Origin of the sequence: Ornithinibacillus proteolyticus, from assembly GCF_039581225.1 — a bacterium.
In the GTDB taxonomy this organism is placed as follows: Bacteria; Bacillota; Bacilli; order Bacillales; family Amphibacillaceae; genus Ornithinibacillus; species Ornithinibacillus massiliensis.
Genome location: NZ_JBCPXV010000033.1, coordinates 1 through 42,411, shown reverse-complemented (window position 1 = coordinate 42,411; position 42,411 = coordinate 1). Strand labels below are relative to the sequence as shown.

Sequence of the window (42,411 nt, the reverse complement as noted above, 5' to 3'; positions counted from 1 at the left end):
AGCCGCAGACCGAATTAATGTACAATTAAATCAGCAACAAGTAGCATGATTTCTGTTTTTAAAAATACATTTTAGAAATTCTGTAGGATTCTGTATTTTTAAAAAGAGCAATTATGAAATTGACTCACTTGTTTATATAAAAGAACCGAGAAAGATTTTCATAAAGACCTAATACTCAGCTGTCCTTGGATTCTGCTACTTTGAAAATTAAATCAATATTTAAAGACTTTGACATTTATTAGTGGGAGTGCTTTAGTGAAATTTACCAACTTTATTCTAATTTTACCAACTATAAAGTTACAGGCCAATTGGAAAGTTCTATTTTTTATAATAATATAAAAATTTATCACGGCATATTAATTAATTTTCGGTATAATTGGGTATTGCTCAAATTAAAATGTCTTTTCAAGATTAACAATTTACTTTTTTATTTGTAATAACTCCACCTATGTTAACTAGCAAATTGTCTACCCTTCATTGAGCTATGCAGACCTATTTACTAATTAAAATAAAGCATAAGCTTTCCAAATGGAAAGTTTATGCTTTACGTCACAATAACACAAAAAACCACCAACATATGTATTGGTGGAGACGGCGGGAGTCGAACCCGCGTCCAAAGGTATCGGCACTCAGGCTTCTACACGTGTAGTTGGTATATTATCTTTCACTAGCTCTTCAGCCTACCAACAGGCTTCCGAGTAGCTAGTCCGATTGATTTCAACGCTCATCCTCAGACTGCGGATGACCGTATAGCCCGCTCAAGTTGAGACCCTTCAATCCGCTTCACGGGCGAAAGCGGGAAGGATCCTTTAGTAGTGCTTACGCAGCTGCTAAAGAGTAATTGTTTTGTTTGCCAGTTATATTTAGGCGATAACGTTTTACGAGTCGTAACCTCGACGCGCAACCTGAGCTCGACCTACCCCTGTCGAATCCGTAACGTCCCCATAAAGGAAAACGCTCGGGTAAATACGAGCACAAATTATTATTCAATTATTAATCGCTTATTAGCGACATGATTTATTATAACATATCCTAAAACATTTTCAAGGGCTCATAGGTGGGATGTTTTCCCACTAAGCCTTACGTTTTCCAGTTCACGGTTCTACTCACTTAATACTTTATCTATCACTAACTTCGTCATATTCGGCACAATCTCCATCGAATACGCTATTTCTACTCGTTCAAGCTTCTTATGAGCATCCAAGCCATACGGACCGATATTAATCACCGGAACATTAATATCTCTTATAGCATCATAATCTACGTAATGCTTCGTGCCCCATGCTGGATTATTATCCTTTACAGCCTTTATTCCAGCTTCATCATCGCTAATCGCCATAAAGCTCATGTCAGAGATATATGGAAAGAAGTTCTTCACCTTTATCGGTTGTTTATATACGGATTGAATGGTATGAACCGCTTTATCTAAAGCATCATTCAATTTCTGTTCATTAGACGTTTTCCCTGTCAATTCAATTCGCGGATAATATAAGGAAGAATAAAATAATATAATGGTTGGATTCTTATCCTCCATCCACTTCCACGCTTCCTCAACCACTTTTAAAGCAAACATACGTGTATCGAGAGAATCATCATGAAGTAAGGTATTTTTGAAAACAGCCATTGCTTCTTTATACTTGTTACCATGTGCTTTGACTAACATTTCATCCATTTCTTCATAGAGGAGGACTCGTGGCTCCCACGGAACCCCGTCATTCCGTTTTCCTGACATGTTACAATACGTGTTATAGCTCTGTTCAAAAGCAGTTAAAGCATTTTGAAAAGCAATATGAGCTTGCTCCTTCAACAATTCAAGTGCTTCCTTTGGCGTCCAGGAATGGATGAAAAAGTTATAATATACAAACGCTCCTAAAGCCGTCTGTACATTATATGCAGCCTTTAAATCCATTTGTTTTAGGGCAACTGGTGGTAATGTATATTCACCATGTGCTTCATTACAAAGCTCGGGATTATAGCTAATCTGTCTCGTTAATTCGGATGCAATGAAATTAGGATCAATTCCCTCAAAGGCAGCACCGACATGGGTTTCAGCCCCAGTAATATAAAAGGATGGGAGCAATTTCCCTACGGTGCCTTTATAAATATAACGATTCGGATCCCCCTCATATAATGGCGATACAAAATCAGCATTTATCGCAGCAACATAATCAAACCCTTGCTCTTCTTTCCATTTATTTAATGTTTTAAGTGCAGAGAGAATACCATGTGAACCATCCTCTTCATCGCATTCTGCAATAAACACGAGGTTACCATTTAGCTTTTCCGGATGTTCAGAGAAATATTGAAGTAAATACAAATTACTTGCCAGTCCACTCTTCATATCAAGAGCTCCACGGCCAAATAACCATTCATCCGGAAGCAAATGCTCTCGGTCCTTAAGTGAAATCTCTTCATCCTTTAACCATTCCATCCATTCATCTGGTTGAAAAGCATAGTCTGCCTGTTGATTAAAATCCTCTACCCCAACGGTATCCATATGTCCCATCATGATAACTGTCCGATTACTATTTCCTTTTGTTCCTTTCACATAAGCAAGAACATTATGGCGTTCCATTTCATCGTCTATCGTTTTTTCAATTACTAAGTGATCCGGGTTTGCTTGATAATAAGGAAAAGATGCTATCATCGTGTATAAGGAATGAGCAATTACACGCTCGCCATCCGTATTCACAATACTTCGAATCGAAACAAGCTGCTTAGTTAAATGTAAGACTTCATCACGACATTTCATTAAAGAATATCCCATTCACTTTATCCCCTTTAATAGTGTAAAACCATCAGTCACTAGTAAACTGATGGAAATATTCTTATCGATTATAGTCTTTTATCGCACGATCAATATCACGCTTCATTTGTTTCTTCTTTAAATCCTCACGTTTATCGTATTTCTTCTTCCCTTTTCCAAGTCCTATTAATACTTTTGCATAGCCATTCTTCAAATAGATTTTCAACGGAACCAGTGCATACCCTTCTTGCTGGGTCAAACCAATCAGCTTATCAATTTGCTTTCGATGTAGTAATAGCTTCCTTGTTCTAGTTGGATCATGATTGAATCGGTTTCCTTGTTCATACTCCGAAATATGCAAGTTGATTAATTGAACTTCACCACGTTTATCGATTCGAGCATGGGAGTCCTTTAAATTCACACGTCCCGCACGCAATGATTTAATTTCGGTACCTTGTAGGACAATCCCCGCTTCATAAGTATCTTCTATAAAATAATCATGTGATGCTTTTTTATTTTGTGCAATAACTTTACCTTCACCTTTAGGCATTGTTTCGCCCTCCTAAAACTACGTGCATCAATTTTACCAAATAATCCAACGTTATTCCAATAAGAAGGGAAGAAATCAGGTTATATCATAAGTTTGTCCATGCAACCTCTATTGATGAGAAAAACCCCAAAGGTATCTGCTTTGTACCTAGGGGCTCTACTAATCCAGATGTTATAACAGTAAAAGACTCAATGCCATTAATGCCATACCACATATTACCCCATAAATGGAGACATGGGCTTCATCAAATTTTTTCGCTGCTGGTAATAATTCATCAAGCGAAATAAATACCATAATCCCAGCTACAGCTGCAAAGATAATACCAAACATCGTTTCCGTTAAGAATGGCATTAGGAATAAGAAAGCGACAATTGCCCCAACAGGTTCTGCAAGTCCGGACAGAAAAGAATATTTAAAAGCCTTTTTCTTATCATTTGTAGCATAGTAAATCGGAACGGAAACCGCGATACCTTCTGGGATATTATGAATTGCGATTGCTATAGCAATGGCAAATCCTAGCGTTGAATCCTGAATAGTCGAAACAAAAGTAGCAATACCTTCAGGGAAATTATGTATCCCTATTGCCAGTGCTGTAAAAACGCCCATTTTCATCAGGTCAGGATTTTTTGTTACTGTTCCATTGGTCTTCATATCCTCCACTTTCTTTAATTCGTGTGGATTGGATCCCGACGGCACAAATCGATCAATTAATGCAATCAGTAACATTCCCGCAAAGAAAGATACAACGGTCAGCCATCTCCCTCCACTCTCACCTAACTCTGAAACAAGGGAATCTTGCGCCTTTACAAATATTTCAACCATGGATACATAAATCATGACCCCAGCAGAAAAACCTAACGCAAAAGATAAAAACTTCGTGTTTGTTGTTTTCGCAAAAAACGCTAGTAAACTCCCTATCCCCGTAGCCAAACCGGCCATTAACGTGAATAAGAAAGCAAGTATCACTTCTTGTGGCATTCAGTAGATCTCCCTTTCACAGTTGGACTATCCAATTTGTTTTTCCCTAGGGAAACATTTTAATATAGAAATATATTACTCGATGGGTGATAAATATGCAATACAAAATTCAAAAATTTACAAAAGACTAGTTCAAAATAATTCTGCACAATTGAATTACTTTCCTCAAATTTCACTTTTATTCTTCAAACTATTAGATTACACGTCTTTTTGTTTTCTTATGCTGGCGGGAAAGATTCTTATCCTTCCCTATCTGCTAAGAAAAAGACTAATTCTGCCAGTTAGACAGAATTAGTCTTTTAAATAAGACGTTATTTGTGCTTATTTTTTCTTTTTTGTTTTTGGCTTCTTAGATTTAGCAGGATGTTTGGAGGATTTGCCGTTTTTGGCAGGTTTTCCGGATTTACCCGGTTTTCCACTCTTACTAGATTTCCCTTTATTAGTACTTCCATTCCGGCCTTTATCTGATCTATGTGGCAGTTCCTTGTTTCCTTTCTTTCCTACTCCTACAATTTCAAAATCAATTGCATGCTCGTCCATGTTCACACTAGTGACGCGAACGTCAATTTCTTGTCCAATTCGATACACTTTACCGGTACGTTCACCGATCATGGCATAATGACGCTCATCAAAATGATAGTAGTCATCCGTCAAATAGCTTACATGAACAAGCCCTTCAATGGTGTTTTCTAATTCAACAAATAACCCAAAACTAGTCACAGAGCTAATAACGCCAGTGAATTCTTCACCAATTCGGTCCTGCATATATTCTGCTTTTTTCAAATCGTCCGTATCACGCTCTGCATCGACTGCTGTACGTTCTTTCTCAGAAGAATGTCTAGCAATCTCCGGTAGCTTCTCTTTCCAGCTGCCGATTGTCTTAGCGTCTAATGACTTTTCAATTAAATAGGTTCGAATTAAACGGTGAACAATTAAATCAGGATATCGTCTAATTGGTGAAGTAAAATGCGTATAAAACTCCGTAGCAAGTCCAAAATGACCGACACCTTGTGGATCATATTTCGCCTGCTTCATCGAGCGGAGCATAAGCTTCGAGATAATCATTTCCTCTGGTTCGCCTTCTGCATCCTCCAGCACCTTTTGTAAGCTCTGTGGGTGGATTTCATTTGCTGTACCTTTGACTTTATAGCCTAACCCACCTAAGAACTCAAAGAAGTGTTGTAGCTTACTTTGATCTGGGTCCTCATGAATACGGTGAATAAATGGTACATCCATCCAGTGGAAGTGTTCGGCAACCGTTTCATTAGCTGCTAACATGAACTCTTCAATTAACCGTTCCGCTACAGAACGTTCTCGAATTACGACATCAGTTGCCTTTCCTTCTTCATCCACTAATACTTTCGCCTCTTTAAAATCAAAGTCGATTGCACCGCGACCCATCCGCTTCGAGCGCAGAATGGAAGCAAGCTTTTCCATTTGCTCAAACATCGGTACTAGTGGCTCATATCGCTCTCTGAGTTCTTCATCTTGATCGACAAGTATTTTATTGACATCGGAATAGGTCATTCTTTCGGTTGTACGAATGACACTTTGGAAAATTTCATGATTAACTACTTTACCCGTTGAGTCGATTTCCATCTCACAGCCTAGTGTTAATCGGTCCACTTTCGGATTTAAGGAACAAATTCCATTCGACAAACGATGGGGAATCATCGGGATAACTCGGTCTACAAGATAGACACTTGTCCCACGCTCAAACGCCTCTTTATCAATTGGTGTTCCTTCTTTTACATAATAACTAACATCTGCAATATAAACGCCTAATTTATAATTGCCGTTATCTAATCTTTTCACCGTTACTGCGTCATCAAGGTCCTTGGCATCTGCACCATCAATGGTCACGATTACTTCATCACGAAGGTCGCGTCTATTTTCTAGCTCTATAGGATCGATTTCATCTGGTGTATTAACCGCTTGTTCTAACACTTCTGGTGGAAAGTCCATTTTAATCCCATGTTTATATATAATCGAGATAATATCAATTCCAGGATCATTTTTATGACCAAGAATTTGAATGATTTCCCCTTCCGCACTCATTCGATTCTCAGGATATTTCGTAATACGAGCAATTACTTTATGCCCATCTACTGCTCCATTCATCTTACCTTTAGGGATAAAAATATCGTTTGGAATGCGTTTATCATCAGCTATAACAAAGCCAAATGCTTTGTTGTACTCAAACGTACCAACAACCTCGGTAATAGCTCGTTCAATAATCCGAATGACAACCCCTTCTGGTCGGTTTCCAGAAATATCCTGCTTTTCAATCCGCACTAAGACACGATCATTATTCATTGCGGATGTTAAGTCCGAATGATGAATGTACACATCGGTTTCATTTTCATCATCTGGAATTAAGAAGGCAAATCCCTTCGCATGCATTTGAATGCGACCACGGATTAAGTTCATCTTTTCCGGAAGGCCAAATCGATTCTTTCTTGTCCGAACAAGCTCACCTTTGTACTCTAATTCGTTTAACGCTTTAACTAGCTCTTTAAATTCGACTACATCCGTTATTTCCAGAATCTCTTCTAATTCTTCTACCGCTAAGGGCTTGGAGTCGTAGGTTTTAAAAAACGCACGTACCTTTTCTACCATTGTTTCACTCATATGACACCCTCCTTCTCTTTCTACTCTGCATTGTTGTATCTCATTCTGCCCAATCTAATGATTCTAAAAACTGATAAATATCTTCATGTAATTGCTCTTTCTCTTTATCAATTGTAATGACATGGCCAGATTCTTCGTACCAGTTGATTTCTTTTTGCTCTGCTTCCACATTCTCATAAATATATGTAGCACTGGCAGGATTAATCATCTTATCTTGTCTAGCCTGAACAACCATGGTCGGTGTATAAATGGTGTCCACATTAGACTTAACATCCGTTATCAGCTTTCCAAGTGCTTCAAACATTGGACTAGAATGTTCCATTAAATAGGAAACTTCATTTTGGATTGTTTCTTCATCTTTTCCTTCTAGTTGTTTATATTCTTTTGAAAAAACCTGGAACCCGGAAGTTAACTGCTTTTCATTATCAAAAAACATTGGAGCACACATCGGTATAACCCCTTTTATCTTTTGCGAATAGGCAAGTTTTAAACTAAATACACCACCTAATGACAGGCCTGCAACTGCAATTTCGTTATAGCCTAAATCTTTAAGGTGTTGAAAGGCTTTCTGAACATCCTCCCACCATTGGTCAGGTCTTGTTTCAATTAATTCCTCAGGCGGTGCACCATGACCACGATAAATTGGTGCATGGCTCGTATATCCTTTCTTCTCTAAAAAGCGTCCAAGCATCCGGACATCGGCTGTATGGCCGGTAAATCCATGTAATAATAAAACAGCTCTTGGTCCTGCTTCAAATGTAAATGGTTTTGGTTGTATTACTTTCATCTGACATAAACTCCTTCTCTATTATTACTTTACCCTTTATACTATAACTTACACGAATTTGTGTAGAAAAACTAATCAATTATTCTAACCGATATACAGTAAAAAACCCTTACCACTTTTTGTGATAAGGGTTGTCATCGACTATTGTAATACGTAAGCACTTAAGAAAGCTAAGACAAAGAATAATACTCCCGCTACAACAGTTGATCTGTGTAGAACAAGGTCAATTCCTCTAGCTTTTTGCTTCCCGAATAATTGCTCCGCTCCGCCTGAGATAGCCCCAGAAAGACCAGCACTTTTACCACTTTGTAATAGAACTAAAATAATCATAACAATTGCATCAAGAACTAATAGAAAATTCACAACACTTCCCATGTTTCCATGGCACCTCCTGATCTTAAACAGACAGTTAACTATTCATACTTTAGCATAATTTCGAATACTTTATCAAGCTATTTTTATAAAAGTAGAATATATTATACATATAATAGCATTTCCCAAAAGATTAATCTATGATAAGCATATTACGAGATCATGTAATAGGGAGTGATTGTAATGAAAACGACTTTCTGGATGAAAACGGAGGATAACGTGGAACTCTATGTCGAAAAGTGGCATACCCCTGATAGACAACCGAAAGCCATTGTTCAAATAGCACATGGGATGGTAGAGCATATCCAACGTTATCATAATTTTGCTAGGTATTTACTAGAACATGACATATTCGTCTATGGAAATGATCATCGCGGACACGGAAAAACAGGTCAAAGACAAGGCCTAATGGGCTATTTCGATGAGTCAGATGGCTTTACAAAAACAACAGAAGATTTATTCACCATCACCAAGAAGATCCAAGGAGATTATCCGGATATACCCATTTTCTTACTTGGTCATAGTATGGGCTCCTTTCTAGCAAGAAATTATATACAAGTGCATAGTGACATTCTTCAAGGTGTAATTCTTTCCGGTACAGGCTTTTATCCATCGTTAACGACTAGTCTCGGTAAAACTCTTTCAGCTCGGTTAAATCCAGTAGAGAAGTCCCCTTTGATGAATAAACTTGCCTTTGGCGCATTTAATCGTAAAATCCAGAATCCAAAGTCCCCGTTTGACTGGATTTCACGAGATCCTGACATTGTAAAAGCATATATGCAAGACCGTTTTGCAGGATATATACCAACAGCACGCTTCTTTTTCGATTTAATGACAGGCCTACAATTCATACACAATCCAAAGCGAAATGCTACTATACGTAAAAACCTGCCCATGCTATTTATTAGCGGTGAAGCAGATCCTGTTGGTAACTATGGAAAAGGAATTTGGAAAACTGTTTCCCTCTATACACAGCTCGGACTTGATAATATTACAACGACTCTATTCGAGGGAGCAAGACATGAAGTGTTGAACGAAATAAACAAGGAGGAAGTTTACAACATAATCCGACAATGGATTTTACAAAATATGACAACTTATCCACCTAAAACGCTTTCAATTTGAACAATTTGTATACAAAAGTGTAATCGCTTGAAACCTAGGTATATTACGGTTAAAGTAGTTAAGTATAGTAAAAATTATTTGAAGGGTTGGTACAATCGTATGACAAACATCCATGGTATTGCAGCATCTTCTGGCATTGCAATTGCAAAAGCCTACCAGCTAGTAACACCGGACCTAACATATACTGCAGAGACTGTTGATAATCCAGAAAGCGAAATCAAGCGATTAGAAGATGCGTTAGAAATCTCCAAACAAGAGCTTGAGAAAATTAAGGCTCACACACTAAAAGAACTTGGTGAAGAGCACGCAGAAATTTTCTCAGCACATTTACTAGTTCTAGGAGATCCAGAACTAATTAATCCAATTAAAGATAAAATTAAAAATGAAAAACTATCTGCTGAGGCCGCATTAGATGAAGTAGCTAAAATGTTCATCGAAATGTTTGAAAGCATGGACAATGAATACATGCGTGAGCGTGCTGCTGACATTCGTGATGTAACCAAGCGTGTATTAGCACATCTTCTTGGCGTATCTTTCCCAAATCCTGCATTAATTGACGAAGAGGTTATCGTTATTGCTGGTGATTTAACACCATCTGACACGGCTCAATTAAACCGTCAATTTGTAAAAGGATTTGCAACCGATATCGGTGGACGTACATCACACTCTGCTATCATGGCAAGATCTTTGGAAATACCTGCTGTAGTTGGTACAAAAGAAGTGACCAAAACCATCTCCCAAGGTGATATCGTCATTATTGATGGAATCGATGGTAATGTAATTGTCAATCCAACAGAAGAGCAAGTGAAAGAATACGAAGAAAAAAGTGAAAGCTTCAAAAAACAACAAGCACTTTGGGCAGAATTAAAAGATGAGCCTACCTTTACTTCTGATGGTGAACAAGTGGAGCTTGTAGCAAATATCGGTACACCTGAAGATGTAACTGGTGTTATGAACAATGGTGGAGAAGGTGTTGGTCTTTACCGTACAGAATTCTTATATATGGGTAAAAGTGATCTCCCTTCTGAGGACGAGCAATATGAAGCATACAAATCTGTTCTAGAACAAATGGGAGACAAGCCTGTTGTAGTTCGTACACTAGATGTTGGTGGGGATAAAGAGCTACCTTATCTTGACTTACCAAAAGAATTAAATCCATTCTTAGGCTATAGAGCAATCCGCTTCTGCCTAGAAAATGAACATGTTTTCCGTCCGCAATTACGTGCACTACTTCGTGCAAGTGTTTATGGAAACTTGAAAATTATGTTCCCAATGATTGCGACACTAGAAGAGTTCCGTAAAGCGAAAGCAATTCTATTAGAAGAAAAAGACAACCTTAAAAATGAAGGTCACGACGTGTCAGATAATATTGAAGTAGGTATAATGGTAGAGATTCCATCCACTGCTGTTATCGCAAAACAATTTGCTAAGGAAGTAGACTTCTTCAGTATTGGTACAAACGACTTAATTCAATATACAATGGCTGCTGACCGTATGAATGAGCAAGTATCATACTTGTATCAACCATACCATCCAGCAATCTTAAACCTTATCAATAATGTTATTGAAGCTGCACATAGTGAAGGTAAATGGACTGGTATGTGTGGAGAAATGGCTGGAGACCCAATCGCGATTCCTATCCTACTTGGTTTAGGGTTAGATGAATTCAGCATGAGTGCAACATCTATTTTACCAGCACGTACACAATTAAAAGGCATCTCTAAGAAGGAAATGGCTTCTTACAAGGACAAGCTATTAACTATGTCTACAGCTGAAGAAGTTGTTGCATTTATAAAAGAAAAAACAGAATAAGCACTTAAAAAGCCCAGACAACTAGTCTGGGCTTTCTCTATGTTAGGGTGAAATTCTAATTTGAAACAGTTTTGTCTCTCTTCAATAACTAGACTGGGCAGGTTAAACTGCCTTGCTACTATGAAACAGTTTTACATTGTCAATGTTGGGAAGTTTTCGTAAAACAGAACTACTTAACCAATACATGCTGAAGATAATCATTGTAATACCGCAGAATAATACAGCGATTTCTGGTGCGAAGGTATCGCCGATAAAGCCACCAATTAGAGCACCAACAGGCATTCCTAAAGATGCTGTGCTACTTAACAAGGTAATTACTCTCCCTATAAATGCTGTCTCTACCTGTTTTTGTATAGCTGAAAATACAAGAATGTTTAGTATCCCAATAGAGATTGCACCTATACTGTATAAAATCATAGATGGAATTAAAGGTAAAGTTGCTGTACCGACCCACATAATACCAGTGCCAATGTATGAGAATATAATGATTTTCCCAAAATCTAATTGCTTTATTTTAGGAGTAATAATCGTACCAATCATTATTCCTGTTGACAAGGCAGCTAGATAGAATCCATACATTGCTTCTGTCCCATTTCCTTTCAAAAGGGAGAATGCGGGTAAATTGGTTGTCATGATAGTCATTGCAATGTTAATAAAAGTTATAGAGAATATCATTTTAGGAATCAATGAATTTCTATTATAGGAAAACCCTGCCTTGAGATCTTGTTTATAAACATTAACTACAGATCCAATAGACTCGGATTTTTCTCGCGTAATTTCTGGTTGTTGGAAATTGAAAAATGCATACAAGAGGCTTACGATTAAAAGACAGGAGGCAGTAATTGAAATCGCCGGAACAGTACCAATGATTGTAATGATAATCCCTGCTCCTGCAATAAAGACAATATCCATTGCTTCACGAATCGTTTGTAAATAAGAATTGGCTTCTACCACATTATCTTTTCCTACAATGATTGGTAGTACGGTGGATTCGATTGGGTACGTATATTGTGAAAATAAGGCAACAATAAATAGCAAACTAATGACATACCAAACATTTAATCCAATTGTGTAATGTAGTATTGGTATAGAAAGTAATATAATCGCTTTTATTAGGTTACTATATACAAGGCTATTCTTATATTTTGCGTAATTAGCTAATGGGGCAATTAAAAAGGATAGTGCACTGGCTGAAGTTATTGCAAACGCAGCAAACCCAGAATAAAGAACACTTCCACTTACCTGTAAAACAAGCAACATCCCAGCAACTAAATAAATCCCACTTCCTAACCCATTAACAAATACACCAGTCATTAAGATTAAGAAATTTCTTTCCCGCATAAATGGCTTTATCATTCTTTTCATTATTCCTTCTCCTCCTCGTTAGCTTCTTTTATAAGAAATTCAATAGAATAAGGTGATTGTTCTTCAGTATCTTTCTCTTTATGGGACAAGTGTCCATATTTAAAGAATAGATTCTCTAATTCTTCACTTAACTGAGCCACAAGTTTTTTCGATAAGTAGATATTGGAGGTTCTACCATCCACATGCCCTGGTGGAGATACTTTCTCCGGATTCTTATATGTTCTAGCTCGAGCTCTATAATATTTTTCTACAATCCCCTTTTCCGTATTAATACTCTCAATTTCTAAAATATCGTGTTTTAAAAGCTGCTGAATATGATAGTAAACAGTCCCAGGGTTTTTTCCCAATAAATCTGCTACTTGCTTAGGTGTCATCGGCTGTTCGTAAAGATAAGCTACTATTCTGGCTCGTAAAGGATTCGATAGCACTTTTTGTTGTTCCCAATTAATTTCCATCACGTTATCTTTATCCAGTTTTTTTCTGTCCATATTGATCACCCTTCTGATTTGTTTTGTATTTCTAAATCAATTTATAAATCCAAATCGCTTATTTGTAATTATAATACGATTTAGAAATCCAAATGTCAATATATTTTTTCAGAAAAATACAAATCAAAGAAACAATTTGGACCTTAATGAATCATTTATACGAAAGTATCCCATTTAATTAGGGATAAGTGTTCATTTCTAGGTTGTTTCAGTTCTATTTAATATTTCTCTATATTATGAGTCGTTTCGTTTCTTCAATTTTTCATAAGTTTATAGGATTGTTTAAAAACACTCCTCATTTTATTTCATTCTTTTAGAGAATTGTTAAAAAAAACTCCTAACTCAACTATTTATTTTTCAATAAATTCAATGTATAATAATTATGGTACTATAAAATTACCATTAGTACCAAGGAGGTAAATAAGTATGAATGATAGAATAATCCAAGAAGCAATTAATCTGATTCATGAGAAAGGTTTTTCATTTACTATTAGTGACTTAGTTAGGAATCTAGGAACAAGTAAACGAACCATTTATCAATATTTCGATTCTAAAGATTCTATAATTGAAGCGATAATTGAAGAATTAATCTCTGAAATCAAACAGAAAGAACAACATATATACAATAATGAGGATCTCAGCTTGATAGAAAAAATTAGAGAATTACTTATCTGCATACCGGAAGAATTTCAGATAATGGATTTTCGCCTATTAATTCAACTAAAAAAGCTACATTATAACCAATGGGAAAAATTAAATAATTTTATATCACATGAATGGGATATTGTTATAGAACTTATGGAAAGAGGGATTAAAGAAGGGAAAATACGAAAAATTAATATACAATTATTCATAGAGTTGTATTTAGGTGCAATCAATCAGATATATGATGCGAAATTCTCCCTCAAAAATTGTTTAACGATGAGCCAAATATTAAATTCCGCTATAGATATTCTATTAAATGGTATCTATGTAGAATAAAAAGGAAGGGAAGAAGGAGCTTTGCATTGGATATATTTAAGTTTAGCAATAATATTTGAAGTTGCTGGTACCATTTCCATGAAAGTTTCGGAAGGTTTTAGTAAGGTTATACCAAGTACCATGCTTATATTATTTTATATCTGTAGTTTAATCTTCCTGACATTGACATTAAAGGATTTAGAGGTTTCCATAGCATATGCTATCTGGTCCGGTATGGGTATTGTTATTATCACAGTTATAGGGTTTGTTTATTTTAATGAAAATATTAGTTACCTAAAAGTTTTTGCTATTGCTTTAATTATTATTGGAGTAGTGACATTAAATATGACTGAAGGTCAAAAAGCTCCTACCCATAAAGATATAATGGAGCATGAATCTAACTAATTTGGGGTTCTTGTGTTAATTGGAAACGTGTTTATGGGGTTGTAGATGAGGATTAAAATTCTGACCTACATAAACATTATCAAAAACTTAATCATATGATAGGCGGTATAGAAATGAAACTATTGAAACCCTTTTTCTTAGTTACAGATATAGGTTTTATTATTTATTGGATTGCTACCTTTTTCCACCTAATACCTAAAAGTGTTGCTTTTAAAGATTACGATAACCCTATAATTATAGCGTGGAATTGGTCCTTTTTTCCACTGGATATACTTATTTCAATTACAGGTTTGTTCAGTCTGTATTTATATAAACTGAAAAAGGATTCTTGGAAGGACTATGCGTTAATTTCCTTAGTATTAACATTCTGTTCCGGTTTACAGGCAATAGCCTACTGGGCATTCATAAGGGATTTTGATTTAATGTGGTGGGCTTTTAATTTATATCTTATGATTTATCCATTGTTCTTTCTAAGAATGTTATTAATACAAAAGAATAGTGTTTCGTTCCAAAGGTCATGATTAGCCTTCAGAGCATGTTTAACAAGTTATTACATTGGATTTAAATATTTCTAGATAGTGGTACTACCTTTTAAGGTATTGCTTAATTAAACAACTTATCCAAATAGCTCGAAGCTTTTCAAATTGTAGATCGAGGCTGTTGTTTTCATTATTTATCTAAGCTCCTAGTAACTGCATCTTCTTCATTTATATCACAGATAGTATAAACACAGCCCCTCCATGACATAATCCTTACCTATTCATGAAGTGAATCCTATTACAATATCAATTTTTTTCGTTTCATTAGAAATTAACATTGAAAAACTCTATTCACTTCTGTTTGCCGTATTGCCACTGTAAAAAATATGATCAATCAAGGATGTATTTTCTTCAGCCACTATCTTAGCGCCACGACTATTTAAATGAATGCCATCTAATGTCAAATGAAGACCTCGCTTAGTAGATAATCGATCAATTCGGGATGTTTAACTAATCTCAACCTGATTTCTCTCCTGGTTCTTATTATCACTCGTTTCCTATCAATCTATTATTTCCATTTTATGATCAATCGGTGTTCTCCCTTTGCTCTTTGGAACTTTCTTTGGATAGCCAATTTGCATAACTGCTGCAATTTTATCCTTTTCAATATCTAGTCCTATCTCATCATAAAAATTAGCGTCATGCATATATGGTGTAATCGTCCAGAGCATCCCTACACCTAATTCCCATGCTGCAAGCTGAGCATTTTGAATAAATGCACATACTGCTGCGTATTCTTCTTCATAGCGAACAGGATCATTCTCTTTATCAAAATAGATAACGGCATGATGTGGAATTGCCATGAGGAATGATTTCATAGAAGCCATCGTTTTATCCTGATCTTTTTTCAGCATTCCCATTCTTAAGTAGCTATTGAGAATAGACTGGATTAACATTTCTTTTCCTTTACCTTGAAAAAGCTTAATCTTCCATGGTTCCTTCATATAATGTGTCGGGGCATAAGACCCATATGTAAAAATTTCTTTTAATAGCTTCATATCTACTTCTTTTTCCTGAAAGGAGTGGATACTTCTTCGATCCTTAATAATATCCAATACCATAATTTCCCCCATCTCTTACACAGATTGTAGTTTTATTATAATGATAAATTCTATGTTAGGCTAATCCATTGAGAAAAGTACAGGGCCAAGATTTAGAATGTACGAACGACTGATTTCTAGGACAGTAGTAACAGGTGTGCATAAGGAAGCCACTGTAAACGCTGAGCGTCTGGTGGATACGTTAATTTTATAATTTCTTTAAAAAAGGAGTACTACAACAGTACTCCCAAAGAATTAAAATTGCTGCCCGGACATAGTCGTCATAAAATCAATGAAGAAACGCTTATAATCAAAATCAACCGCAATACGATGTCTTTTAATCTCTTTCTCTGTCTCCTCTTCTAAATTTCCGAATGGACGGATATCGGCGATACTTTGACCACGTTCAGTCCCCTGAGTAGCCTGTACGATGTGGACAGGAAGCTCTTGAAAAGTAAACATATCCCCCCGATTTACCGCCATTAATGTTAGTACATCATGTAATGGTGCACCTTGTACATTAGGGTTTCTTTCCCTATAATATTCATAATAGTAATCGATCATCGGTTTAAGGATATCAATTGGCCCCACTTGGTCAATATAGTCTACCATTTGTTGTGTAGCTATTGCCCTTTCTGTTACATTTAATGGGATAATCGTTACATTATCCGCATAGGTTAAGACAATTTGTGCTGCTACTGGATCACCGTGAAAGTTCGCCTCAGACACCGCTGTAACGTTTCCTGGTACCCAAAATGCTCCACCCATTATATAGATTGCTTTTACTTTTTCCATCGTTAATGGATAGAGAAGATATAAAGTAGCAAGTGAAGTTAATCTTCCAATATTAACAATGTTAAGTTCACCTTCATATTCGTCAATAATTCCAATAATTTCATAAAAGTTTTCCAGCTCTGGCAATGGATCCTCAGTAGTTGGCGGAGTAATCGGTCCCAACCCATATTCCCCATGAATCTCTGGTACAAAGTCCGGTAATTCGGCTGTCATTGGATTTTCTGCACCTGTTATAATTGGTGTTTCTTGAGCTTCTTCTGTGACAACAATAGACTTTAAATATTGTACAGTTCTTAATGCATTCTCCCTTGGGATGTTCCCATAGTCTGTAACAACCCCCACAATCTCGATATCGTCATTTAAATACCCATATAAGAGTGCAGTAATATCATCTACCCCTATATCTCCAAAAACTAACACTTTCTCAGCCAAATGTTATCGTCCTTTCTAAAAGCCTTAATTATTATAGCCTATTAAATATCGATTGTGTCCGTGACCAACTATGTCACGTTTTTTGAAGCGTCGGGCATATTTTTACATGAAAAGCATATCGTATTCCAAAAAAATAAACGCATTAGCTCTTCCATTAGCTAATGCGTTTATTTCATTTACCTGTAGAAAAAGACTGCGTCACCGCAGCCTTTCGCAATTATTTATTTATTTTTCAAGTTATAAAATGCATTTAGTCCAGCATATTGACCCATGCCAGCTAATTCATCTTCAATACGTAGTAATTGATTGTATTTCGCTACACGGTCAGTACGAGACGGTGCACCAGTTTTGATTTGGCCAGCGTTAGTTGCTACTGCGATATCAGCGATAGTAGCATCTTCCGTTTCACCAGAACGGTGAGAAACAACTGCTGTATAACCAGCACGCTTAGCCATTTCAATTGCATCAAATGTTTCTGTTAATGTACCAATTTGGTTTACTTTGATTAGGATAGAGTTTCCTACACCTTGTTCGATTCCTTGTGCAAGTTTTTTCGTATTTGTTACGAATAAATCATCACCAACAAGCTGTACTTTGTTTCCTAGGCGCTCTGTAAGTAATTTATGACCTTCCCAGTCATTTTCATCTAAGCCGTCTTCAATAGAAATGATTGGATATTTATTAACCATTTCTTCGTACCAGTCTACCATTTCAGCAGAAGTACGTGTTACGCCTTCACCTTTAAGAACATATTTACCATCTTCGTACATTTCAGAAGATGCAACATCCATTGCTAATTTAACTTCTTCACCAGGCTTGTAACCTGCTGCTTCAATAGCCTCAACAATTGTTTGTAGTGCTTCTTCGTTTGAGCTTAGGTTAGGAGCGAATCCACCTTCATCCCCAACTGCAGTATTATAGCCTTTAGACTTTAATACATTTTTAAGAGAATGGAAAATTTCTGCACCAGTGCGAAGTGCTTCCTTGAATGTAGGAGCTGCAACTGGCATGATCATGAATTCTTGAATATCAACGTTGTTATCAGCATGCTCTCCACCATTTACAATGTTCATCATTGGAGTTGGAAGAGTTTTACCATTGAATCCACCTAAATAATTGTATAAAGGTACTTCTAGGAAGTTAGCTGCTGCATGTGCTACAGCCATAGAGACTCCAAGGATAGCATTAGCACCTAATTTTCCTTTGTTTTCTGTTCCATCAAGGTCGATCATTAAAGCATCGATAATGTTTTGACGAGTTACATCTAAACCGATTAATTCTGGTGCAATGATTTCATTTACATTATGAACTGCTTTTTCTACACCTTTTCCAAGATAGCGACCTTTATCACCATCACGAAGTTCTACTGCTTCATATTCACCAGTAGATGCTCCACTTGGTACCATTGCTGAACCGAAAGCTCCTGATTCTGTATAAACTTCTACCTCAACTGTAGGATTTCCTCGTGAATCTAATACTTCGCGTGCGTATACGTCTGTAATGTATGGCATAATTTTTTTCTCTCCTTTTACTTTTTAATCAGGGATGTCCCTGTCATTTCTTTTGGTTTTTCAATATCTAATAAATCAAGCAATGTCGGTGCTAGATCTGCTAGAATACCGCCATCGCGTAATTCTATTTCATCCTTCGTAACAATTACTGGAACTGGATTAGTAGTATGAGCCGTCATCGGATTGCCCTCTAATGTAACGACTTCATCTGAATTACCATGGTCTGCTGTAATAATAGCATGACCACCTAACTCGATTATTTTGTCCACTACTTTTCCTAGACATTCATCTACTGTCTCGATTGCCTTAATTGTAGGTTCAAGCATACCAGAATGTCCAACCATATCTGGGTTAGCAAAATTTAAGATAATGGCATTTACATCACCATTGTCTAATTCTTCTAGCAGTGCATCGGTTACTTCATAAGCACTCATCTCTGGTTTTAAATCGTATGTTGCGACTTTTGGTGAATCAATTAGGATGCGCTTCTCTCCAGGAAACTCTTGTTCACGTCCACCACTCATGAAGAAGGTAACGTGTGGATATTTTTCTGTTTCCGCAATACGAAGCTGCTTCATGTTATTTTGTGCTAATACTTCTCCAATTGTATTATCTAAGTTAGTTGGTTTGTAGGCAACAAATCCATCAATAGATTCACTGAATTGGGTAAGCATAACAAAATCTAAGTTTTTCGGAACTCCTGGTCCACGGTCAAAGTCACGGAAGTCTTCGTTAGCAAATGTACGGGATATTTGGATTGCTCTATCCGGACGGAAGTTAAAGAAGATAATAGAATCCTCATCCTCGACCTTTCCAACTGGTTGACCATTCGCATCTTTAATGACAGAAGGAATCACGAACTCATCATAGATACCATTTTGGTAAGAGTCTTCTACCACTTCAAGTGGATGGTTATAACTAGGTCCCTCACCATAAACCATAGCGTCATATGCTTTTTTAACACGGTCCCAGCGCTTATCGCGGTCCATTGAATAATAACGTCCAGAAACGGTAGCAATTTTTCCTACGCCTAGCTCCTTCATTTTTTGTTCCGTTTGTTCAATATAACCTTTTGCTGTCTGTGGTCCAACATCACGACCGTCAAGGAAAGCATGTACATACACTTTTTCTAGACCTTGATCACTTGCTAGCTTCAGTAATGCAAATAAGTGATCAATATGGCTATGAACACCACCATCAGATAATAAGCCAAAGATGTGTAGTGCTTTATTCTTCTCTTTCGCGCGACGGATTGATTTTAGAAAGGCTTCGTTTTCGAAAAAATCACCTTCACGAATCGATAAATTGACACGGGTAAGACTTTGGTACACGATACGTCCTGCACCAATATTTAAATGTCCAACCTCAGAATTACCCATCTGACCTTCTGGTAGTCCAACCGCTTCTCCACTAGCCTTTAATTGATTATGTGCATACGTATTCCAGTAACGGTCAAAGTTCGGTTTATTAGCTTGTTCTACCGCGTTACCTTTTACCTCATTACGGATAGCAAATCCATCCAGGATAATTAACGCAGCTAATTTATCTTGACTCATTTTGTACCTGCCTCCACAAGCTGTAGAAAGGAATCAGCTTCTAAACTTGCACCACCAACTAAAGCACCATCGATATCAGATTGTGCTAATAATTCATCCACGTTAGAAGGTTTAACACTTCCACCATATTGGATTACGATAGCTTCAGCAGTTGCTTCATCTGTTAGTGATTTCACTACGTTTCGAATGTGTGCACATACTTCATTAGCATCTTCATTGGATGCTGTTTTGCCAGTACCAATTGCCCATACTGGTTCATAAGCAATGATAGTTTGTGCTACTTGTTCGTTAGTTAGGCCTTCTAGCGCCTTTTTAACTTGTGTTTCTACTAATGACATTGTTTCATTAGCTTCACGTTGTTCTAATGTTTCTCCTACACAAACAATTGGAGTTAGACCATGGTTAAACGCAGCATGGGTCTTTTTATTTACTGTTTCATCAGTCTCAGCGAAATACTCTCGACGTTCTGAGTGACCAATTACGACATGGCTAACGCCTAAGTCTTTTAACATTACCGGACTTACTTCACCAGTAAATGCGCCATTTTCTTCAAAATGCATGTTTTGCGCACTAATCTTAAGATTAGTTCCTTTTGTTTTTTCCACTAAAGTTGCAAGATGTGGGAAAGGAGCACATACAATTGCTTCTACTTTTTCATCAGCAGGAATAGATTTTACAACTTCATCCACAAACTGTGTTGCTTCCGTAAGAGTTTTATTCATTTTCCAGTTACCTGCAATTACTCTTTTACGCATGGTATCACCTCTATTAAAGAATTGTGAAACTTATTTATTCGTAAGGGCTTCAACACCTGGTAGAACTTTACCTTCCATAAATTCCAAGGATGCTCCACCACCAGTTGATACGTGGTCCATTTTCTCTGCTAAGTCAAACTTCTCAACAGCTGCAGCAGAATCTCCACCACCAATAACGGTATAACCTTCTGTTTCTGCTAATGCCTCAGCCACTGCTTTTGTACCATTAGCAAATACATTTAATTCAAATACACCCATAGGTCCGTTCCAAATGACTAGTTTAGAATCTTTTACAAGTTGAGCATACTTCTCTCTTGTTTTCGGACCAATATCAAGTGCTTCCCAATCTGAAGGGATTTCAGATGTGGATACGATCTTTGTATTAGCTTCCTCTGAGAAATCATCTGCAACGACTACATCTTCAGGTAACACAAAATTAACGCCTTTTTCTTCCGCTTTTTTCATAAATTCTTTTGCTAAATCAATTTTGTCTTCCTCAAGAAGGGATTTTCCTATTTCATGCCCTTGTGCTTTAACAAAGGTGTATGCTAGGCCTCCACCGACAATCAAATTATCTACTTTATCTAATAGATTATCAATAACGCCAATTTTATCCTTAACCTTTGCCCCACCAATAATTGCCGTGAATGGACGGTCAGGATTCTCTAGTGCTTTACCTAAGACAGAAAGTTCTTTTTCCATCAGGAAACCAGCAGCAGATGTAAGCTTTTCAGCAATACCTGCAGTCGATGCATGTGCGCGGTGTGCCGCTCCAAAAGCATCGTTAACATAAACATCAGCCATATTTGCAAAAGCTTCAGCTAGCGCAGGATCATTTTTTTCTTCTCCAGCCTCAAAACGCACATTTTCAAGAAGCAATAAATCACCATCTTGTAATCCAGAAATAGCTTCATCTACTTCAGATCCGTAAACAGAATCGGTTTTTACAACTTCTTTTCCAATTAAATCACTTAAACGCTTCGCAACTGCGTCTAAACGTAGTTCATCTACAGCCTGACCTTTAGGACGACCAAGATGACTAGCTAAAATTACTTTTGCACCTTGCTCCGATAAATAGGTAATGGTTGGTAAAGCAGCTTTAATGCGTGTATCATCTGTTACTTCTCCATCTTTCATAGGTACGTTAAAATCTACACGGCAGAAAACTTTTTTCCCTTTTAAATCAAGGTCTTTTACTGTTAGTTTATTCATTGGATTCCCTCCTTAAAAAGACTCCTATTCGTATGGAATTTTATACGAATATGCTTATTACGTAATTTCCTTCCCACGAACAACAGGACGTTGTCAGTGTGTGGGATAAAGATATGTAAGCTTTAAAATTGGTAGGTTTCCCTAGTCCTTGTTTCTTACTCAGAGCGTACTAAAATTACATGAGAAAAGGAGGAGAATGTATTCCTCCACCTTTTGCCCATTTAACTTATAGTCCTTTTTGTCCCATGAAAGCAACTAGGTCAACAACACGAGTTGAGTAACCCATTTCGTTGTCATACCATGAAAGAACTTTAACCATGTTTCCTTCCATTACCATAGTTGATAGACCATCAAGGATAGAAGAATGTGTGTTTCCAACAATATCAGAAGATACTAGTGGAGCTTCACTGTATTCAAAGATTCCTTTAAGTTCACCTTCTGCTGCTTCTTTGAACGCTTGGTTCACTTCTTCAGCAGTAACATCTTTTTCTACTTCTGCTACTAAGTCTACCATAGAACCGTCTGGAACTGGTACACGAACAGCCATACCATTTAATTTACCTTGTAACTCTGGTAATACTAGAGAAACTGCTTTTGCAGCACCAGTAGTTGTAGGAATAATGTTTTCAGCTGCCGCACGAGCACGACGATAATCTTTGTGTGGTAAGTCAAGAATTTGTTGGTCATTTGTATATGCGTGAACAGTTGTCATTAGACCACGTTTAATTCCGAATTTATCGTTAAGCACTTTTGCAAATGGTGCTAAACAGTTTGTTGTACAAGAAGCATTTGATACGATATGGTGCTGACTTGGATCGTATTGGTCTTGGTTAACACCCATTACGATAGTTAAATCTTCATTTTTCGCAGGAGCTGAGATGATTACTTTTTTCGCACCAGCATCGATATGTTTTTGAGAAGAATCACGATCAACGAAGCGACCAGTAGATTCAACTACTACTTCAACACCAAGCTCGCCCCATGGAAGATTGCCTGGGTCACGCTCAGCTAATACTTTAATTTCTTTTCCACCAACAACGATGTTAGAACCGTTAACGGATACTTCTTGCTCTAATACACCATGTACTGAGTCATATTTTAATAGATGTGCAAGCATATTAGCATCTGTTAAGTCATTTACTGCTACGATTTCTACATCGTCTCTTTTTAGTGCTTGACGAAATACGTTACGTCCAATACGACCAAAACCATTAATACCAACTTTTACTGCCATTGTATATTCCTCCTAAAATTCTATAAGTATTATTTATTTAAAGGGAAGTATCCCTTAAAATCTGTTCCGCAGCTGCCTCATCTGTAATGAGCACATTGCTTGTACCATGCGTGAAATAGGATTCGATTGCTTTAGCCTTCGATTTACCACCAGCAACGGTAACGACATGTTTCATCGACTCTAAATCCTCTAACTGCAATCCAACCGTACGCACCTTGTGAACAACATTGCCTTGTTGATCAAAATAGTAACCAAATGCTTCACTAACTGCATTTTCCTCTACTAGCTTTTCCCTCAATTCATGTGGTGTCTTTCGGCGGTCTGCCATCGTCAATGCATCACCAATCCCATGTAAGACAATATCAGCATTTTTGATAAGCTGTAATACTTCTATAATAGAAGGCTCTTGGATGATGTTTTGATAGGACGAGTCACTGATTGGATCTGGGACATAAAGTAAACGATAATCTCCCTGTGCTTTACGGGACATTTGTGCCACAATCGTATTGGCTTGGTTTTCCATTTTCTCGCCAATGCCACCACGTGCTGGTACAAATAGGCAATTATTTTCTACTTCGAACGGTGTCATTACACTAGCAACAGAAGCCATCGTCGTTCCACCCGTTACAGCAATCGTAGCATTGGGGGTTATAATCTTTTTAAGATAGGAGACACACGCTTTTCCCATCTCTTGTTTAACCCATTCTGCGTCATCACTGTTTCCTGGAACTACAACAACATTCTCTACTTGTAATGTTTCCCTAATTCGATTTTCTAAAACAGTTAAGCCCATTATTTCACTCATAAATTGATTGAGTTGTTCTAGAACCTTTTCACCTTGTTCCGTAACAAGCATACCCTTTGTCGTAACTTCTAATAACCCCTGTTCGTAAAGTAAATCAATTTCACTTCGAACCTGTCTTTCCGTTAATTGACTACTCTCCGCAAGACCTCTTCTTCCAATAGGTTGATAGAGGTTTACCGTGCGTAACAGAGAGAATCTGGTTTGCATTACTTCTAACAAGTCAGGTATGAGCTTTTTCTGTAGGTCGAATAGTTCTTTCATGACATTACCCCTTTAGAATCGGGAACAAAAATGTCCCACGCATTCTTATGGTGTCCCACATATCCCAAAAAAATACACATAGTAGAATCCTATGTACATTATTATCATATCATAATGCGTAAAATATACAACCAATATGATTGTAAATTATCCTTATTTCTTTTGTAAATTCTCATGCAATGTTGTTTCAACCGAATTGTAGTCAATCTGTTCACAATTCAACTGAACGCCATTTATTTCGATTACTGGAATGGATAAATGATAGTTTTCTAACCATTCGTCATTTGTGTAAATATCTCGCTTCTCAATTTCAAAATGATAATCCTGTTGGAACATCCCTAGTAATGCTTCAGCGTTATCACAAAGAGAACAGTTTTCTTTCGTGTAAAATATGACTTTTTCCATTAGGGCACCTTCTACATTTAACTTTTCTATTTCTAAGACCATAGTATACAAAACAAACCGATAAATCCAAAAATTATGCTCCTACATGATTAGAAATTGGACCAGTAGATAATATATTGTCCAGTTTAAAGGTTCTTATTTTCTTACGCCAATAACAATAAGCCACCAGATATTCCTGGTTCATACTTAATACCCGAACAATCCGTTTAGAAACATTGTTATGCCGATCCATATAGAAAATAATGATTTTCTCTTTGTTTTCCATTGAACGTAGAAACAGCTTCTCCATAGCCAAAGCCTCCCAACAGGAACATTTGTTCTTATTTTATCATGTAGAATAGGTTGAAGCAAGACTATAATAAAACTGAATTGCACATAATTTTTTATCAAAATCCGACATAATACGAAATTTTTAAATCTTTTATATAGAAATCTACTAAAGTAAAATGATAAAATAATAGGCGGTCATAAGTATAAAGAACTAATCAAAATTACCTAGTTGCCAACTTGTTATTATCAATAAAATATGATAAAGAGTGATATCATGCCAAAATCAAAATTTGTTGTAGTTTATGAGATAGTTTTAGCAACTTTAGCAATCATTTCTGTCATATTTACTCCACAAATGAATCATTGCGAATTCTTGATAGGATTGTTTGGCTACTTCTATTCATTGATGTTACGGTTCGTTTCATTCATTCAACAAGTAAATGGAGCTACATTAAATCAAACCCATTTGATATCATCGCTATCATACCACTAGATAGTATTTTCCATACTGCAAGATTGGTTCGTTTATTACGTTTAATCCGGCTACTTTCCTTTAGTACGAAACATTTCAAAGTTATCCAAGATATCCTGCGAACGAACAGTCTTGACAAAGTACTTATTACTTCTGTACTCATACTTGTTACCTCAACGATTCTAGTGACAAACTTCGAGCCAAATATTGAATCCTATGCCGACGGACTTTGGTGGTCTATCGTTACAACTTCAACAGTGGGATATGGCGATATTTCCCCTAGCACACCGATAGGAAGATTAACGGCTGTATTTCTCATGATAGTTGGGATAGGTATTATAGGGATGTTATCAAGTTCCATAACTACATATTTTATAAGAGAAAGAAAAAACACGAACCCTACTATTGACTATATTAAATCGGAACTGGATAGATATGATCAACTTAATCTAAGTGAAAAAGAAAGATTGGTAGTTATCCTACAAGATTTAAATAACCAAAAGAATAAAGAGTTTGGGCAATTTTAATATAATTTAGGGGAATTTAGAAGGAAAGAAGGGATTAATTGGGAATTGGATTAAGTGGTTGTTCTTAAGCATAATCACACTTGGAAGCTATGGTTTTTAGGTGTTTATTAAACTAGAAGATTGGAAAGTAAAACATACTACATATGAAAATTAAACCTAGATAACTACATTTAGTTGCCCACACTCTGTAATAAATTGTAGAAAATAGTGTTGCAATGAAGTGCAAGAAACTAAGATTTGCTAATTCAAAATTTAAATCTAGTATAAAAAGAACGTTATATGTTTCTCCTACTTCTTTTCGGAGAAATATGTCGTTCTACAAGTTAATTTGAAGTTGATTATATTTATTTAAGGCGAAAATAGAGGTGATTGAATGTCTACCCTTTCCTTACTCCTATTAAAAATCAAACGATTAAAAAGGGAAATAGGGCAATTAGAATATCAAAAATCAAAAGCTATAAAAGTAGAAGTTGATGCATTAAAGAAAATAAGACGAGCAAGTGATATAATTGCACAAAACAAGAGCGTTGGTACAGTGCGAGCTAGACAAAAAGAAATTGAACGTGCAAATACTAAAATCCAAAAAGCTAAGAATAAACAAGATGAATACATAAAAAAATCTGCCATTAAAAACTTAGAATTAAACAAAGCAATGAGCGAATTATCAAAAGCTAAAAAGAATTACATAGTAAAACTTTTTAAAGAATAGAAGTTAGCTAATAATATTATTAATAAGTAAACGTAACGCTAACCACTTCTTTAAAGAATACCTCTTATTCCGTCTATAACACGTAATCATAAACCCCAGCTGGTTTCCGTTTCACAGCTGGGGTTTATGATTATTTTCATTTATTTAATCATCGGACTCTCAAACGGTCGCCTGGACGAATAACATCACTTGTCATCCCATTCAAGCTTTTAATAGCTTCAACTGTAGTATTATACTGTTGTGCGATCCCCCATAATGTTTCCCCAGATTGGACAATGTGGTAAACTACCCCACCACTGACAATCAGAACCTGCCCTGGATAAATGGTATCACCTGTCAGACCGTTTAAATCCTTTAATTGTTGTACCGTCATATTATGGGCTTGGGCAATACTCCACAATGTGTCACCAGGCTGTACGGTGTAAGTATTAGTTCCTCCATTATCTTTCCTTCTTAATCCGAGATGAGAAGCAATGGCATCAGCTAGCGCCTTTCCTGTTCGATCCATTACGATATCATCACGCATTTTGACAATATCGATGGTAGAATCCATAAACCCACCTTCAATTAGAATTGCTGGCATATTGGATGCACGAAGCATATGGAAGTTTTCCGACTTAATACCGCGATCTCGTAAGCCCATGGCACCAACAATAGCTGGATGAATTTTTCTTGCTAAAGCAAGACCGGTAGAAGAACCGGGATAATGATAGGTTTCTGTACCAGTCCAAGAACCCCATTGACCTGTGTTAGCGTTGTGATGATACGATATCAAAATATCTGCACCTTCACTGTTTGCCTTATTCGTACGTGCTGTTAAAGATACATCGGTGTTCCCAGTCGGGTCATCTAAACGAATAATAATGGCATTTTCATACTCATTCAAATACCTAGTAGCTGCAACTACTACTTTGTTGTTGAAATACCACTCCCTTTCACCATCCGGAGTTCTTTTCCCTGGTGTATTCATACCATGTCCTGCGTCTAATGCGATTTTAGCCATACAAAATCTCCTCCTACTATTTTTTATATTAAAAAAGTGACTTGCCCATTTGGACTAGCCACTTTTTTAATCCGTTAGTTTTTGTATCGTAATATTACACATCATCTCTCGGTTTTTGATATGTTCTTGCTTGTACACTATCACTTAAGCCCTTGGTTGTCGGATCAATCAGTGCATTCCAAACACTTACCAATACTAGTGCCAATACATATGGATTAGAGATTGCTTGTGCAAGAACATTCCCCATTATCACCCATGTAGTTAAATCCTCAAATTTAATACCTAAGTAGCTGATAATGGGTAACAAGATTGCTAGAATAAGCTGGGCATAATACTGGATTACTAAATCTAACTTACCAGTTAACCTTCACCCTCCATCACCTCCCATCAGAAGTCGATAAAAAAGAGCCCTTACCGTGGCGGTAAACGCTCTTCAATATCATCCAGCTTAGTTATAACAATGTCATACTTTGTGCTAAATCCTTTTAATATTTCGTTTTGATCATCAATTGTTTGATAGAGTTGTTTCTCTCTTTCATTTGCCTCTTTTCTACTTGTATAAAAAAGCCAAACAAAAAGAACTGCAAATGGTCCTTGTGTAAGAAAGTATTGAATTAATGTTTCATCCATGGTTACTCACTTAACTTCCTAATCGTTCCATCCTTTAGCATAATTACTTCTGTATTTGCCTCACTTAATTTACGAAAAAGAAAAATCGTATTCTTCCCTTCTAACATTGCACGTTTTGGATCCATTATATCCCCTCCTATACATTTTTACTTCAACCATAACGTGAAGTAATTGATTTCCTACTTAGATTTCAGGAATCATGTTGACATTACTTGGTTGCATGAATTACTTGGCTCCGATTTGCCTAGTAAATCCAGCTTTCCTTTCCCTAACTCCCTTAAACCATTCAATCCTCCTACCCTACAATTCCTATTCCACCGTATTACAGGGCTCCAATAAGCTTAGGAGCCTTTGATAATCGCTCGCTCAGATAAAAATATATAGAGCGTGTATCGTCTACTTAATCCAAGAGATCCATTTGAAAAAGCTCCCTTCACTTATTAAGAACTTCATACGACATTTGCACGACTAATCTTGCTCTTCGCACGTTCCATATGCTTTGTGTATCGTCTAGTTAATCCAAGAGCTTCATTTGAAAAAGCTCCCTTCACTAATCAAGAACTTCATACGACATTTGCACGACTAATCTTGCTCTTCGCACGTTCCATATGCTTTGTATATCGTCTAGTTAATCCAGGAGCTTCATTTGAAAAAGCTCCTTTCACTTATTAAGAACTTCATACGACATTTGCACGACTAATCTTGCTCTTCGCACGCTCCATATGCTTTGTGTATCGTCTACTTAATCCAAGAGATCCATTTGAAAAAGCTCCCTTCACTTATTAAGAACTTCATACGACATTTGCACGACTAATCTTGCTCTTCGCACGTTCCATATGCTTTGTGTATCGTCTACTTAATCCAGGAGCTCCATTTGAAAAAGCTCCCTTCACTTATTAAGAACTTCATACGACATTTGCACGACTAATCTTGCTCTTCGCACGTTCTATATGCTTTTGGACTGTACTTCTTCCAATATTTAATTCCTGAGCTATTTCCGCGAATGATTGCGCATAGACCGTATGCAATAGAAAGCATTGCCTCTGTCTCGGTGTCATCTCTGCTAGTATATTGAGAATCGTACTTTTTTCCTTCTCATCTAATTTCCGTTCTTCAGGAATAATCTCCAGTGATGGAAACATGTCCATATCCTCTATTGCTATACGTTGATAAGCTGCCTTTTTATCAACTCCGCGTATTTTATTTGGCTCTCGACCGGTAGACATCCACTCAATTGCTTCTTGAACCGTTTCAATCATGCTATTTATTTGTGTCTTATCTAACTGATCAAGCAATGAATCGCCTAGATTGTTTTTCATTTTGTATAGCTCTTGCTTACTTTGTTCATATTCTAAAATTAACTTATCTGCCCAATTATCCTTTGTTTTTTCACCCATCTAATCTCCTCCAAACGCTTCATATGAATTAAACAAAAAAGAGGCCACTAAACATTAGCCGTAGCTAACATTCAGTGTCCTCCAGCTTACTGGTAGAACGATTTATTCGCCGTATTAACTCTAGCAAGATCCAAAGAATCTATTTTTCAGCTTGCTTTATTTAAAATTCTTCCCCTTCATCAAACTTAATTCGCTTTACCTTCCCTTGATGTGTAACAACCTTTGTCTCACCATGTTCAGGTAAATTAGTAATCCTAGCCTTTCCTTGACTATAGACAACTACAAATGGCCTCTGACTTTCACTGATGTCAATGGTTAATACACCTCTCTTAATAGGAATATCTTGTAATCTCATATCATCTCCTCCAGTTCTCCCTTTCCAGCCTTTTTGTAAAGGTTGAGATAAATTATTAACATAATGGTTAGTAATAAAATCATAATTGATATTTCTTTTCTATCGATCCCTCCTTCGAAAATCTATCAAACATTCATCGTATGTGTACTATGATAGATGGTATACTTTTGTGTCGTCTTATGACACATAACCATTATAAAAATACTCTCCATTGATTATTAGAGAGTTGCTAACTATTTTGCATCGACTTAGTGTTCAAAATATACTCCCCCCACGTTGGGTTCCGACACATTTTCCTCTTTGGAAGCTGTAAAAGCCTATTATAAATTGGCATCGTATGACCTCTTTTTAGAAATGGGTGTCTCTACGTGTTGCACCTTGACACTAAGAATAAGCTATTATGTGTTAAATGTCAACACAAAATAGATAATTCTTTATTTTTGTGTTGTTTTGCGATACAATAACAAATAAGTCGAGGAACCAGTGGTGATACGTATGGTAGATAATAATAAAATTGGAGAGTTTTTGCGGAATTATCGTAAAGAACATAACAGAATGTCTTTACGTGCTCTATCCGAAAAGACGGGTATTAGTTTCTCTCATTTAAGTAAAATTGAACGTGGTGAACACAATCCTTCTAAACCCACATTAAGAGTATTAGCTGAAAAGCTAGACTTAAATTTGGATAACCTCTTCATAATGGCTGGGTTTGCACCTGAGAAAAAAATCAGTAGTTCGGATTTGCTTTATTCTAATCCGGACCCTGAAGAGCTTCAGAAGTTTAGAATCATCGATAAGATTACTAGCGAATTCCATGATGCGGATTTGATGTTTAATGACCTTGCCAATATGACACCAGAACAATTAGAAGAGGTATATGAATTTATAAAATTTAAATTAAGTAAGAAATAAGGTAGATTAGTTCGCTTTAGAATCATATTTTTGAATAATATCACTTACTAAAAAGATAAACATTAATTTCATACATGGACTTGTAAAGGGGTGCAACTTGCACGCCTAATCTTTTACCACGAAACAGAACACACATTCGCGTTATTCGACATAGGGGGAATGAAATGTATACACATTTAGAAGATTATGTTTTCAACTTATACCATAATTTATCCATTAGTCATCCTGAACAATTAGATATAGAAGAAATAGCCAGTAAACTTGGGATTAATCTTTATTACAGTTCTTCTACCTATAGATATGGTAATAACATTATTCTCCAATATGATACTAAACAAAAACAATGGCAATTATTCGGGCATGAAATCTGTCATTATTTAAGGCATTTCGGTAACCAGCTGACCATGAAAAAATCCTTTAAGGACCTTCAAGAATGGCAAGCGAACCATTTTGCTTATCACTTTTGCGTTCCAACCTTTATGCTGGAAAACATACACACACCTACTGTAACGGATATTATAACCATTTTTAATGTGGAATTTGATTTTGCACTTAGAAGACTAGAAATGTATCAGAGTAAGTTGCATTTAGATGGGGATAGCTTATGTTTAGGTATGTAGTTAAGAGGTTTGCAAACTTTATTTTACTCAAATAGGGCAAGGGGGATAACTTAATCCCTTGCTTTTATTACGCGATTAAAAGGGATTCGAACTCTCGGCAAACCTGGTACCGGAAACCGGGGTGGGTTAGTATAAACTGAATCAGATGAAGTGACAATACTGTCACACCATTTCATTATTTGTTATATAATTCGATTTTGTATACGAACTCCCTCTTGCTAAGATTAAGTTAACAATAAGTTAGAAAAGGGGGCATCTGATGGAACAACTATTATTTATTGTGTCTATGAGTGCTTTAGGCTTATGCTTTTGCGTTTTCATTTTAGGGATTTTTAATCATGGTTTACGTAATCTATTTGAATCAAAATACACAAAAGTATCCGCTTTATTGTTTGTTATTTATATACTTACCTTCATACCTTACCTAATAATTTCATCTATTTAAAATAAGAATTGCTTCCGATATAATAGTTATAGAATGATAGGGATAGGGTGTGATGTTATGAAAAAATTAAAAGATCTCGATCTTAATCTAGTTATCTCTCTCTCGATTCTTTGTTCTCTTCTGTCATCTATGACTCTAGGTATAATTATAGCTATATTACTCTTTGATGATTTTAGTTATCAATATGCAATTTTTTATGCTATAATTTTTTTCTTTTGTTACCTACTGTTTGCTTCTACAATCCAGATCCTGCTAAGCCTGAAACCCAAAAAGTTATATATCCCGTACTTACTAGTTTATGTTGTAGGCGCACTGGTAGCCTCTGCTATTGTTATCTTTTTAATGAACGAAGTCGATAATCCATTTGCTAATCCAAATATTTTAACTAACTACTATATTATTAGTGGATCAGCCGCAATCATTTTTTGGCTATTTGACTCGATTATTTTACAGGGTAAAATAGATAATTAAAGTAAGCTATCTTATTAACTGGAGTAATTATTGATAGTGTTATTCATATTCTCTCCTCACCCCGAATGGAAACTTTACGAATACACCTTTTATGATGTACATAATCATCATAAATACTAGTTTAAGAGCAATAACGGATGATTTGAATGAATTACCCCCACCCTTTAGGATGTTGTAAGGCTTAGTTGAGGTCCATACGTCTTTAAAATGTGGATTAACATTCTACTGGACGTTAAACACTATTTTTTCTTCCTCATCATTATCGCTCCACTCATCGACAATGACGATTTCTTCTGTTTCATCATATGTGTTCTCTTTGGATAACTTTTCAACTTCTGCCTCAGCCATTTTTAATATTAGCCTGCATAAGTTGTAATTTGAGCTTACGTTCGTCATCATCTTGCGCTAGGTCATTAAACTGCTTAATAAGATTACGTAATTCAGACATTGCCCTGGACTGTGCTGTTAAGAAAGTAGCATGCCTATCCCATGCAAACTAGAACTGTATTCTTCTTCAATCGTGTTTTTCTCTAACTTAACACCGTCTTCATCCGGTATCTCATGAAACTCATATTTAGCTTTCTTCAATTCCTTAATCATTTCTTCTTTAGACTCAACATGCATAATTTGTTGAGCCCGAATAATAGCAGCATACTGTATCATGATCTGGTCCCACATTAAATCAGTAGCGCTATTTTCTTCTAACATTCCCATGAGTTCTAATGTCTCTTGTGGGATGTATTTAGAGAAAAGACCATGGGTGACTGCGTTTTGATTACCTTTCGGAGCAGAACCACCTTTATTTCCTTTTGCGTTCCTATTTCCTTTAGGTGCGCCTCATCTTTTTGTGTGCACACTTTCTTGTTTTGTATCCACACCATCACGAGACCACTTATAAGAGTTTTACATGATATAACTGTGTTCAGATATACACTATGTTTTTCAGCGATCTCTTTGTATTGTATTTCATGCTTTTTAAATAATCTTGGTAAGCTAATTCTTTTTTGTCGGCCATTTACATTCTCACCCACCTCCAACTTTATTGAGTGTGTTTTGGAGCAAAGAAAAAAGCACCCGTTATTCGGATGCCTTAATTATTCCATGATAAGTACCAATTAACTCTATACTATAGTTATTCGGCCTAAACACTCTTATAGATTCATAGACCTCTTTTTCTTCTCTATTTTTCTCGTCTATCCAAGCTCCAATTGCTTCTTGACTTGTCTGAGCTTCTACAACATACTTGTCATTAGAATACCTTATCAAATACAAATTCATTAATATGTCACCTCAAGGATTCTTATAGAATTTCAACAGAGTATCTTACTGTACCATTTGCTCCACCTAGGTTAATCACAATGTACCAAGTTCCTGTATAGGGAACTGTAATTCTTGCTGGTGACACTTTTGCTAAACCACCATAGTATTTGTACTGTTTCCCATTTCTAAATTTTGAATAATTTAATGGATCTAGCAAAAGAACATTTGCTTGTTTGTCTAACTGAACACTCACAACATCACCTTGATTTAGTTGTTCTTTAGAATATTTATAGTTCATAAGTAACGCACCCCCCTTCTGCCTACATCATTCGACAAAAAGGAAGGATTTTCCTGCTTCAACTAAAAAAAGCACCCAATGGGTGCCTTAGTTACCAAATATTTTTTTCGAAAGATAGTTATAAGCTTCAGCTATCTCTTCCTTACTCATAACAGGTCCTTTTTCAGCACTCGACTTAATCATTGTCTGAACAATGTCAGAAATGATTTCAGATCTAGATTTATTTGCCATCAAATATCCCTCCCTTCTGTCTTCAACATTCGACAGAATGAGGGTATTTTCCTTCTATTCTGATAATAAAAACCCATCAAACCAATTGTTCAGTGGCTTTAGAAAGGATGTATTCCGGCAGGAATATTGACCTAGCCGTCTTGTCTTCCATTTTAAACTTCTTTTTCTCCTCAATCAACTCTAGCAAGAACTAACATCTTTGGCACAATTGGCACAACATATCGTCTTTCATTGCTCGTATCTTATTACGATTAACTCCTAAGTGAACTGCAATAGAACGATAGCTCATGCCTTCCATCATGCAATCTAGTATTATTTTTTTGCTGTCCGTTTTAGATAATCTACTAGCATTTCAACCGTTTTAACTTTATCAAAGAACTCTTTCCAGCGTTGGTATTTCCTTTGTTCCCTGCTGTTCATGGCTTCTATTTCAGCAGCACTTCTTCGCATTTTTGTAGAATTCATCATACCCATCTAGTATTCTCTTAAATAGAACATTCATATAAATTTACCTCCTTTTATAAGCATATACTTTATTTTAAAAACTTATTATTAAATTTCTTTAGATCTCTGAAAGTGATAATTTGAAACTTTCGCCCTTCATTTTTCTACGGATGCGGTGTCTAGACAAGTCCAAATCATATTATTTTTGTTGCCCTCTTAGCACGTTCGTGGTAGTCATCTTTATGTTTATCCCAATCATTTACTATGATATACATGTAATCATCTACTGAAATACTTTCATTTTTGTATCCCAAATCCTTTCTCATTTCCAATAATAATTCAGCGATAATAAACTGATACTTAGCTTGTTCATTTATTCCGCCTACCTGTACTATTTGAGAATACCTGCGATACTCTACAAACTTTTTAAGCGTCTTTTCTCCTGCAAAAAACATTAAATCCTTTGTAAATGTATTCATTGCCTTTTCCAATGCTGTCGCGGTTTGTACTGGATTCTTATTACCTTTTACACTTAACATAGCTATATTTAGCATTTCAGTGAATTGAGAAAACTTTTCTATTTTTCTTATGTGCAAGTTTTCCTCGGAAACTCTTAATCTTTCTACTTCTTTTTGTAAATCGCTTTTAAAATCCTCTAATTTCAAGTTTAATAGATATTCTGGAGTCTTTTTTATAACCCCGATAACAATGAATCCGACGATTAATATAGCTATTGTTATAATTTCACCAAGACTCAAAAACTCTTCCCCCTCTTCACTATAGATTGAACCTTTGTGTATTTGTAACTTTATCTAGCCTGCTATTATTGGTTATAATCATATAATATCATCTTCTACTAGGTTCCCTAGAATATCTTGTTGATTCCTAAAGCTTTCGTTCTCAATACACTCGTTTACTAATTTTAAAAGGAGTTTATACTTATCAATCTCTTTACTAAAGAAACTTAAAGCAAAAATAAGAACCGAAAAAACAACTACAAAAGTTAAAATATAAAATGTGGCTTTTGTATCTAATGATAATATACCGTTTAAGTAACTTATCAGTGAAGTAGTAATTACTGAGAGTAGCATAGTATTTGTTACAGTTGTTAAAGTAGTTAGTCTTGGGCTTTCAACACGGATTTCTAAAAAAATTTTTAAAGCACTTAATTTTTCTTTGCTATCAAAATTATTTGTTATCTCTTCTTTTATTTTCCCAAAATTTCCAATGATATCTTTTCTATTAAATTCTTTAATGTTAGATAGTTTATTATATAAATCAATCCAAGTATGTTCTCCCATCCATTCAAACAAGCTATAATTTTTCATTTTTCTCTCTTCATATTTTTTTATTAGGTAATTAAATAACTTGTCCATTATAAATATAAAAACAAAGAGAAAAATATTAATCATTATCATTATGACTATCATTGCTAAAATCATATATATATTGAATTCATTCAATCTTGCTTTTTCATATATAATCAGCCCAAATAAAATTATGAATGTAGTATTAGTTAAAATGTAAAAAAACTTCAAAACTCTTCCCCCTCATCAAACTTAATTCGATTCACCCTCCCTTGATGGGTACCTTTGTCTCACCATGTTCAGGTAAATACGTTATTTTCGCCTCTCCTTGACAATAGACAACGACGAATGGCTTATCATCTTTTATATCGACATTTAATGTATTTCCCTTTAGAGGAATAGCTTGTAACCTCATAATATCGCCCCACTCTTGTAAGCTATAATGCTTTTTTATAGCACGAATCACATAAGCAACTTTTCTTATTCAGTGGTTTCACTCTCCATTCTTTGCATGCGGAAAATAAACTCACTTACAGGTTGATCTACTTCTATAAAGGTTCTGTACGGTGCTAGGGTTAGGAACTTCTACATTCCCTATTGTTGCAACTCCAACTTTCGCAACTATCGCTTGGGATACCCCATCATCTTTTATCGTCTTAACCTGGGCTTCTGTAATATTTCCAACAACTTTTAACATGATTTCGCGATTTTCATTTTGTTCGAATCTAGATTACAGTTTAATCTTGAAATCCTCGTATCATACCAGCTATCAAAACGAAAGCTAGATAGTAATGCTTCTGCTTTTACAAGAAAGTTCCTATTTTTCTCAGCTTTTAATGTTGTTAAGACTAATACATCAGTTGGATATTCAACGTGTGGTACAACTAGTCTTTCATCTAAGCTTAAATCTACATTAGATTTTAATTATCGACCAATCCTGTTAATGTATGAACTGAGAATGCTATAGTAGACTTCTATCTAGTGCATTAAAACAAGGAAAATGGTATCAAAGAAGGAATCATGGAGGATAAAGTAGCTCCTAATGTAGATAGAAAGGAAATTGAATATTGGTCAGGGGAAGAAGTACAAGCTTTCATGAATAACCTCAAAAGTAAAAATCATACATTACAAGCATTCTTGCTTTAGCAAACTGAAATGCGTAGTTGTGAAATACTGGATTTAAGGTGGTCTCATGTAGATTTTGATAAGAAAAAGATATCAGTTAACCAACAACTCAAAAAGGATGCTACAGGAGATTGGAACCTATCTTCTCAGCTAAAAAACATCCACTAGCTATTAAACTATCGGTATCGACGATGATACTATTGAACTATTAAAAAATCATAAAAGGCAACAAGAAAAAGATAAAATGAAATGTGGACCAGACTATTAATAACTTAGTAAGTTGTACATCGACTGGTGAGGTAATTAAGCAAACTTATTTAAGAACTGTTTTCAATCGGACAATCGAAAAAAGTGGGGTTAAAAAATAAGCTTTCATGGATTACGTCATACTCATGCTACCCTATTATTAAGAAATGGCGTACTTCCGAAAGTGGTACAAGAAAGATTAGGACATAGATCCATTCAAACAACACTAGATACTTATTCTCACGTTGTTCCAGGCATACAAGAAATTGCAGTTACTAGTATCCAAAATTCTCTTTGAGAGGGAAATTAACCTAAAATAATATAAAGATAATCAAAAAATAACTAAACAATTATTTCAAAATCCACAAGTTAGAAAACTGTTAGAAAGACATAAAAGTGGCAAGGGATAAGAAACTCTCACACCCTTGCCACTATTGACTTTAAAGACGCGCCCAGAGGGATTCGAACCCCCGGCAAACCTGGTACCGGAAACCAGTGCTCTATCCAGCTGAGCTATGGGCGCATAAGGATTTAGTTAATCAAAAAACGAACACATAGGCTATTATAACGTCTGTAGACTTAATTAACAAGTATTTTTAGTTGAAAATGGTTTAATTCGTTCATCTGACGGGCATGATGGAAAATGTGCTTTTGTCAATATAAACAAGATGAAATATTAGTCGAACGTTTTTGTTTGACCTTAATTGACCATTGTTATATGATAAAATTATCCAAGGATTGGATATATCCATAGGAAAAGATTAAAGGAGGAATTCCAATGAACTTAATACCTACAGTTATTGAACAAACAAATCGTGGTGAACGCGCATATGATATTTATTCCCGTTTATTAAAAGACAGAATCATTATGTTAGGAAGTGCAATTGATGATAATGTAGCAAACTCTATCGTTGCTCAATTATTATTCTTAGAAGCTGAAGATCCTGGAAAAGATATTTCCCTATACATTAACTCACCAGGTGGATCCATCACTGCTGGTATGGCAATCTATGATACCATGCAATTTATTAAATCTGATGTATCTACTATTTGTACTGGAATGGCTGCATCTATGGGTGCTTTCCTATTAGCAGCTGGTGCAAAAGGTAAGCGATATGCTTTACCTAATAGTGAAGTAATGATTCACCAACCACTAGGTGGTACACAAGGTCAAGCTACTGACATTGAAATTCATGCAAAACGCATCATTCAAATGAGAGAAAACTTAAACAAAATTCTATCTGAACGTACTGGTCAGCCAATTGAAGTAATTAACCGTGATACAGAGCGTGATAACTTCATGACAGCTGCAGGTGCTGTTGAATATGGTTTAATTGATAAAGTGTTAGAGCGTAAACCAGAATAGTATAGTAATAAGAGAGGGCAGTCCTAATGGATTCACCCTCTCTTTTTTGCTGTCTATAATGTTATCTATTTCACATACTTAACTACGTAAAGGAATTTATTTCTTGCTAACAAAAGATACCAAATGATTCAATGCCACTTCCTCATCTGATCCATCTGCTATTAATTTAATCGATTCACCAGTTGTAATCGCTAAACTCATTAGCCCCATGATACTCTTTGCATTTACTCGTTTGCCCTCTTTTTCCAAAAATAATTGCGCGGAATAGCGATTTGCTTCTTGCACAAATTGTGCAGCAGGTCTAGCCTGTAACCCCGATTCAAGCTCAACTGTAACAACTCTCTCCACCATATATCCTCATCCTCCCCCAAAGTAAGCGCAAACAACACGATGTATAATTAAAAAAATATTCATGATATTTTATTATATCATGAATATCCAAAATGACAATTAAGTTAAGACAAAATTTCGCCTTGTTTGATTTTTTCTGCAAATTCATCTATTTTCTTAAGTCGGTGATTAATACCTGACTTTGAAATTTTACCACTAGAAACTAATTCCCCTAATTCTTTTAACGATACGTCCTCATGTTGAACTCGTAACAACGCAACCTCGCGTAGCTTTTCAGGTAATGCTTCAAGTCCTACCGTTCTCTCGATCAATTTAATATTCTCAATTTGCCTGAAAGCAGCACCAATCGTTTTATTTAAATTAGCCGTTTCACAGTTCACTAGTCTATTTACGGAGTTACGCATATCTCTTACAATACGTACATCCTCAAACTTAAATAGGGCATTGTTTGCTCCAATAATACTTAAGAACTCGGTAATCTTTTCCGCTTCCTTCATATAAACAATAAATCCCTTTTTACGCTCCAACACCCTTGCACGTAAGCCAAAGGAATTTAGTAGTTCACATAACGCATCATTATGTTCTTCGCTCGTGTTGGAAATTTCTAGATGGTAAGAAGAGGTCTCTGGATTATTAATCGATCCCCCTGCTAGAAATGCCCCTCGTAAATAGGCTCTCTTGCAGCAATCTTTTTCTAAGTATTGGGGCGATATGTCTCGTACAAATGTATAAGAATCCTTCATAATGCCTAATTCTGTAAGCATTTCATGGACGTCTTCCTTAAGACGAACAATGTACACATTATTCTTCTTAAGCTTCATCTTCTTACGTACTAAAAGCTCCACCGGTATCGGTGAGAAGCTTGCTTTAATTAATGTATAGATACGTCTAGCAATTGCGGCATTTTCTGTTTGTACATCTAATGTGTACCTAAAATTGGACAAGGACACGGTACCGTTCATCCGAATAAGTGCCGCTAGCTCTGCATAAGAACAACAATCCTCAATCTCTGTAGCAGTTAGCTCTTTTTTTATTTCAGAAGCAAAGGACATTCTACTCCCTCCTTTACCTTATTTTTTTATTAATGAATACAATAGAGTAGCAATTTTTTTTGTATCGTGACGAATCGTACCTTTGGAATAATCAATGATATCGCCATCTATTATCTCTAATCCCATATCCAATAATCGTTCAATATCATATTCTACTGGCTCTGCTTTTTCTCCAGCATAGACATTACGAATCTTTGGATCAATCTGCTTTCTATTTACCACGACCGCATCAATGACATGCTTGCCAACATGATCGGTAATGGCTTGTACATGATCACTTGCTGAGAAACCTGTCGTCTCGCCATACTGAGTCATCACATTACAGACATAGACGATTTTAGCCTTTGCATGCTGTAATGCCTCACCAATATGCGGAATAATTAAATTGGGCATGATACTAGTATATAAACTTCCCGGTGAAATGACGATTAAATCAGCAGTTTCAATTGCTTTAATTGCATTTGGAAGTGGTGTTACATCTTCCGGATTTAGGAACACTCGCTTAATTTGTTTACCAGATGTAGGGATATTAGATTCCCCTTCCACAATGGTTCCATCTTTCATTTCCGCACAAAGTTTAATGTTTTCATTGGAAATCGGGTAGATTTTCCCCTTCACATTTAACACTCTAGAAATCTCTTTTATTCCAGTATAAAAATCCCCGGTGATGGATGTCATCGCAGCTAATAGGAGATTTCCCATAGAGTGGCCAGATAAATCATTTCCATTCACAAAGCGATGCTGGAAAAGTTGAATTAACATTGGCTCGACTTCTGACATTGCTGCGATAACATTGCGAATATCACCAGGTGCGGGAATGGCCATATCATTTCTAATTCTTCCGGTACTTCCACCATCATCGGCAACCGTAACTAATGCAGTTAATTTTATAGGGAGGCTTTTTAGTCCACGCAAAAGAACTGGCATCCCAGTTCCTCCGCCAATCACCACAATCCGTGGTAGCTTCTGTTCTGTCATTATTTAATGGCCCTTTCTCTTCTCAATGTCTCGATGTGTGACATGTGTAATATAGTTAGCTGCTAATTTCTTTGCGAAATACTCTGCTAGTGCTACAGATCGATGTTGGCCACCTGTACACCCAATACCTACAACAAGCTGAGATTTACCTTCCTTCTTATACTGTGGAAGCATGAATTGTAATAAATCCAACACTTTTTCCTGGAATTTCTGTGTTTCCGACCATTTGAACACATAGGAGGATACATCCTGATTTAATCCTGTTAAAGGCTGTAAGTGGGCGACATAATGTGGATTTGGAAGAAAACGCACATCAAACACTAGATCAGCGTCAATTGGAATTCCATATTTAAAGCCAAAGGATACCATATTGACAGAAAAAATTTCCTGCTTTTCTTCAGCATAGTAATTAAGGATTTTCTCCCGTAATTGTCGTGGCTTTAAATTAGATGTATCAATCACACGATGTGCACGGCCTCGCATCTCGTCAAGAATTTGACGTTCTTGCTCAATACCTTTTAATGGTAAATCACCAAATGCTAAAGGATGGGAGCGTCGAGTTTCTTTATATCGTGTAACGAGCTGCTGATCTTTTGCATCAAGGAATAAAATATGTTCATCTAGCCACTCTTCATCACTTAGCAGGTCGAGTGCTTCGAATAAGGAATCAAAAAATTCTCGGCCACGAAGGTCCATTACTAGGGCAACTTTATGAATATTGTTGGTTGAATCCCGCATTAATTCAAGAAATTTTGGTAGTAAGGCCGGTGGGAGATTGTCTACACAGTAATAGCCTAAATCTTCAAAGCTCTGAATAGCGACGGTTTTACCGGCACCAGACATTCCAGTTATAATGACCATCTTTGTCTCCTGTTCAACATTTGTCACTTGTATCACCTCATACCGTTCGCTTAGATTTTTATATATCTACATCTCGAATGTAGTTAAATTGTATACTACTATATCTATTATACATGTAATCAATTTAATGCCACAAGAATATGATTATTTTTCCTTTTTTTATGCCATCCGCGCATTATCCGACGAAATAAATCAAAACCACCAGTGTGAACTGGTGGTTTGCTCTGCGGCTTGAAGCCTCTTTTACCGGCCTTGGCCTTAAAGGCCCACTGAATGGTTTTCCCTTACGCACCACATCCACGCACTGATTCTAAAGA

Annotated in this window: 47 protein-coding genes, 1 tRNA gene, 1 other RNA gene and 3 pseudogenes; 14 read left to right on the top strand and 38 right to left on the bottom strand. The window is 36.2% G+C overall.

Annotated elements, in window-relative coordinates:
- Positions 1–583 precede the first annotated feature (583 nt).
- The 7 genes from ssrA to secG all read right to left on the bottom strand — a co-directional run bounded on the left by ssrA (position 584) and on the right by secG (position 8,067).
- Positions 584–944, bottom strand: a transfer-messenger RNA (tmRNA) gene (ssrA, locus tag AAIB49_RS14535).
- A 158-nt stretch (positions 945–1,102) separates the two neighbouring features.
- Positions 1,103–2,767, bottom strand: coding sequence for a M20/M25/M40 family metallo-hydrolase (locus tag AAIB49_RS14530; RefSeq protein ID WP_343458436.1), 1,665 nt, complete (start codon positions 2,765–2,767; stop codon positions 1,103–1,105).
- 61 nt (positions 2,768–2,828) lie between these two features.
- Positions 2,829–3,296 carry an SsrA-binding protein SmpB gene (smpB, locus tag AAIB49_RS14525; protein ID WP_186870530.1) on the bottom strand — a complete coding sequence of 156 codons (468 nt, stop codon included), beginning with the start codon at positions 3,294–3,296 and terminating at the stop codon, positions 2,829–2,831.
- A gap of 171 nt (positions 3,297–3,467) precedes the next feature.
- Positions 3,468–4,274: a zinc transporter ZupT gene (zupT, locus tag AAIB49_RS14520; RefSeq protein ID WP_339214039.1), complete on the bottom strand. Its 807-nt coding sequence runs from the start codon at positions 4,272–4,274 to the stop codon at positions 3,468–3,470.
- Between the two features lie 321 nt (positions 4,275–4,595).
- Positions 4,596–6,905, bottom strand: coding sequence for a ribonuclease R (rnr, locus tag AAIB49_RS14515; RefSeq protein WP_343458435.1), 2,310 nt, complete (start codon positions 6,903–6,905; stop codon positions 4,596–4,598).
- Between the two features lie 40 nt (positions 6,906–6,945).
- Positions 6,946–7,692 carry an alpha/beta hydrolase gene (locus tag AAIB49_RS14510; RefSeq protein ID WP_343458434.1) on the bottom strand — a complete coding sequence of 249 codons (747 nt, stop codon included), beginning with the start codon at positions 7,690–7,692 and terminating at the stop codon, positions 6,946–6,948.
- A 141-nt stretch (positions 7,693–7,833) separates the two neighbouring features.
- Complete coding sequence (gene secG / locus AAIB49_RS14505; RefSeq protein ID WP_339214033.1) at positions 7,834–8,067, bottom strand: preprotein translocase subunit SecG; 234 nt, start codon at positions 8,065–8,067, stop codon at positions 7,834–7,836.
- Between the two features lie 180 nt (positions 8,068–8,247).
- Between secG and AAIB49_RS14500 the strand changes: the two genes are divergently transcribed.
- The gene (locus AAIB49_RS14500; RefSeq protein ID WP_339214031.1) at positions 8,248–9,189 is read left to right on the top strand and encodes an alpha/beta hydrolase; all 942 of its coding nucleotides are present in this window, start codon (positions 8,248–8,250) and stop codon (positions 9,187–9,189) included.
- A gap of 99 nt (positions 9,190–9,288) precedes the next feature.
- On the top strand, positions 9,289–11,001 hold the full coding sequence (ptsP, locus tag AAIB49_RS14495; protein WP_339214029.1) for a phosphoenolpyruvate--protein phosphotransferase: 1,713 nt from the start codon (positions 9,289–9,291) through the stop codon (positions 10,999–11,001).
- Between the two features lie 102 nt (positions 11,002–11,103).
- Here ptsP and AAIB49_RS14490 read toward each other — a convergent pair whose 3' ends face one another.
- Positions 11,104–12,366: an MFS transporter gene (locus AAIB49_RS14490; RefSeq protein ID WP_343458433.1), complete on the bottom strand. Its 1,263-nt coding sequence runs from the start codon at positions 12,364–12,366 to the stop codon at positions 11,104–11,106.
- The gene (locus AAIB49_RS14485) at positions 12,366–12,854 is read right to left on the bottom strand and encodes an ArsR/SmtB family transcription factor (RefSeq protein WP_343458432.1); all 489 of its coding nucleotides are present in this window, start codon (positions 12,852–12,854) and stop codon (positions 12,366–12,368) included. The genes AAIB49_RS14490 and AAIB49_RS14485 overlap by 1 nt, the downstream gene beginning before the upstream one ends.
- Positions 12,855–13,280: 426 nt before the next feature.
- On the opposite strand from AAIB49_RS14485, the gene AAIB49_RS14480 reads away from it, so the two are divergent.
- The 3 genes from AAIB49_RS14480 to AAIB49_RS14470 all read left to right on the top strand — a co-directional run bounded on the left by AAIB49_RS14480 (position 13,281) and on the right by AAIB49_RS14470 (position 14,740).
- Entirely contained in the window at positions 13,281–13,835 is a 555-nt protein-coding gene (locus AAIB49_RS14480) for a TetR/AcrR family transcriptional regulator (protein ID WP_339214023.1), read from the top strand.
- Positions 13,836–13,856: 21 nt separating this feature from the next.
- The gene (locus tag AAIB49_RS14475) at positions 13,857–14,219 is read left to right on the top strand and encodes a DMT family transporter (protein WP_339214021.1); all 363 of its coding nucleotides are present in this window, start codon (positions 13,857–13,859) and stop codon (positions 14,217–14,219) included.
- A 113-nt stretch (positions 14,220–14,332) separates the two neighbouring features.
- Positions 14,333–14,740: a YvaD family protein gene (locus tag AAIB49_RS14470; RefSeq protein ID WP_339214019.1), complete on the top strand. Its 408-nt coding sequence runs from the start codon at positions 14,333–14,335 to the stop codon at positions 14,738–14,740.
- 518 nt (positions 14,741–15,258) lie between these two features.
- Here AAIB49_RS14470 and AAIB49_RS14465 read toward each other — a convergent pair.
- The 10 genes from AAIB49_RS14465 to AAIB49_RS14420 all read right to left on the bottom strand — a co-directional run bounded on the left by AAIB49_RS14465 (position 15,259) and on the right by AAIB49_RS14420 (position 25,053).
- Positions 15,259–15,819 carry a nitroreductase family protein gene (locus AAIB49_RS14465; protein ID WP_343458431.1) on the bottom strand — a complete coding sequence of 187 codons (561 nt, stop codon included), beginning with the start codon at positions 15,817–15,819 and terminating at the stop codon, positions 15,259–15,261.
- Positions 15,820–16,053: 234 nt separating this feature from the next.
- Positions 16,054–17,025: a nucleoside hydrolase gene (locus tag AAIB49_RS14460; protein WP_339214015.1), complete on the bottom strand. Its 972-nt coding sequence runs from the start codon at positions 17,023–17,025 to the stop codon at positions 16,054–16,056.
- Positions 17,026–17,246: 221 nt separating this feature from the next.
- On the bottom strand, positions 17,247–18,536 hold the full coding sequence (gene eno, locus AAIB49_RS14455) for a phosphopyruvate hydratase (RefSeq protein ID WP_186870544.1): 1,290 nt from the start codon (positions 18,534–18,536) through the stop codon (positions 17,247–17,249).
- Positions 18,537–18,553: 17 nt separating this feature from the next.
- Complete coding sequence (gene gpmI / locus AAIB49_RS14450) at positions 18,554–20,092, bottom strand: 2,3-bisphosphoglycerate-independent phosphoglycerate mutase (protein ID WP_343458429.1); 1,539 nt, start codon at positions 20,090–20,092, stop codon at positions 18,554–18,556.
- Entirely contained in the window at positions 20,089–20,847 is a 759-nt protein-coding gene (gene tpiA / locus AAIB49_RS14445) for a triose-phosphate isomerase (RefSeq protein WP_343458428.1), read from the bottom strand. Before tpiA ends, gpmI begins: the two co-directional genes overlap by 4 nt.
- A gap of 30 nt (positions 20,848–20,877) precedes the next feature.
- Entirely contained in the window at positions 20,878–22,059 is a 1,182-nt protein-coding gene (locus AAIB49_RS14440; protein ID WP_343458427.1) for a phosphoglycerate kinase, read from the bottom strand.
- Between the two features lie 226 nt (positions 22,060–22,285).
- Positions 22,286–23,293, bottom strand: coding sequence for a type I glyceraldehyde-3-phosphate dehydrogenase (gap, locus tag AAIB49_RS14435; protein WP_343458426.1), 1,008 nt, complete (start codon positions 23,291–23,293; stop codon positions 22,286–22,288).
- Positions 23,294–23,330: 37 nt separating this feature from the next.
- Positions 23,331–24,359, bottom strand: a complete 1,029-nt coding sequence (locus tag AAIB49_RS14430) for a sugar-binding transcriptional regulator (protein ID WP_343458424.1) — start codon at positions 24,357–24,359, stop codon at positions 23,331–23,333.
- Between the two features lie 153 nt (positions 24,360–24,512).
- Positions 24,513–24,764: a glutaredoxin family protein gene (locus AAIB49_RS14425; protein WP_339214004.1), complete on the bottom strand. Its 252-nt coding sequence runs from the start codon at positions 24,762–24,764 to the stop codon at positions 24,513–24,515.
- 73 nt (positions 24,765–24,837) lie between these two features.
- On the bottom strand, positions 24,838–25,053 hold the full coding sequence (locus AAIB49_RS14420) for a WYL domain-containing protein (protein WP_343458423.1): 216 nt from the start codon (positions 25,051–25,053) through the stop codon (positions 24,838–24,840).
- Between the two features lie 344 nt (positions 25,054–25,397).
- On the opposite strand from AAIB49_RS14420, the gene AAIB49_RS14415 reads away from it, so the two are divergent.
- The 3 genes and pseudogenes from AAIB49_RS14415 (at position 25,398) to AAIB49_RS14405 (ending at position 26,742) form a co-directional block, all read left to right on the top strand.
- Positions 25,398–26,033, top strand: a complete 636-nt coding sequence (locus AAIB49_RS14415; RefSeq protein ID WP_343458422.1) for a potassium channel family protein — start codon at positions 25,398–25,400, stop codon at positions 26,031–26,033.
- A gap of 31 nt (positions 26,034–26,064) precedes the next feature.
- A pseudogene (locus AAIB49_RS14410) lies at positions 26,065–26,133 on the top strand (hypothetical protein); the annotation flags it as partial.
- 273 nt (positions 26,134–26,406) lie between these two features.
- Entirely contained in the window at positions 26,407–26,742 is a 336-nt protein-coding gene (locus AAIB49_RS14405; RefSeq protein WP_343458421.1) for a hypothetical protein, read from the top strand.
- Between the two features lie 148 nt (positions 26,743–26,890).
- Here the strand turns inward: AAIB49_RS14405 and AAIB49_RS14400 are convergent, their stop codons facing one another.
- From AAIB49_RS14400 to AAIB49_RS14375, 6 genes are all read right to left on the bottom strand, one after another.
- On the bottom strand, positions 26,891–27,745 hold the full coding sequence (locus AAIB49_RS14400) for an N-acetylmuramoyl-L-alanine amidase family protein (protein ID WP_343458420.1): 855 nt from the start codon (positions 27,743–27,745) through the stop codon (positions 26,891–26,893).
- A 94-nt stretch (positions 27,746–27,839) separates the two neighbouring features.
- Positions 27,840–28,052 carry a phage holin gene (locus AAIB49_RS14395; protein ID WP_343458419.1) on the bottom strand — a complete coding sequence of 71 codons (213 nt, stop codon included), beginning with the start codon at positions 28,050–28,052 and terminating at the stop codon, positions 27,840–27,842.
- Between the two features lie 104 nt (positions 28,053–28,156).
- The gene (locus AAIB49_RS14390; protein ID WP_186870556.1) at positions 28,157–28,375 is read right to left on the bottom strand and encodes a BhlA/UviB family holin-like peptide; all 219 of its coding nucleotides are present in this window, start codon (positions 28,373–28,375) and stop codon (positions 28,157–28,159) included.
- A gap of 2 nt (positions 28,376–28,377) precedes the next feature.
- Positions 28,378–28,500 (bottom strand): hypothetical protein, encoded by a 123-nt coding sequence (locus AAIB49_RS14385; RefSeq protein WP_339213997.1) that lies wholly within the window; start codon positions 28,498–28,500, stop codon positions 28,378–28,380.
- Between the two features lie 780 nt (positions 28,501–29,280).
- Positions 29,281–29,772: a sigma-70 family RNA polymerase sigma factor gene (locus AAIB49_RS14380; protein ID WP_343458418.1), complete on the bottom strand. Its 492-nt coding sequence runs from the start codon at positions 29,770–29,772 to the stop codon at positions 29,281–29,283.
- Positions 29,773–29,932: 160 nt separating this feature from the next.
- Positions 29,933–30,127 (bottom strand): XtrA/YqaO family protein, encoded by a 195-nt coding sequence (locus tag AAIB49_RS14375; protein WP_339213994.1) that lies wholly within the window; start codon positions 30,125–30,127, stop codon positions 29,933–29,935.
- A gap of 495 nt (positions 30,128–30,622) precedes the next feature.
- Between AAIB49_RS14375 and AAIB49_RS14370 the strand changes: the two genes are divergently transcribed.
- The 3 genes from AAIB49_RS14370 to AAIB49_RS14360 all read left to right on the top strand — a co-directional run bounded on the left by AAIB49_RS14370 (position 30,623) and on the right by AAIB49_RS14360 (position 32,575).
- The gene (locus AAIB49_RS14370; protein WP_339213992.1) at positions 30,623–31,039 is read left to right on the top strand and encodes a helix-turn-helix domain-containing protein; all 417 of its coding nucleotides are present in this window, start codon (positions 30,623–30,625) and stop codon (positions 31,037–31,039) included.
- Between the two features lie 164 nt (positions 31,040–31,203).
- A complete protein-coding gene (locus AAIB49_RS14365; RefSeq protein ID WP_339213990.1) occupies positions 31,204–31,659 on the top strand; it encodes an ImmA/IrrE family metallo-endopeptidase in 456 nt (151 codons plus the stop codon).
- Between the two features lie 502 nt (positions 31,660–32,161).
- The gene (locus AAIB49_RS14360) at positions 32,162–32,575 is read left to right on the top strand and encodes a UPF0715 family protein (protein WP_343458416.1); all 414 of its coding nucleotides are present in this window, start codon (positions 32,162–32,164) and stop codon (positions 32,573–32,575) included.
- Positions 32,576–32,797: 222 nt separating this feature from the next.
- Here AAIB49_RS14360 and terS read toward each other — a convergent pair.
- From terS to AAIB49_RS14320, 8 genes and pseudogenes are all read right to left on the bottom strand, one after another.
- A pseudogene (terS, locus tag AAIB49_RS14355) lies at positions 32,798–33,590 on the bottom strand (phage terminase small subunit).
- Positions 33,591–33,652: 62 nt separating this feature from the next.
- Positions 33,653–33,853, bottom strand: a complete 201-nt coding sequence (locus AAIB49_RS14350) for a hypothetical protein (protein WP_343458415.1) — start codon at positions 33,851–33,853, stop codon at positions 33,653–33,655.
- Between the two features lie 22 nt (positions 33,854–33,875).
- Positions 33,876–34,133 (bottom strand): DUF1883 domain-containing protein, encoded by a 258-nt coding sequence (locus AAIB49_RS14345; RefSeq protein WP_343458414.1) that lies wholly within the window; start codon positions 34,131–34,133, stop codon positions 33,876–33,878.
- Between the two features lie 87 nt (positions 34,134–34,220).
- Positions 34,221–34,364, bottom strand: a complete 144-nt coding sequence (locus tag AAIB49_RS14340; protein ID WP_343458413.1) for a hypothetical protein — start codon at positions 34,362–34,364, stop codon at positions 34,221–34,223.
- A 312-nt stretch (positions 34,365–34,676) separates the two neighbouring features.
- Positions 34,677–34,838 (bottom strand): hypothetical protein, encoded by a 162-nt coding sequence (locus AAIB49_RS14335; RefSeq protein WP_343458412.1) that lies wholly within the window; start codon positions 34,836–34,838, stop codon positions 34,677–34,679.
- Positions 34,839–35,002: 164 nt separating this feature from the next.
- The gene (locus AAIB49_RS14330) at positions 35,003–35,566 is read right to left on the bottom strand and encodes a hypothetical protein (protein WP_343458411.1); all 564 of its coding nucleotides are present in this window, start codon (positions 35,564–35,566) and stop codon (positions 35,003–35,005) included.
- 78 nt (positions 35,567–35,644) lie between these two features.
- Complete coding sequence (locus AAIB49_RS14325) at positions 35,645–36,346, bottom strand: hypothetical protein (RefSeq protein WP_343458410.1); 702 nt, start codon at positions 36,344–36,346, stop codon at positions 35,645–35,647.
- Positions 36,343–36,530 (bottom strand): annotated as a pseudogene (locus tag AAIB49_RS14320) (XtrA/YqaO family protein). The gene AAIB49_RS14325 and the pseudogene AAIB49_RS14320 overlap by 4 nt, the downstream one beginning before the upstream one ends.
- A gap of 605 nt (positions 36,531–37,135) precedes the next feature.
- On the opposite strand from AAIB49_RS14320, the gene AAIB49_RS14315 reads away from it, so the two are divergent.
- Together AAIB49_RS14315 and AAIB49_RS14310 are read left to right on the top strand one after the other, a co-directional pair.
- On the top strand, positions 37,136–37,261 hold the full coding sequence (locus AAIB49_RS14315) for a hypothetical protein (RefSeq protein ID WP_343458408.1): 126 nt from the start codon (positions 37,136–37,138) through the stop codon (positions 37,259–37,261).
- Between the two features lie 343 nt (positions 37,262–37,604).
- Positions 37,605–37,784 (top strand): tyrosine-type recombinase/integrase, encoded by a 180-nt coding sequence (locus AAIB49_RS14310; protein ID WP_481857870.1) that lies wholly within the window; start codon positions 37,605–37,607, stop codon positions 37,782–37,784.
- A 149-nt stretch (positions 37,785–37,933) separates the two neighbouring features.
- Here the strand turns inward: AAIB49_RS14310 and AAIB49_RS14305 are convergent.
- A tRNA-Arg gene (locus AAIB49_RS14305) sits at positions 37,934–38,009 on the bottom strand.
- Positions 38,010–38,264: 255 nt separating this feature from the next.
- Here AAIB49_RS14305 and clpP point away from each other — a divergent pair.
- On the top strand, positions 38,265–38,852 hold the full coding sequence (gene clpP, locus AAIB49_RS14300) for an ATP-dependent Clp endopeptidase proteolytic subunit ClpP (protein WP_186870571.1): 588 nt from the start codon (positions 38,265–38,267) through the stop codon (positions 38,850–38,852).
- A 96-nt stretch (positions 38,853–38,948) separates the two neighbouring features.
- Here the strand turns inward: clpP and AAIB49_RS14295 are convergent, their stop codons facing one another.
- From AAIB49_RS14295 to rapZ, 4 genes are all read right to left on the bottom strand, one after another.
- On the bottom strand, positions 38,949–39,203 hold the full coding sequence (locus AAIB49_RS14295) for an HPr family phosphocarrier protein (RefSeq protein ID WP_343458407.1): 255 nt from the start codon (positions 39,201–39,203) through the stop codon (positions 38,949–38,951).
- Between the two features lie 104 nt (positions 39,204–39,307).
- Positions 39,308–40,255 (bottom strand): DNA-binding protein WhiA, encoded by a 948-nt coding sequence (gene whiA, locus AAIB49_RS14290; RefSeq protein WP_186870573.1) that lies wholly within the window; start codon positions 40,253–40,255, stop codon positions 39,308–39,310.
- An 18-nt stretch (positions 40,256–40,273) separates the two neighbouring features.
- A complete protein-coding gene (locus AAIB49_RS14285; RefSeq protein ID WP_186870574.1) occupies positions 40,274–41,233 on the bottom strand; it encodes a gluconeogenesis factor YvcK family protein in 960 nt (319 codons plus the stop codon).
- A gap of 3 nt (positions 41,234–41,236) precedes the next feature.
- Positions 41,237–42,094, bottom strand: a complete 858-nt coding sequence (rapZ, locus tag AAIB49_RS14280) for an RNase adapter RapZ (protein ID WP_186870653.1) — start codon at positions 42,092–42,094, stop codon at positions 41,237–41,239.
- Positions 42,095–42,411: the final 317 nt, after the last annotated feature.

Coding starts and splice junctions, on each gene's coding strand:
- AAIB49_RS14530 (WP_343458436.1), bottom strand. CDS start 2,767: ATGGGATATTCTTTAATGAAATGTCGTGATGAAGTCTTACATTTAACT.
- smpB (WP_186870530.1), bottom strand. CDS start 3,296: ATGCCTAAAGGTGAAGGTAAAGTTATTGCACAAAATAAAAAAGCATCA.
- zupT (WP_339214039.1), bottom strand. CDS start 4,274: ATGCCACAAGAAGTGATACTTGCTTTCTTATTCACGTTAATGGCCGGT.
- rnr (WP_343458435.1), bottom strand. CDS start 6,905: ATGAGTGAAACAATGGTAGAAAAGGTACGTGCGTTTTTTAAAACCTAC.
- AAIB49_RS14510 (WP_343458434.1), bottom strand. CDS start 7,692: ATGAAAGTAATACAACCAAAACCATTTACATTTGAAGCAGGACCAAGA.
- secG (WP_339214033.1), bottom strand. CDS start 8,067: ATGGGAAGTGTTGTGAATTTTCTATTAGTTCTTGATGCAATTGTTATG.
- AAIB49_RS14500 (WP_339214031.1), top strand. CDS start 8,248: ATGAAAACGACTTTCTGGATGAAAACGGAGGATAACGTGGAACTCTAT.
- ptsP (WP_339214029.1), top strand. CDS start 9,289: ATGACAAACATCCATGGTATTGCAGCATCTTCTGGCATTGCAATTGCA.
- AAIB49_RS14490 (WP_343458433.1), bottom strand. CDS start 12,366: ATGAAAAGAATGATAAAGCCATTTATGCGGGAAAGAAATTTCTTAATC.
- AAIB49_RS14485 (WP_343458432.1), bottom strand. CDS start 12,854: ATGGACAGAAAAAAACTGGATAAAGATAACGTGATGGAAATTAATTGG.
- AAIB49_RS14480 (WP_339214023.1), top strand. CDS start 13,281: ATGAATGATAGAATAATCCAAGAAGCAATTAATCTGATTCATGAGAAA.
- AAIB49_RS14470 (WP_339214019.1), top strand. CDS start 14,333: ATGAAACTATTGAAACCCTTTTTCTTAGTTACAGATATAGGTTTTATT.
- AAIB49_RS14465 (WP_343458431.1), bottom strand. CDS start 15,819: ATGGTATTGGATATTATTAAGGATCGAAGAAGTATCCACTCCTTTCAG.
- eno (WP_186870544.1), bottom strand. CDS start 18,536: ATGCCATACATTACAGACGTATACGCACGCGAAGTATTAGATTCACGA.
- gpmI (WP_343458429.1), bottom strand. CDS start 20,092: ATGAGTCAAGATAAATTAGCTGCGTTAATTATCCTGGATGGATTTGCT.
- tpiA (WP_343458428.1), bottom strand. CDS start 20,847: ATGCGTAAAAGAGTAATTGCAGGTAACTGGAAAATGAATAAAACTCTT.
- AAIB49_RS14440 (WP_343458427.1), bottom strand. CDS start 22,059: ATGAATAAACTAACAGTAAAAGACCTTGATTTAAAAGGGAAAAAAGTT.
- gap (WP_343458426.1), bottom strand. CDS start 23,293: ATGGCAGTAAAAGTTGGTATTAATGGTTTTGGTCGTATTGGACGTAAC.
- AAIB49_RS14430 (WP_343458424.1), bottom strand. CDS start 24,359: ATGAAAGAACTATTCGACCTACAGAAAAAGCTCATACCTGACTTGTTA.
- AAIB49_RS14425 (WP_339214004.1), bottom strand. CDS start 24,764: ATGGAAAAAGTCATATTTTACACGAAAGAAAACTGTTCTCTTTGTGAT.
- AAIB49_RS14420 (WP_343458423.1), bottom strand. CDS start 25,053: ATGGAGAAGCTGTTTCTACGTTCAATGGAAAACAAAGAGAAAATCATT.
- AAIB49_RS14405 (WP_343458421.1), top strand. CDS start 26,407: ATGTCTACCCTTTCCTTACTCCTATTAAAAATCAAACGATTAAAAAGG.
- AAIB49_RS14400 (WP_343458420.1), bottom strand. CDS start 27,745: ATGGCTAAAATCGCATTAGACGCAGGACATGGTATGAATACACCAGGG.
- AAIB49_RS14390 (WP_186870556.1), bottom strand. CDS start 28,375: ATGGATGAAACATTAATTCAATACTTTCTTACACAAGGACCATTTGCA.
- AAIB49_RS14385 (WP_339213997.1), bottom strand. CDS start 28,500: ATGGATCCAAAACGTGCAATGTTAGAAGGGAAGAATACGATTTTTCTT.
- AAIB49_RS14380 (WP_343458418.1), bottom strand. CDS start 29,772: ATGGGTGAAAAAACAAAGGATAATTGGGCAGATAAGTTAATTTTAGAA.
- AAIB49_RS14375 (WP_339213994.1), bottom strand. CDS start 30,127: ATGAGATTACAAGATATTCCTATTAAGAGAGGTGTATTAACCATTGAC.
- AAIB49_RS14370 (WP_339213992.1), top strand. CDS start 30,623: ATGGTAGATAATAATAAAATTGGAGAGTTTTTGCGGAATTATCGTAAA.
- AAIB49_RS14365 (WP_339213990.1), top strand. CDS start 31,204: ATGTATACACATTTAGAAGATTATGTTTTCAACTTATACCATAATTTA.
- AAIB49_RS14360 (WP_343458416.1), top strand. CDS start 32,162: ATGAAAAAATTAAAAGATCTCGATCTTAATCTAGTTATCTCTCTCTCG.
- AAIB49_RS14350 (WP_343458415.1), bottom strand. CDS start 33,853: ATGAATTTGTATTTGATAAGGTATTCTAATGACAAGTATGTTGTAGAA.
- AAIB49_RS14345 (WP_343458414.1), bottom strand. CDS start 34,133: ATGAACTATAAATATTCTAAAGAACAACTAAATCAAGGTGATGTTGTG.
- AAIB49_RS14340 (WP_343458413.1), bottom strand. CDS start 34,364: ATGGCAAATAAATCTAGATCTGAAATCATTTCTGACATTGTTCAGACA.
- AAIB49_RS14335 (WP_343458412.1), bottom strand. CDS start 34,838: ATGGGTATGATGAATTCTACAAAAATGCGAAGAAGTGCTGCTGAAATA.
- AAIB49_RS14315 (WP_343458408.1), top strand. CDS start 37,136: ATGGAGGATAAAGTAGCTCCTAATGTAGATAGAAAGGAAATTGAATAT.
- clpP (WP_186870571.1), top strand. CDS start 38,265: ATGAACTTAATACCTACAGTTATTGAACAAACAAATCGTGGTGAACGC.
- AAIB49_RS14295 (WP_343458407.1), bottom strand. CDS start 39,203: ATGGTGGAGAGAGTTGTTACAGTTGAGCTTGAATCGGGGTTACAGGCT.
- whiA (WP_186870573.1), bottom strand. CDS start 40,255: ATGTCCTTTGCTTCTGAAATAAAAAAAGAGCTAACTGCTACAGAGATT.
- AAIB49_RS14285 (WP_186870574.1), bottom strand. CDS start 41,233: ATGACAGAACAGAAGCTACCACGGATTGTGGTGATTGGCGGAGGAACT.
- rapZ (WP_186870653.1), bottom strand. CDS start 42,094: ATGGTCATTATAACTGGAATGTCTGGTGCCGGTAAAACCGTCGCTATT.